The organism is Kitasatospora sp. NPDC059408, from assembly GCF_042751525.1.
Lineage (GTDB): Bacteria > Actinomycetota > Actinomycetes > Streptomycetales > Streptomycetaceae > Kitasatospora.
Genome location: NZ_JBHYWI010000022.1, coordinates 55341 through 111895, shown reverse-complemented (window position 1 = coordinate 111895; position 56555 = coordinate 55341). Strand labels below are relative to the sequence as shown.

The 56555-nt window shown below is 74.9% G+C and carries 48 protein-coding genes (1 of these 48 only partly in view); 18 read left to right on the top strand and 30 right to left on the bottom strand.

Annotated features, from left to right (window positions below; genetic code table 11):
- Positions 1-466: the 5' portion of a hypothetical protein gene (locus tag ACFXDE_RS17235; protein WP_380495012.1), read on the bottom strand. 95 nt of this gene lie to the left of the window's left edge; only the first 466 of its 561 coding nucleotides appear in the window; its start codon is at positions 464-466; its stop codon lies off the left edge, out of view.
- Between the two features lie 107 nt (positions 467-573).
- Between ACFXDE_RS17235 and ACFXDE_RS17230 the strand changes: the two genes are divergently transcribed.
- Both ACFXDE_RS17230 and ACFXDE_RS17225 read left to right on the top strand, forming a co-directional pair.
- Positions 574-1458 (top strand): virginiamycin B lyase, encoded by an 885-nt coding sequence (locus tag ACFXDE_RS17230; RefSeq protein WP_380495010.1) that lies wholly within the window; start codon positions 574-576, stop codon positions 1456-1458.
- A 5-nt stretch (positions 1459-1463) separates the two neighbouring features.
- Positions 1464-1730: a hypothetical protein gene (locus tag ACFXDE_RS17225; protein WP_380443009.1), complete on the top strand. Its 267-nt coding sequence runs from the start codon at positions 1464-1466 to the stop codon at positions 1728-1730.
- Positions 1731-1737: 7 nt separating this feature from the next.
- Here ACFXDE_RS17225 and ACFXDE_RS17220 read toward each other — a convergent pair whose 3' ends face one another.
- The 3 genes from ACFXDE_RS17220 to ACFXDE_RS17210 are packed head-to-tail and all read right to left on the bottom strand — an operon-like array spanning position 1738 to position 6261.
- A complete protein-coding gene (locus ACFXDE_RS17220; protein WP_380443011.1) occupies positions 1738-2295 on the bottom strand; it encodes a GAF domain-containing protein in 558 nt (185 codons plus the stop codon).
- A complete protein-coding gene (locus ACFXDE_RS17215) occupies positions 2279-3133 on the bottom strand; it encodes a S8 family serine peptidase (protein ID WP_380495007.1) in 855 nt (284 codons plus the stop codon). The genes ACFXDE_RS17220 and ACFXDE_RS17215 overlap by 17 nt, the downstream gene beginning before the upstream one ends.
- Entirely contained in the window at positions 3130-6261 is a 3132-nt protein-coding gene (locus tag ACFXDE_RS17210; protein ID WP_380495005.1) for an adenylate/guanylate cyclase domain-containing protein, read from the bottom strand. The genes ACFXDE_RS17215 and ACFXDE_RS17210 overlap by 4 nt, the downstream gene beginning before the upstream one ends.
- 358 nt (positions 6262-6619) lie before the next feature.
- On the opposite strand from ACFXDE_RS17210, the gene ACFXDE_RS17205 reads away from it, so the two are divergent.
- From ACFXDE_RS17205 to lanKC, 3 genes are all read left to right on the top strand, one after another.
- Entirely contained in the window at positions 6620-6895 is a 276-nt protein-coding gene (locus ACFXDE_RS17205) for a hypothetical protein (RefSeq protein ID WP_380495003.1), read from the top strand.
- A gap of 106 nt (positions 6896-7001) precedes the next feature.
- Positions 7002-8279, top strand: coding sequence for an MFS transporter (locus ACFXDE_RS17200; protein WP_380495000.1), 1278 nt, complete (start codon positions 7002-7004; stop codon positions 8277-8279).
- Positions 8280-8302: 23 nt separating this feature from the next.
- A complete protein-coding gene (gene lanKC / locus ACFXDE_RS17195) occupies positions 8303-10810 on the top strand; it encodes a class III lanthionine synthetase LanKC (protein ID WP_380494998.1) in 2508 nt (835 codons plus the stop codon).
- An 8-nt stretch (positions 10811-10818) separates the two neighbouring features.
- Here lanKC and ACFXDE_RS17190 read toward each other — a convergent pair whose 3' ends face one another.
- Complete coding sequence (locus tag ACFXDE_RS17190) at positions 10819-12657, bottom strand: BTAD domain-containing putative transcriptional regulator (RefSeq protein ID WP_380494996.1); 1839 nt, start codon at positions 12655-12657, stop codon at positions 10819-10821.
- 489 nt (positions 12658-13146) lie between these two features.
- On the opposite strand from ACFXDE_RS17190, the gene ACFXDE_RS17185 reads away from it, so the two are divergent.
- Positions 13147-13830, top strand: a complete 684-nt coding sequence (locus tag ACFXDE_RS17185; RefSeq protein WP_380494993.1) for a response regulator — start codon at positions 13147-13149, stop codon at positions 13828-13830.
- Between the two features lie 70 nt (positions 13831-13900).
- Positions 13901-15829, top strand: a complete 1929-nt coding sequence (locus ACFXDE_RS17180; protein ID WP_380494991.1) for an NACHT domain-containing protein — start codon at positions 13901-13903, stop codon at positions 15827-15829.
- Positions 15830-15880: 51 nt separating this feature from the next.
- On the opposite strand, the gene ACFXDE_RS17175 is transcribed toward ACFXDE_RS17180, so the two are convergent.
- Positions 15881-16585, bottom strand: coding sequence for a G1 family glutamic endopeptidase (locus ACFXDE_RS17175; RefSeq protein ID WP_380494989.1), 705 nt, complete (start codon positions 16583-16585; stop codon positions 15881-15883).
- A gap of 193 nt (positions 16586-16778) precedes the next feature.
- Here ACFXDE_RS17175 and ACFXDE_RS17170 point away from each other — a divergent pair, with 193 nt between their 5' ends.
- Positions 16779-17738 carry a LuxR C-terminal-related transcriptional regulator gene (locus ACFXDE_RS17170; RefSeq protein ID WP_380494987.1) on the top strand — a complete coding sequence of 320 codons (960 nt, stop codon included), beginning with the start codon at positions 16779-16781 and terminating at the stop codon, positions 17736-17738.
- A gap of 9 nt (positions 17739-17747) precedes the next feature.
- On the opposite strand, the gene ACFXDE_RS17165 is transcribed toward ACFXDE_RS17170, so the two are convergent.
- Together ACFXDE_RS17165 and ACFXDE_RS17160 are read right to left on the bottom strand one after the other, a co-directional pair.
- Complete coding sequence (locus ACFXDE_RS17165) at positions 17748-18998, bottom strand: hypothetical protein (RefSeq protein ID WP_380494985.1); 1251 nt, start codon at positions 18996-18998, stop codon at positions 17748-17750.
- A gap of 111 nt (positions 18999-19109) precedes the next feature.
- Entirely contained in the window at positions 19110-20120 is a 1011-nt protein-coding gene (locus tag ACFXDE_RS17160; protein ID WP_380494982.1) for an RNA ligase family protein, read from the bottom strand.
- Positions 20121-20190: 70 nt separating this feature from the next.
- Between ACFXDE_RS17160 and paaI the strand changes: the two genes are divergently transcribed.
- Positions 20191-20604 (top strand): hydroxyphenylacetyl-CoA thioesterase PaaI, encoded by a 414-nt coding sequence (gene paaI / locus ACFXDE_RS17155; RefSeq protein ID WP_380494980.1) that lies wholly within the window; start codon positions 20191-20193, stop codon positions 20602-20604.
- An 18-nt stretch (positions 20605-20622) separates the two neighbouring features.
- On the opposite strand, the gene ACFXDE_RS17150 is transcribed toward paaI, so the two are convergent.
- The 11 genes from ACFXDE_RS17150 to ACFXDE_RS17100 all read right to left on the bottom strand — a co-directional run bounded on the left by ACFXDE_RS17150 (position 20623) and on the right by ACFXDE_RS17100 (position 34538).
- The gene (locus tag ACFXDE_RS17150) at positions 20623-21879 is read right to left on the bottom strand and encodes a phenylacetate--CoA ligase family protein (RefSeq protein ID WP_380447259.1); all 1257 of its coding nucleotides are present in this window, start codon (positions 21877-21879) and stop codon (positions 20623-20625) included.
- 14 nt (positions 21880-21893) lie between these two features.
- Positions 21894-22766 (bottom strand): SDR family NAD(P)-dependent oxidoreductase, encoded by an 873-nt coding sequence (locus ACFXDE_RS17145; protein ID WP_380494977.1) that lies wholly within the window; start codon positions 22764-22766, stop codon positions 21894-21896.
- Entirely contained in the window at positions 22763-24025 is a 1263-nt protein-coding gene (locus ACFXDE_RS17140) for an MFS transporter (RefSeq protein ID WP_380494975.1), read from the bottom strand. Before ACFXDE_RS17140 ends, ACFXDE_RS17145 begins: the two co-directional genes overlap by 4 nt.
- Positions 24022-25245 (bottom strand): phenylacetate--CoA ligase family protein, encoded by a 1224-nt coding sequence (locus tag ACFXDE_RS17135; RefSeq protein ID WP_380494973.1) that lies wholly within the window; start codon positions 25243-25245, stop codon positions 24022-24024. Before ACFXDE_RS17135 ends, ACFXDE_RS17140 begins: the two co-directional genes overlap by 4 nt.
- Positions 25242-26276 carry a RimK family alpha-L-glutamate ligase gene (locus tag ACFXDE_RS17130; RefSeq protein WP_380494971.1) on the bottom strand — a complete coding sequence of 345 codons (1035 nt, stop codon included), beginning with the start codon at positions 26274-26276 and terminating at the stop codon, positions 25242-25244. The genes ACFXDE_RS17135 and ACFXDE_RS17130 overlap by 4 nt, the downstream gene beginning before the upstream one ends.
- Positions 26273-27676: a KamA family radical SAM protein gene (locus ACFXDE_RS17125; RefSeq protein ID WP_380494969.1), complete on the bottom strand. Its 1404-nt coding sequence runs from the start codon at positions 27674-27676 to the stop codon at positions 26273-26275. Before ACFXDE_RS17125 ends, ACFXDE_RS17130 begins: the two co-directional genes overlap by 4 nt.
- Positions 27677-27695: 19 nt before the next feature.
- Positions 27696-29396, bottom strand: coding sequence for a class I adenylate-forming enzyme family protein (locus ACFXDE_RS17120; protein WP_380494967.1), 1701 nt, complete (start codon positions 29394-29396; stop codon positions 27696-27698).
- Positions 29397-29467: 71 nt separating this feature from the next.
- Entirely contained in the window at positions 29468-30796 is a 1329-nt protein-coding gene (locus tag ACFXDE_RS17115) for a flavin monoamine oxidase family protein (protein WP_380494965.1), read from the bottom strand.
- Positions 30793-31035, bottom strand: coding sequence for a phosphopantetheine-binding protein (locus ACFXDE_RS17110; RefSeq protein ID WP_380494963.1), 243 nt, complete (start codon positions 31033-31035; stop codon positions 30793-30795). The genes ACFXDE_RS17115 and ACFXDE_RS17110 overlap by 4 nt, the downstream gene beginning before the upstream one ends.
- 47 nt (positions 31036-31082) lie before the next feature.
- Positions 31083-32615, bottom strand: a complete 1533-nt coding sequence (locus ACFXDE_RS17105; protein ID WP_380494961.1) for an amino acid adenylation domain-containing protein — start codon at positions 32613-32615, stop codon at positions 31083-31085.
- A gap of 225 nt (positions 32616-32840) precedes the next feature.
- Positions 32841-34538 carry a GAF domain-containing protein gene (locus ACFXDE_RS17100; RefSeq protein WP_380495035.1) on the bottom strand — a complete coding sequence of 566 codons (1698 nt, stop codon included), beginning with the start codon at positions 34536-34538 and terminating at the stop codon, positions 32841-32843.
- Positions 34539-34863: 325 nt separating this feature from the next.
- Here ACFXDE_RS17100 and ACFXDE_RS17095 point away from each other — a divergent pair, with 325 nt between their 5' ends.
- Positions 34864-35784: a universal stress protein gene (locus ACFXDE_RS17095; RefSeq protein WP_380494959.1), complete on the top strand. Its 921-nt coding sequence runs from the start codon at positions 34864-34866 to the stop codon at positions 35782-35784.
- On the opposite strand, the gene ACFXDE_RS17090 is transcribed toward ACFXDE_RS17095, so the two are convergent.
- Genes ACFXDE_RS17090 through ACFXDE_RS17080 form a run of 3 tightly spaced genes read right to left on the bottom strand, consistent with a single transcriptional unit; the run spans position 35773 to position 38665 of the window.
- On the bottom strand, positions 35773-36252 hold the full coding sequence (locus ACFXDE_RS17090) for a copper chaperone PCu(A)C (protein WP_380494957.1): 480 nt from the start codon (positions 36250-36252) through the stop codon (positions 35773-35775). The genes ACFXDE_RS17095 and ACFXDE_RS17090 overlap by 12 nt on opposite strands.
- Positions 36252-38507: a heavy metal translocating P-type ATPase gene (locus tag ACFXDE_RS17085; RefSeq protein ID WP_380494955.1), complete on the bottom strand. Its 2256-nt coding sequence runs from the start codon at positions 38505-38507 to the stop codon at positions 36252-36254. The genes ACFXDE_RS17090 and ACFXDE_RS17085 overlap by 1 nt, the downstream gene beginning before the upstream one ends.
- On the bottom strand, positions 38504-38665 hold the full coding sequence (locus tag ACFXDE_RS17080; protein WP_380447285.1) for a hypothetical protein: 162 nt from the start codon (positions 38663-38665) through the stop codon (positions 38504-38506). The genes ACFXDE_RS17085 and ACFXDE_RS17080 overlap by 4 nt, the downstream gene beginning before the upstream one ends.
- 253 nt (positions 38666-38918) lie before the next feature.
- Here ACFXDE_RS17080 and ACFXDE_RS17075 point away from each other — a divergent pair, with 253 nt between their 5' ends.
- Complete coding sequence (locus tag ACFXDE_RS17075) at positions 38919-39527, top strand: hypothetical protein (protein WP_380494952.1); 609 nt, start codon at positions 38919-38921, stop codon at positions 39525-39527.
- A 14-nt stretch (positions 39528-39541) separates the two neighbouring features.
- Here ACFXDE_RS17075 and ACFXDE_RS17070 read toward each other — a convergent pair whose 3' ends face one another.
- A complete protein-coding gene (locus ACFXDE_RS17070; RefSeq protein ID WP_380494951.1) occupies positions 39542-39934 on the bottom strand; it encodes an NTP pyrophosphohydrolase in 393 nt (130 codons plus the stop codon).
- A 60-nt stretch (positions 39935-39994) separates the two neighbouring features.
- Here ACFXDE_RS17070 and ACFXDE_RS17065 point away from each other — a divergent pair, with 60 nt between their 5' ends.
- The gene (locus tag ACFXDE_RS17065; protein ID WP_380494949.1) at positions 39995-40792 is read left to right on the top strand and encodes an MBL fold metallo-hydrolase; all 798 of its coding nucleotides are present in this window, start codon (positions 39995-39997) and stop codon (positions 40790-40792) included.
- A 5-nt stretch (positions 40793-40797) separates the two neighbouring features.
- Here ACFXDE_RS17065 and ACFXDE_RS17060 read toward each other — a convergent pair whose 3' ends face one another.
- From ACFXDE_RS17060 to ACFXDE_RS17050, 3 genes are read right to left on the bottom strand one after another with little or no spacing between them, the layout of a single operon-like run.
- On the bottom strand, positions 40798-41211 hold the full coding sequence (locus tag ACFXDE_RS17060) for a PPOX class F420-dependent oxidoreductase (protein WP_380494947.1): 414 nt from the start codon (positions 41209-41211) through the stop codon (positions 40798-40800).
- A 43-nt stretch (positions 41212-41254) separates the two neighbouring features.
- Entirely contained in the window at positions 41255-42040 is a 786-nt protein-coding gene (locus tag ACFXDE_RS17055) for a DUF4239 domain-containing protein (protein WP_380494945.1), read from the bottom strand.
- A gap of 14 nt (positions 42041-42054) precedes the next feature.
- The gene (locus ACFXDE_RS17050) at positions 42055-43371 is read right to left on the bottom strand and encodes a D-alanyl-D-alanine carboxypeptidase family protein (RefSeq protein ID WP_380495033.1); all 1317 of its coding nucleotides are present in this window, start codon (positions 43369-43371) and stop codon (positions 42055-42057) included.
- 169 nt (positions 43372-43540) lie between these two features.
- Between ACFXDE_RS17050 and ACFXDE_RS17045 the strand changes: the two genes are divergently transcribed.
- Positions 43541-43738 carry a hypothetical protein gene (locus tag ACFXDE_RS17045; protein WP_380446900.1) on the top strand — a complete coding sequence of 66 codons (198 nt, stop codon included), beginning with the start codon at positions 43541-43543 and terminating at the stop codon, positions 43736-43738.
- A 14-nt stretch (positions 43739-43752) separates the two neighbouring features.
- On the opposite strand, the gene ACFXDE_RS17040 is transcribed toward ACFXDE_RS17045, so the two are convergent.
- Positions 43753-44520 carry a TetR/AcrR family transcriptional regulator gene (locus ACFXDE_RS17040; RefSeq protein ID WP_380446902.1) on the bottom strand — a complete coding sequence of 256 codons (768 nt, stop codon included), beginning with the start codon at positions 44518-44520 and terminating at the stop codon, positions 43753-43755.
- A 92-nt stretch (positions 44521-44612) separates the two neighbouring features.
- Between ACFXDE_RS17040 and ACFXDE_RS17035 the strand changes: the two genes are divergently transcribed.
- From ACFXDE_RS17035 to ACFXDE_RS17025, 3 genes are all read left to right on the top strand, one after another.
- On the top strand, positions 44613-45464 hold the full coding sequence (locus tag ACFXDE_RS17035) for a siderophore-interacting protein (protein ID WP_380494942.1): 852 nt from the start codon (positions 44613-44615) through the stop codon (positions 45462-45464).
- A 544-nt stretch (positions 45465-46008) separates the two neighbouring features.
- The gene (locus ACFXDE_RS17030; RefSeq protein WP_380446907.1) at positions 46009-49446 is read left to right on the top strand and encodes a S8 family serine peptidase; all 3438 of its coding nucleotides are present in this window, start codon (positions 46009-46011) and stop codon (positions 49444-49446) included.
- A gap of 133 nt (positions 49447-49579) precedes the next feature.
- Positions 49580-50563 carry an alpha/beta fold hydrolase gene (locus ACFXDE_RS17025; protein ID WP_380494940.1) on the top strand — a complete coding sequence of 328 codons (984 nt, stop codon included), beginning with the start codon at positions 49580-49582 and terminating at the stop codon, positions 50561-50563.
- On the opposite strand, the gene ACFXDE_RS17020 is transcribed toward ACFXDE_RS17025, so the two are convergent.
- Together ACFXDE_RS17020 and ACFXDE_RS17015 are read right to left on the bottom strand one after the other, a co-directional pair.
- Complete coding sequence (locus tag ACFXDE_RS17020; RefSeq protein ID WP_380494938.1) at positions 50560-51990, bottom strand: VWA domain-containing protein; 1431 nt, start codon at positions 51988-51990, stop codon at positions 50560-50562. The genes ACFXDE_RS17025 and ACFXDE_RS17020 overlap by 4 nt on opposite strands.
- On the bottom strand, positions 51987-52859 hold the full coding sequence (locus ACFXDE_RS17015; protein ID WP_380494936.1) for an AAA family ATPase: 873 nt from the start codon (positions 52857-52859) through the stop codon (positions 51987-51989). Before ACFXDE_RS17015 ends, ACFXDE_RS17020 begins: the two co-directional genes overlap by 4 nt.
- Positions 52860-53444: 585 nt before the next feature.
- Between ACFXDE_RS17015 and ACFXDE_RS17010 the strand changes: the two genes are divergently transcribed.
- Positions 53445-54623 carry a trypsin-like serine protease gene (locus tag ACFXDE_RS17010; RefSeq protein ID WP_380494934.1) on the top strand — a complete coding sequence of 393 codons (1179 nt, stop codon included), beginning with the start codon at positions 53445-53447 and terminating at the stop codon, positions 54621-54623.
- Positions 54624-54691: 68 nt separating this feature from the next.
- Here the strand turns inward: ACFXDE_RS17010 and ACFXDE_RS17005 are convergent, their stop codons facing one another.
- A complete protein-coding gene (locus ACFXDE_RS17005) occupies positions 54692-55363 on the bottom strand; it encodes a Tat pathway signal sequence domain protein (protein ID WP_380494932.1) in 672 nt (223 codons plus the stop codon).
- Positions 55364-55724: 361 nt separating this feature from the next.
- Between ACFXDE_RS17005 and ACFXDE_RS17000 the strand changes: the two genes are divergently transcribed.
- Complete coding sequence (locus ACFXDE_RS17000; RefSeq protein WP_380494930.1) at positions 55725-56456, top strand: TetR/AcrR family transcriptional regulator; 732 nt, start codon at positions 55725-55727, stop codon at positions 56454-56456.
- The last annotated feature ends 99 nt before the right edge of the window (positions 56457-56555 follow it).

Sequence of the window (56555 nt, the reverse complement as noted above, 5' to 3'; positions counted from 1 at the left end):
AGGGCCCCGGGTGGAGCGCGGCGGCGGCCTGCGCCCGGTCGGCGAACCAGCTGTTGAGGAAGAGGTTCTCGGAGGTCGCGGGGATGCCCGGGGGCAGGCCGAGGACCTCGGCCAGGTGCCGGGCGGCGGCCAGGGCCGCGGGGGCGCCGGCCACCCGGGTGGTGTCGGTGTAGGCGGACTCGGCGGGCAGCTCGATCTCCTCGTCGAGGTCGACGGGTATCAGCACCTCCCAGTCCAGCAGTTCGCCGGACACGTCGTGCGCACGGCAGAGGCGTCCGAAGCTGTCCATCGGCACGTTGATCTTCACGTCGAACCGCTCGCCCGTGCCGTCCGCCGGCTCCGGCGGGCACGTGTACGGCGGCAGCCCGAGCTCGTCGAGCTCCTCGGCGAGCTCCTGCGCGATCGGCGCGTAGGTGTCCTCGTCGGCCCAGTCGTCGGAGCCGATGTCGACCAGATAGATCCCCATGCGGCACACCGTAGGGGGTGCCACCGACAATCCGGTTGCCGGGGGCGGGCGGGAGGTGCGAGGATGTTAATGCGACGGAAGTCGCAATAGTGAACGAGGGGGCGTGGATGACGCAGCGCGTGATGGAACGGTTCGAGGTCGCGGGTCCGGAGGACGGCCCGTACGGCGTCGCGGTGGGGGCGGACGGAGGCGTGTGGTTCACGCTCGTGCACGCGGGGGAGATCGGACGGCTGGCGCCGGACGGGACGGTCACGCGGTACGGGCTCGGGGCGGGCGGATGCGGGCCGGCGGTGATCACCCCGGGGCCGGACGGGGCGCTGTGGTTCACCCGGATGCGTGATCACCGGATCGGGCGGATCGGGGCCGACGGGCGGCAGGCCTCGTACGCCGTGCCGACGGCGGGGGCCGGACCGTACGGGATCGCCGCCGGGCCGGACGGCGCGCTCTGGTTCACCGAGATGAACGCCGACCGGATCGGGCGGATCACCGTGGACGGCGACGTGACGGAGTTTCCGCTGCCGCTCGCGGGCGCCTTCCCGTCGATGATCACGGCGGGCCCGGACGGCGCGCTCTGGTGCACGCTCAACCAGGCGGACGCCGTCGCCCGGGTCGGCGTCGACGGCGAGGTCGTCGTGCACCGCCTGCCGGGCGGCACGGCGCCGGTCGGCATCACGGCGGGGGCGGACGGCGCGCTCCGGTACGTCGGCATCGGCGGCGGGCTGGTCGGGCGCGTCACCGTGGACGGCGAGGTCACCGAGCACCCGCTGCCCGACCGGGCGGCCCGGCCGCACGCGATCGCGGCCGACGCCGCCGGCCGGCTCTGGTTCACCGAGTGGGGCGCCGGGCGGATCGGCGTGCTCGACCCGGACGGCCGCTACGACGCGTACCCGCTGCCCGGTCCTTCGCCCGAGCCGCACGGCATCGCGGTCGGGCCGGACGGCGCGGTGTACGCGGCGCTGGAGCGCGGCGAACTCGTCCGGCTGGCGGGCTGATCCGGGTGCCGGGGCAACGGAACCGGCGGCGCAAGCAGGACGAGGAGCTGCGCCGCCAGAGTGAGGCGCGGGCGGCGGTCGAGGCCGCCGCCGGGCCGTGGGAGGTGCTGTTCAGCACCGAGGACCACCAGGAGCTCAAGGCCTTCGTGCAGCGCCTGCACCAGGACGGGCTCCCACCGGACGCCGAGGTCGTCACGGACATGCTGTGCGGGCGGCTCCTCCACCCCACGGTGTACCGGCTGCGCATGCGGCGGCTCGACGTTCAGGGCTGAGGGGCGGTCAGGGCTGACGCCGCAGCAGGTCCTCCAGGTCGGCGAGCAGGCCGAGCGCGACCGTCCGGTCCGGGGCGGGCACCGGCGCCGGGGCGCGTTCGGTCAGCACGCGCAGGGCGGCGGCGGCCTGGCGGGCGAACAGCGCGAGGAGGTCCAGCTCGGGCAGGCTCGCGCGGGCCTGCGGGGCCGGGTCGAGCACCTCCAGGACGCCGAGCACCCGGCTGCCGTGCGTGAGCGGGGCCGCCATCAGCGCGTTCGGCACGTAAGCCGTGGACTCGGCGAAGTCGCGGTCGAAGGTGCGGTTGGCGGCCAGGTCGTCGACCACCATCGGCTCGCCGGAGGCGGCCACCCAGCCCGCGATCCCCGCGCCGGCCGGGAACCGGCGACCCACCAGGGACTCCTCGCCGCGGCCGGACACGGCCTGGAAGACCAGCTCGCCCGCCGCCTCGTCGAGCAGGCAGACCGAGCCCGCCTCGGCGCCGAAGATCGCGCGGGCCACGTCCACCACGGACTGCAGCAGCTCGCGGGCGAGCGGGTCGACGGCGGGGTCAGTGCTGAGTGTCATCGGGCGCCTCCGGGGTGGGCGTGGACGGGACGGGCCGGACGTTGGCCGCGGTGAGGTAGAGCGCGTTCTTCAGCTGGAAGGTGGTCAGCCGCGGCTGCCGGGACAGCAGCCGGGCGCACAGCCCGGCGACGTACGGGGTGGCGAAGCTGTTGCCGGTGGTGCGGATGCTCGCGCCGCCGAGCCACGGCACCCGGACGTTCTGGCCGGGGGCGAAGAACTCGACCGGCGGCGCCGGGTTGTACAGGTGGCGGGCCGGCTCGTCCTCCTGGTGGCTGCCGACCGAGATGACCGAGGAGAACCGCCAGGGGAAGCTCTCCACCGGGGTGTTGTGGGCGGAGGCGACGATCGCGGTGCGGGCGAAGTAGGCGTCGTCGGCGAGGGCGTGCAGCTCCTCCAGGAAGCGGGTCCGGGTGGTGGAGAGGCTGAGGTTGATCACGTCGAAGCCCTGCTCGACGGCCCAGCGCAGACCGGTGAGCAGCATGTCGCCGGTGCCGGTGAAGCGCTCGCCGAGCACCCGGACGCTGTAGAGCCCGCAGTCCGGGGCGGTGCGGCGGATGATGCCGGCGCACGCGGTGCCGTGGCCGCAGGTGTCGCCGGTGCGGTCCGGGCGGACGACGAGCTCGCGGGTCGCCGGGTCCCTGACGACGGCCCAGGCGCCGTCCAGCGGGCCGACCAGCGGGTGGTCGGGCTCGACGCCGGAGTCGACGACGCACACGCGCACGCCCTTGCCCGTCCCCCCGCCGTCGGCCCCGTCCGCCGGGGTGCCCTGGTCGGCGAGGACCGGGAGGTCGGCGGCGCCCCGGCCGCGCAGGCTCCAGGTCAGGCCCGCCGCGCTCACCGCGCGCCGCCGAGGCGCTCGGCCCGCCGGACGCCCGGCTGGTGGCCCTTGGCGGCGTAGTGGTCCCGCGCGGCGGCCGCGGCGACGGCGGCCTCGGCGGGCCGGTCGAGCAGCAGGAGGGCGTGCGCGCGGTCGAGCGCGGTGTCGGCCTGGAGGAGCAGGGAGTCGGTGACCTCGGCGGCGCGGACGGCGGCCGCGGTCAGGTCGAGCGCCGGGCCGCGCTCGCCGCGGGTGGCGAGGAGCCGGCCGCGCAGCGCGTCCCGCTCGATGGCGAGGACGGGCGGCAGCGGGGCCGGGCCGGCGGTGCCGTCGGGGTCTTCGAGGTGGCGGGCGGCCTGGGCGGGGCGCTCGGTGTCCAGCAGGACGCGGGCGCTGTCGAGGGCCAGGCGCGGCAGCGCGCCGGGCGTGCCGAGCCGGCGGGCGGCCTCGGCGGCGTCGGCGAGCAGGTCGAGGGCCTGGGCCCCCTGGCCGGTCGCCGCGGCGGCGCGGGCCGTCAGGGCGGGCAGCGTGACCGTCGCGTCGGCCAGCGAGAGCTCACCCGCCAGGCCGTTGGCCTCGGCCAGCAGGAGCTCGGCCTCGCCGGGCCGGTCGCGCATGGCCAGCAGGACGGCGAGCGGCCCGCCGAGGGCGACCCGGGCGGTCCGGCGGCCGGTGCCGTGCTCGGACAGCAGGGCGCGCAGCCGGAAGACGGCGTTGGGCACGGGCTCCGGGCCCGCCAGCAGGGCCTCGGCCAGGGCGCCGAGGACGGCGGCGCGGTCCAGCTCGGCGCCGGTGCGCGCGACGTGGCCGAGGGCCTCGTCCAGCAGGCGCTCGGCGGCGCCGGCCCGGCCGGCCCGCAGGTGCTCCTCGCCGAGGCGCAGCAGGGCGCGGGCCCGGCCGAGGTCGTCCCCGGCGTCGGTGAAGACGGGCAGGACGGCGCGGGCGGTGGCGGCGGGCTGGTCGGGGCCGGGCGGCAGGCCGCGGGCGGCCAGGACGAGCCGGGCGTGGGCGGCGTCCAGCGGGTCGGCGGCGGAGTCGCGGACCTGGGCGAGGACGGGCAGGGCCTCGTCGGCGCGGCCGGTGGCGAGGCGGGCCTCGCCGAGGCGGCGCAGCACCGGGCCCGCGGTGCGCTCGTTCGGGTAGTGCAGCCGGACGGAGCGCTCCAGCAGGTCGGTGGCGGCGGCGAGGTCGGCCCGGTCGAGGGCGCGGGCGCCCGCGGCGCCGAGCGCGGCGGCGGCCCGGGTGCGCAGGGTGTCGGTGCGGGCGTCGAGCAGGCCGAGTTCGAGCCGGAAGCGGTGGGCGGCCTCCAGGTGGCCGCCGACGGCGGCGTCGCCCGCGGCGCGGACGCCGGGCAGGTCGGCGGCGCGCTCGTGGCGCTCGGCGCGGGCCCGCTTGGACATCGACTGGTAGACGGACTCCTGGACGAGGCCGCTGCCGAAGCGGTAGCCGCCGTCGGCGGGTTCGACCAGGCGGCGCTCGGCGAGCCGGGTGAGCGCGGCGTGCAGGCGGGGCGGGGTGTCCTCGCCGTCGGCGGGCGGGCCCGGCAGGCCGGGCAGGCCGTCGATCGGGCCGGTGAAGACGTCGTCCTCGGGGTCGGCGAAGGCGTCCTGGTCGCTGCCGCCGCGGGCGAGCCGGGCGAGTTCGGCGGCGGTGAACGCGCGGCCGAGGACGGCGCCGAGGTCCAGCGTGGTGCGCTCGTCGCGGTCCAGGTCGGCGATCTGGGCGCTGAGCAGCGCCCGTCCGGTGGGCGGGAGTTCGTCGGCGAGGGCGGGCCCTTCGGCCTCGGTGAGGGCGGCCAGCAGCTCCTCCAGGTGCAGCGGGTTGCCCTCGGCGCGCTCCAGCAGGCGGGTGGGGACGGTGTCCTGGTGGGCGGTGAGCTCGGTCAACTGGGCGGCCAGCACGGCGGATTCGTCCCAGGACAGGCCGCCGACCGCGAGGTCGGGCAACTCCGGCCGGGAGGCCGGGAGTTCGGGGCGGGCCAGGCAGAGCAGCAGGACCGGTGCCGGGCCGAGCGCGGCGACCAGCCGCTCGGCGGCGTCCAGCAGGGCCGGGCCGGCCCACTGGCAGTCGTCCAGGACCAGCACGGCCGGGCGCTCGACGGTGCGCCCGCGCAGGATCGCGGCGAGGCGGGCGCAGGCCTGCTCGGGGCCGAGCCCGGCGGCGGTGGCCTCCTCCAGCCGGGCGAGCGCCTCGGCGGGCGCGCCGGCCCCGGGCTCGTCCAGCAGGGCGCGGAGCGCCTCCGCGAGCGGGGCCAGCGCGCTCCGCTCGCCGTAGCTGCGGCAGCGGCCGGTGCCGCAGCGGGCGGTGCGCCGCCCCGTCCGCTCCAGCCACTCGCGCACCAGGCGGGTCTTGCCGATCCCGGCCTCGCCGTGCACCACCAGCAGCTCGGCGCCCTCGCCGCCGGCCACCCGGGCCAGCGCGGCGTCGAGGCGGGCGAGTTCGCGGGTGCGGCCGACCAGCGGGACGTCGAAGCGGCGCAGCAGCTCCGGGTCGTCCTCGTCCAGGCCGACCAGGCGGTAGGCGGTGACCGGCTCGGCCTTGCCCTTGAGCTGGAGCGGGCCGACCTCGTGCACCTGGGCGGCCGGGCCGGCCGCGCGCAGCGTCTGCGGGCCGATCAGCACCTGGCCGGGGGCGGCCCGGGTCTGCAGGCGGGCGGCGATGTTGACGGTCTCCCCGGAGATCAGCGCCTGGCGCGCGGACGCGTCCGAACCGGCCACCACCTGGCCGGTGTTGACGCCGATCCGGACGTCCAGGCGCACGCCCAGGGTGGCGTCCAGCTCGGTGTTGAGGTCCGCGAGGTCCTCCAGCATGGCGAGCGCGGCGGCCAGCGCCCGGTGGGCGTCGTCCTCGCGGATCACCGGGACGCCGAAGACGGCCATCACCGCGTCGCCGATGAACTTCTCCACCGTGCCGCCGTGCGCCTCGATCTGACGGTGCATCTGGTCGAAGTAGCGCAGGATCACCTCGCGCAGCGTCTCGGGGTCGAGCGCGCCGGAGAGGGCGGTGGAGTCGACCAGGTCGCAGAAGACCACCGTGACCAGCTTGCGCTCCTCGCCGGCCAGGTCGAGGGCGGCGGCCCGGGGGGTGCCGCAGGAGGGGCAGAACTGGTCGTTGGTGGTGGCGAGTTGGGCGCAGAGTGGGCAGGGCATGGTGGCAGTCCTTCGCTGGTCCTTCGCGACTGGGTGCGGGGGCGGGGTGCGGGGGCGAGGTGCGGGAGGGGTGCAGCGGGTTGCGGAAAGGCGGGTGCACGCCCAGGTTTTCGGGCGCGGCTTAGAGCCCGGTTCGCAGGCGCCTCGCGGGTGGTATGGCCGCAGGTGGGGAGGGGTGCGGGCGGCGCGACGGCCGTGGGCGGGGCGGCGCGGGAGCCCTCGGCGGGGCGCCGAGCTGCGGCCATACCGCCCGTATGCCGATTCCGAAGCCCGCCCGAGGTGCGGGCGCCTACCGTCGGTGCCGCGGCGGCGATCCGGCCGTCGGACAAGGTACTCGTTCCGAGAGAGGGGATCGGCCATGGCCGAGAACATCGAGCCGGTTGTCGGCGAGGACGGCTGGGACGGCTGGGAGGGCACCGAGGGCGCCGGCTGGGCCGAGGGCTCCGAGGTCGAGGCGCACGGTGAGGACGGCTGGGACGGCGCCGAGGGCGTCGACGGGAGCGAGGAGTCCGAGGTCGAGGCGCACGCCGCCAACGTCCTCGACCTCCAGGCGATGAAGATGCTGCACGAGGCCTCCGACGGCGCCTGCTTCAGCCTGATCAGCTACGTGCACGGCGCCGAGACCTCCGCCTGACCGCGCGGAACCCGGCGACGCCCGCGGCGGGGGCGGGCGCACCACCGCCCCCGGCCGGGCCAGTGCCGTGGCCCGAGGAACCCCGTCCCTGCTGCGAAGGGTGGCCATGGAAGCCACGTCACCGGAGCCCACGTCACCGGAGCCCACGTCACCGGAGCCCGCGTCACCGGAGCCCACGTCGCTGGCCGGCAACCGCGACTTCCGGCTGCTCTGGATCGGCGGCCTGCTCGCCTCGCTCGGCGCCCAACTCGCCTCGATCGCGCTGCCGTTGCTCGTGCTGCGGGAGACCGGATCGGCCGCGCGGGCGGGGGCGATCGGCACCGTGTCCATCGGCGCGTTGCTGCTGAGCATGCTGCCCGGCGGTGTGCTCGCCGACCGGATCGAGCAGCGCCGGCTGATGCGGCTGTGCGACGTCGGCAGCCTGCTCGCCGTCACCGCCCTGGTGCTCGCCGTCCTGCGCGGGCACGCGCCGCTGCCGCTGGTGCTGCTCGTCGCCGCCGCCGGGGCACTCATCGCCAGTACGTACGGTCCCGCCGCCGGCGGCCTGTTGCGCGCGGTCGTGCCGCCCGAGCAGGCCCGCGCCGCGTCCGCCCGGATGCAGGCGCGGGGGGCCGCCGCCCGGCTGGTCGGGCCGCTCGGGGGCGGCGCCCTGTTCGCCTGGCACCCGGTGCTGCCCTTCGTCGCGGAGGGCGTAGGACTGCTGCTGTCGACCGTCTGCGTGGCGCTGATGCGGACCCGGTCCCACCCCGAGAAGAAGGCCGGATCGGTCTTCGACCGGGGCGAGTTGACCGCCGGGATCGCCTTCATCTGGCGGCAGCCGTACTTGCGCACGCTGCTGCTGATCTTCGGGCTCGGGATGAACTTCGCGTTCAGCGCGCTGATGTTCACCACGCTCGCCGTCGCCTCCGACGGCGGACGGTCCGGCCTCGGCGGCGGCACCGTGGTGTCGTTCACCGCCGGCGGGGCCTTCGCCGGGGCGCTGCTCGCGCCGCGGCTGGACGGGCGGGCGCGCCACGGCGGTCTGGTCGCGGTCAGTTGCTGGGCCGCCGCGCTGACCGCCGGGGTGCTGGTCGTCACGCGGGCACCGGCGCTGATCGGCCTGCTCTGCGCGGCCTGCATGTGCCTGTCGACGATCGCCAGCATCGGGTTCGTCTCCGGCATGCTGCTCGCCGCGCCGAAGGACCGGATCGGCCGGGTGCAGAGCGCGGCCGGCTTCCTGTCCACACTCGTCCAGCCCTTCGGTCCGCTGGCCGGCGGCGCCCTGTTGGGCGCGCTGGGCGGCACCCGGGCCTTCGCCGTGCTGGCACTCGCGATCGCGCTGTGCGCGGCCGTGGTCACCTGGGCGCCACCCGTCCGGCGCGGGCCGCAACTCCAGACCGCCTGACGGATCCGACGAAGGAGCTGCCCGTGGCCGGCGTCCAGGAGACCCAGCTGTACTGCCTCGCCGACCGGACGTACTACGACACCCCCGGCCGCCTGCGCGACCGCGCCACCCGCTACCGGCTCGCGCTCGGCGCGCCGCCCGCCGGGTGGCGCCGCGAGGAGCGCGGGCTCTGGACGGCGTTGCGGCCCGAGGGCGGGCGGCTGCCGGAGCAGGGCTGGAAGATCCACGTGTCGGCGGTGCCGGAGGAGGCGGAGGCGACGCTGGCCGACGTCGCGCGGGTGTGCCTGGAGCGCCGGGTGGCGTTCAAGTTCCTGCGCAGCGCGGACGCGCTCCTGGTCGTCTCCGGGAAGTACATGGGGCGGGGGAGCAGCGGCAAGTTCGTCACGGTGTACCCGCGTGACGAGGACGAGTTCCTGCTCCTCGCACGGGAGTTGAGCGCGCTACTGGACGGGCGGCGCGGCCCGTACGTGCTCACCGACCTGCGGATCGGCACGGCGCCCGTGTACGCGCGCTACGGCGCGTTCGTCGAGCTGTGGTGCCGGGACGGGAGCGGGCGGGCCGTCCCCGCGCTGCGCGACCCGTCCGGCGAGCTGGTGCCGGACCGGCGCGACCCGGTGTTCCGGGTGCCGTCGTGGGTCACGCTGCCCGCGGAGCTGCGGCCGCACCTGGCGGCGCGGGAGGCGGCGGTCGGCCCGTTCCCGTACACCGTCCGGGAGGTGCTCCAGTTCTCCAGCGCGGGCGGGATCTACCTGGCCGAGCACCGGGAGAGCGGTGAGCGCGTGGTGCTGCGCGAGGCGCGCCCGCACGCCGGGCTGGACGCGGCCGGGGACGACGCCGTCACCCGGCTGCGCCGTGAGCGGTGGGCGCTGGAGCGGCTGGCGGGGCTGGACTGCGTGCCCCGGCTGCACGGGGTGCGGGAGGTGTGGGAGCACACCTTCCTGGTGCAGGAGCACGTCGAGGGCGTCCAGTTGTTCGGTGAGGTGATCCGGCGGTACCCGCTGGTGCACCAGGACTGCGGCCCGTCGGAGCTGGCGGCGTACGCGGCGTGGGTGGACGGTGTGGTGGCCGGGCTGGCGGCGGCGCTCGACGCGGTGCACGGGCGCGGCGTCCGGTACGGGGACCTGCACCCGGCCAACGTCGTGCTGCGGCCGGACGGTTCGGTGGTGCTCGTCGACTTCGAGTACGCGGACGAGCTGGGGAGTTCGCGCGTGCCGCGGGCGGGCGCGGGCGGGCTGCACGCGCCCGCCGGGCTCTGCGGGGCCGACGCGGACCGCTACATGCTGTGGGCCACTTGGCTGTTCATGCTGATGCCGCTGACGGAGCTCGCCGACCTGGACCCGGGCAAGCCGGCCGGGCTGGAGCGGCGGGCCCGGGAGTGGTTCGGACTCGGGGCGGGGGCGGGGCCGGCCCGGCCGGGTGCGGCCACGACTCGGATGGTCGACCGGTCGCCGCTCGAAGGCCCGGAATTCGACCGTGTCGCCCGGGAGTTGATCGCCGGGATCCATGCCGGCGCGACACCGGACCGCCCGGACCGGCTCTTCCCCGGCGACCCGGCCGGCTTCGCGGACGGCGGGACGGGCTTCGCGCACGGCGCCGCCGGCGTCCTCCACGCGCTGCACCGCGTCGGCGCCCCGCATCTCGACGACTACGCGGACTGGCTGGTCGCGGCCCTGCGCCGGGCCGGACGGCCTTGTGGCGGCGGGCTCTTCGACGGGCCGCTCGGAGCAGCGGCGGTGCTCGCACGGGTCGGGCGGGCGGCGGAGGCCGCCGAGGCCGTGGAGCGGGTGCGCGGGGAGGCGCCGGCGCCGACCGCCGCGCTGTTCGGGGGCCGGGCCGGGGCGGCGCTCGCCCGGCTGCGGCTCGCCGACGCGCTGGGCAGCGCACGGGAGTTGGCGGACGCCGTCGAGGACGGGAGGGCGCTGGCGGCGGTCGTCCGGGGAGAGTACGTGCCCGGGCTGGCCGCGCCGGCCGGGGCCGGGCTGCTGTACGGCTGGGCCGGGATCGCCTTCGCCCAGCTACGGCTCTACCAACGCACGGGCGAGGATTGGCTGTTGGTGTCCGGGCGGGCGGCGCTGACGCGGGCCCGGGCGCAGTGCGTGACCGCACCGGACGGGTCGGTGCAGGTGCTCGACGGCGGGCGGCACCTGGCGTACCTCGACCGCGGGAGCAGCGGGATCGCCCTCGTCGCGCAGGAGTACGCGGCGCTCGGGGACGAGGGCTGGGACGGGTTCCTGGCGGGCGTCCGGCGGGTGTGCGCGCCCGGGTTCGTCCGGGAGCCGGGGCTGTTCCGCGGGCGTGCGGGCCTGCTGCTGGCGCTGGACGCGCTGGGCGGGACGGCCGTGCGGGACGCCGTGCTCGGACAGGTGCGGAACCTGGAGTGGCACCTCGTGGCGCGGCCGGAGGGGCTGCTCGTGCCGGGCATGCGGCTGCGGCGCTTCTCGGCCGACCTCCACACGGGGGCGGCGGGGGTGCTGCTGGCGCTGCACGAGATCGGGGGCAAGGGGCTGCTGGACGCGCTGACGGCGGGGTGATCCGGGGCTCAGGCCAGGTCGTCGGTGCGCTCGCGCGCGTGGAGGTGGGTGAGGCGCGGCAGGCCGTACAGGGCGGCGTGGGCGGCCACCTCGCCGGTCGGGGAGGTCACGGCGCCCGTGTCGGCGAGCGCCTCCAGCGTGCGCAGGGCGACGCGTTCGGGGCGGCCGAGGGCGGTGGCCGCCTCGGGGAGGGTGAAGAGCAGCGACAGCGGGAGCGCGGCGAGCCGGCCGAGGGCGAGGCGGCCCTGGTCGGTGAGGTCGCGCCAGCCGGAGTCCAGGCGCGCGCGGACGGCGACGTCCCCGGCGACGAGCTCGTCGAGGGCGCCGGTCGGGTCGGCCAGGCGGGCCGCGTACTCGGCGAGCGGGAGGTGGCGCAGCACGGCCAGCCGGGTGCCGCCGACCCGGACGGCGAGCGGCAGCAGGCCGCAGGACTCGACGATCCGGGCGGCGGCGGCGCGGTCGGTGCCGATCCGGCCGGGGCCGACGATGCGGCCGAGCAGGTCGAGGGCCTCGGCCGGGGCGAGGAACGGCACGGTGGTGCGGTGCACGGAGCCGAGTCCGGCGAGCTGGCTGCGCGAGGTGACGAGGGCGGCGCTCGGGCCGGAGTCGGGTGCGAGCTCGCGGACGGCGGCCTCGCCGGGGGCGTCGTCGAGGACGAGCAGCATCCGGCGGCCGGCCAGCGAGGCGCGCCACAGGGCGGCGGCCCGGGCGGGGTCGGCGGGCGCGTCGCCGGGGTGGCCGTCGTCGGCGCTGCCGTCGTCGGGGCGGCCGGTGAGGGCGGCGAGCTCGGCGAGGACGTCGGGGAGCGGGCGCGGCGTGCCGTCGGTGGTGCGCAGGCGGACGAGCAGGCGGCCGTCCGGGTAGCGCTCGGCGAGCAGGTGGGCGGCGTGCACGGCGAGCGTCGTCTTGCCGACGCCGGCCGGGCCGGAGAGCACCGCGACGCGTCCGCCGTCGCCGCCCAGCGCGTCCAGCAGGCCGTGGAGTTCGTCGGTGCGGCCGGTGAAGTCGGCGGTGTCGGCGGGCAGCAGCGAGGTGCCGGGGCCGGCGGCGGGTCTGGCGCCGGCCGGGCGGGCGCGGCCGGTGGTCAGCAGGCGGCGGTAGAGGGTGGTCAGCGCCGGGCTCGGTTCGAGGCCCAACTCCCGTGCGAGGAGCTGGCGGTGGTGGTCGTAGACGGCGAGGGCCTCGGCCTGGCGGCCGGACAGGTGCAGGGCGTTCATCCGGGCGGCCTGGAGCCGCTCGCGCAGCGGGTGCCGCTCGGCGAGGTCGGCCAGGTCCTCGGCCACGGCGGCGGCGTTGCCGAGCTCCAGCTCCGTCTCCGCCCAGTCCTCGTGGACGCCCAGGCAGCGCGCCTCCAGGCGTTCGGCCTCGGCCTCGACGGTAGGGGAGCGGCGCAGGTCGGCGAGCGGCGGGCCCTGCCACAGGTCGAGGGCCTGGCGCAGGAGCCGGGCCGCCGGGGCGAGCGCGCCGCTGTCGGCGGCGGCCCGCCCGGCCCGGGCGAGGGCGCGGAAGCGCAGCACGTCCAGCTCGGGTTCGGCGACGCGCAGCAGGTAGCCGGCGGCCGAGTGGACGAGCCGGTCCGGGCCGTCGCCGCGGCCGAGCAGGGTGCGCAGGGTGCTGATGTAGACCTGGAGGTTCTTGCGGGCGGTGCGCGGCGGCTCGTCGGGCCAGACCGCCTCGGTGAGCACGTCGACCGGGACGGCCGTGTTGGCGCGGCTCAGCAGGACGGCCAGCACGAGCCGTTGCTTGGGGGCGCCGAGCGCGAGCGGGCGGCCGGCGGCCTCGGCGGAGAGCGGGCCGAGCACGGAGAAGCGCAGCCGGGCGGGGTCGGCGGACGGGGCCAGGGGCATCGGCGGACCTCCGGGAGGGTGGGGGCGGGGTGCTTCGCAGGGGGACGGTCCGTACGGGCGCAGGCTAGTGGAGGGCCGCCGCTCCCCGGAGGGTCGGTCGTCCCGCACGGGCCGGTTGCCAAGCGCGTGGCGCGGTTCCGGTAGGGCGGGTGGGCGGGCTGTCGGGGCAGGTCAGTCGGCGGGGCGCCGGTGCGAGGGCCGAGCCCGGCGGGGGGTGAGGGCCGGGCGAGGGGCGGCTGTGCTCAGGCGGTTCTTGAGCGGGCGTCGGTGCGGGGGCGAGCGCGTCCCGAGGCCGGGGGGCCTGCCGGGCGTCCCGGGCAGGCCGTGCGGGAGGCCGAGGGGAGGACCGTGCGGGAGGTTCCGGGCAGCGGCGGTGAGGCCGAGGGGTGAAATGGGGCCGTTCGGCCCTGGGGCCGCCGCGGCGGGTGGGCGATGATGCCCTGGGCCCCGCCGTCCGTGGGCGGGGGTGAACAGAGGTGGAGTCGCGCGATGCCGGTCCGGGTGTTCCTGTTGGACGACCACGAGGTGGTGCGCCGCGGAGTGCACGACCTGCTGGACGGCGAGCCGGACCTGGAGGTCGTCGGGGAGGCCGCGACCGCCGAACAGGCCCTCGTCCGGGTGCCCGCGCTGCGCCCCGACGTGGCCGTGCTCGACGTCCGGCTCGGCGACGGCGACGGGGTGTCGGTCTGCCGCGAACTGCGCTCCCGCATGCCGGGCCTGGCCTGCCTGATGCTCACCTCCTTTGACGACGAGGAGGCGCTGCTGGACGCCGTGATGGCGGGCGCCGCCGGCTACGTGCTCAAGCAGATCAGCGGCACCGACCTGGTGGCCGCCGTCAGGACCGTCGCGGCCGGCCGCTCGATGCTCGACCCGGGAGCGGCCACCCGTCTGCTCAACCGCATCCGCAGCGACGCCGAACCCGCTCAACCATCCATACCGGGACCTGATCTGACGACGCGTGAGAAGGAGGTCCTGGCGCTGATCGGCGAAGGACTGACGAACCGTCAGATCGGCGAACGGCTCTACCTCGCTGAGAAGACCGTCAAGAATCACGTCTCCCGCCTGCTCGCCAAGCTCGGCGTGGAGCGGCGCGTCCAGGCGGCACTGATCGCCACCGAGCTGCGCCGCCCGGCCGCCCCGGACCGGCCCCCGCACCACCGCGGCCGGGGCTGACGGCCGACCCGGCGGAGACGGTCGGCACTTCCCCTGTGGGCTGTCGGAGACATGCCCTAGCATGCGGCTCATGGGCGACGACGGGGGCACGAACCGGGTCCACAACGAGTTCAGCGGTGGCACGGCCGACAACGTGGTGATGGCCGGGCGCATCGACCACCTCACGATCACGCCACCGGGCACCGCTGACACGCCGGTGGACCGGGCCGCGCTCGAACTGGCCCGGATGGTCGGGGCCCAGTGGCGGGCCGAGGCCGGGGTCCGGGGCGTCCTGGACGAATCGGCGCTCCGGGTCCGGTGGACGCTCGACCGGGGCGAGGGCGAGCCCGACATCCTCGCATCGGCCGAACTGGCCACGGCCTACCTGGCGTTGCGGAGGCGCCGGCTGGTCGTCCTCGGCGGGCCGGGGAGCGGGAAGACGACGAGCGCGGTGCTGCTCGTCCTGGCCCTGCTCGCCGGGCACCCCCGGCTCGCGCAAGGCGACCGGGTGCCCGTGCTGCTGTCCCTGGCCTCCTGGGATCCGGACGCGGAACACCTGCACGCGTGGGCCGCCCGCCGGATCGCCGAGGAGTACCCGCGGCTGCTGCGAGCGGAGTTCGGCGGCCCGGAGGGCCCGGGCCGGCTGGTCGAGGCGGAGCGGGTGCTGTACGTGCTCGACGGGCTGGACGAAATTCCGTCCCACCGACGGACGTTGGCGTTGCAACGGCTCAACGAGTCGATGCCGGGGGACACCCCGGTCGTCGTGACCTGCCGGACGGACGAGTACCAGGCCGCCGTCCGGGAGTCCGACGTCCTGCGGTCGGCGGCCGTGGTCCGGGCCGATCCGGTGACGGTCGAGGACCTGGTCGCCTTCCTCCGCGCCGCCGCGCCGGCCCACCGGGCCGAGCAGTGGCGGCCGGTGATCGACGCGCTGCGCGCCGAGCCGGACGGACCACTGGCCGCCGCCCTCGCCTCGCCCCTGATGGTGGGGCTGCTGCGCGAGGTGCACCTCACCGGGCCGGCTGATCCCGCCGTGCTCCGGGACCGGCTGCTGCTACCCGATGCCGCCGCCGTCGAGAACCACCTCCTCGACTCGCTGGTCGCCACGGCCTTCCCCGACGCACCGGCGCCGCCCGGCCGGCCGGGGCCGCACCGCCGCTGGCCGGCCCGGGCCGCGAAGCGGTGGCTCGGCAGCGTCGCGGCGGGACTCGGCGGGCCGGGCGGCGAGGACATCGCGTGGTGGCAGGTGGGGGCACCGGCGTGGCAGCGCGGTCTCGCGGCCGGAGTGGTCGGCGCGGTCCTGAGCCTTGCCTCGTCCTGGCCGCTGACGGCGGCCGAGCCGGAGGCGACCCTCGTCTTCGCCGGTGTGGCAGCCGGCTTCTACGCGGACGCCGCGACCAAGAAGCGCAGGTACGTCTCGCGCCGGATGCCCCGCGGCCGTACCCGGCCCTGGCGGCGCCCTTCACCCGGGATGCTCCTCCTGCTGGCGATCCTGGTGGCGCTGTTCGGCCTGATCAACGCCGCCTTCGTGTCCATCGGTGCCCGGAACGGGCACCTGTGGGCCGTGCTGATCATGCTGCCCGCGCCGCTGGTGGGTCTCTGGGCGGCAGCCCTGCTGGACCGGACGGCGACGTCCGACGACGCCGTGACTCCCGCGCGGTCGGCGGCGAAGGCGCTTCGACGGGCGACGGGCGCCGCCCTGGTGATCGGTTCACTCGTGACCTTCGCGGTCGTCACCGCGGTGCTGCTCGTTGCGAACCACGTGACCGTCAAGCTGGTGGTGCTCCTACCGGTTTTCGGCCTGCACGTCTCGCTTGTTTCCCTGCTCCGGTCACAACCGGGCCGGTACCTGCTCGCCCGCGTGGTGCTGGCCGTGCGCGGGCGGCTGCCGTGGCGGCTGACGGCGTTCCTGGAGGACGCGCACCGGCGGGGTGTGCTCCGGCAGGCGGGGTCGGTGTACCAGTTCCGCCACGCCCGCCTGCGGGAGCGGCTGGTCCACCGCCGGGCCGCCGGGCGGTAGGGCGTGCGGCCCCGGTCCACCGTGGGGTGGGCCGGGGCCGCAGTTTCGTCCTTAGGCGGGGACGATGGCGAAGGCGCCGTTGCTGAGCCCGGTCTCGGTGTACTGGCCGCTGTCGATGGCCTGCGGCCCGTACGCGTCGAAGACCTGGCCGTTCACCGTGATGCCGGAGAAGTCCAGGCGGTCGAACGACGGGTAGCTCTGGCTCGGGGACTCGATCACGGCCTCGGCGCTGACGTTCTGGCCGTTGAGCCGCTGGGTGGTGTGCTCCGACCAGCCCTTGGTGGTGTCGGTGATCGTCAGCGTGTAGTTCGAGCCGCCGCTGTTGACCACCGAGGCGGTGAAGCTGTCGCCGGCGTCCACCGGGTCGTTGAAGTACTGCGGCGGGGCCGGGTACATCTCGTACCAGGCGGAGTAGGCCGGGGCGCCGCTGGAGCAGTCGACCTGGACGCCGGTCTGCTCGACGGTCTGCGAGCCGTAGCCGTCGATGCCGACCCAGGGGGCGAACAGGTCGTTGGAGGTGTTGCACTGCACGGCGGGCATCGTCCACGAGCCGGAGACGCTCCGGAAGCCGTTGCCCTGGGCGACGTAGCCGCCCCAGACGCCGCCGTCGTAGCGCAGGCCGCCGTGCCCGTAGCTGTGCACGGAGGCGTGGGCGGCGTGGGTGGGGGCGGCCGAGGCGGCGGGTGCGGCGACGGCCGCGGCCGGGAGGGCCAGGGCGGCCGCGAGCAGCAGCCGGCCGGTGCGGGAAAGGGCCATGGGGGGCTCCTTCGCTGGGGGTTGTGGGGTGCGCCCAGCTTGGGGGCGGCCGCGGCGGCCGGGAAGGGCGGAGGTGGGGCCGGAACCCGACATGGCGGGAACCTGTCACCAAGTCAATCCCTTGATTTCCGGCTCCGAGTGGCGCACAGTCGGGACTCGTCCGCCGGTGGAGGCGGCCGCGGGGAGGAACGTCGTGCCGAGTACAGCCAGGTTCGCGGGCCTCGGCCTCGGCCTCGGCACGGTCGAGGAGGAGATCTACCTCCGGCTGCTCGGCGTCCCGGCCGCCGACGCGGAGTGGCTCGCCACCCGGCTCCACCTGCGGGTCGTCAGTGTCGTCGCCGCGCTGACCGCGCTGTCCGACCAGGGCCTGGTCGAGGGCTCCGGCGACGGGAGCTGGGCCGCCGTCCCGCCCGACGTCGCCCTGGAGGAGCTCCTGCTGCGGCGCGAGGTCGAGCTGCGGCGCGCCAGGGGCCGGATCGGCGAGCTCATGCGCACCTACCGGCAGGGCAGACCCGGCACCGAGGCGGGCGAGCTCGTCGAGGTGATCAGCGGCCGCGAGTCGATCGCCGAACTGTGGCGCACCCTGCAGCTCGGCGCCCGCGAGCGGCTGCGGATCCTGGACCGCCCCCCGTACGTCCGCCGGGCCGATCCGCAGACCGAACTCTCCCTGCTCGCCCGCGGCGTGAGCGCCCGGGTCGTCTACCACAGCGGCGTGCTGCGCGACCCGGAGCAGCTCGCCGGGATCCGCACCTTCACGGCGGCCGGGGAACAGGCCCGGGTGCACCCCGAACTCCCCCTGAAGCTCGCCCTGCTGGACGACCGCTACGCCCTGCTCCCGGTCACCGCGGGCACCGAGCTGCAGAGCGTCCTGCTGATCCGCCCCTCGACCCTCCTGGACGCGCTGGCCGGGCTGTTCGAGCTCTACTGGTCGCACGCGATGCGGCTGCCGGCCGTCCCCGAGGAGACCCCCGAGGACCGGCACCGGCAGCTGCTCACCCTGCTCGCGGCCGGACTGACCGACGAGTCCATCGGCCGCCAGCTGGGCGTCTCCACCCGGACGGTGCAGCGCCTCGTCCGGGAGCTGATGGACCGCTTCGGCGCCAGGACCAGGTTCCAGGCCGGCATCCAGGCCGCCCGGGCGGACCTGCTCTGACGCGGGTCGCTAGTGCGGATCGCCCTCGATCCGGCCCGCCAGCGCGCGGGCCGTGGGCCCCAGTTCGCGCCACCGGAGGACCAGCAGCGGGACGGCCAGGGCCAGGTAGACCCAGCTGAGCGCCAGGCGGGCGCTCTCGCCGGGGAGCACGAACTGGACGGCGAAGAGGACGAACAGCAGGCCCGCCTTCCACGGCAGGAAGCGCAGGTCGAGCAGCAGGACGACCGCGAGGAGCGTCTGGGCCGCCGTCAGCAGCACCTCGTCCACCTGGCGCTCGACCAGCGGGAGCGAAGCGCCGCCGCCCCCGGCCAGGTACGCGAGCGGGAGGCAGCCGATCAGCAGCGTCCACTGGTTGACCTTGCTGGACAGCAGCGCCCCGAGGCCGTCGTCGCCGCGCAGCCGCCACGCGAACACGACGGCGACGATCAGCTCCGGTGCCTCGGAGGCGAGCGGCGCGAGCCACTGCACGAGGAGGAAACGGTCGATGCCGAGCGAGGCGCCCGCGTCGACCAGCGAGGTCGCGAACGGCTCGGCGCACGCGAAGACGACCCCGGCGGCGACGGCGAAGACCAGGACGGTCGTGCACCGGCGCCGCGCGCGGGGCAGGGCGGCCAGCCGGGCCGGGACGCCGACCAGTTCCTCCTCGTCGGTCTCGCTGCACCGGCCGATCCGGAAGAGGTAGTACGCGTACCAGGCGATCAGCACGGCGGCCAGCACCCACGAGATCTGCCGCGCCGCGGGCATCACGAAGGCCACCAGCGCGGCGACGCCCAGGAACGCGGTGTCGATGCGGCGGTGCTCGCGCAGCCCGATCCCGGGCGCCACCCCGCGGCGGCGCGCCGCGACGTACGCGGCCAGCGCGACCAGCGGCCAGCCGACGCCGACGAGCAGCCGGTTGGCGCCGGTCATGTTGGCGGCGGCGTAGGCGGCGTACTCGGGCCGGGTGCCCGCCGCGTACGCGAACCAGAGGTCGACGGCGTACTCGGGCAGGACGGCGATGAACGCGAGGAGGGCGAGCGCGAGCGGGCCGGAGATGTCGGCGCGGGCGGTCTCGGCGGCCCACATGAGCAGCAGCGCCGCGGACAGCACCCCGAGCCCGAACAGCGCCATCCCGGCCACCGGCGACGGGTGCACCCCGGCGATCCGCAGCACCACGGCCGGCAGCGCGCCGGCCACGGCCGCGGCCAGCCGCAGCGCCGTCACACCGCCGCTCGGGGGCGGCGCCGACGGCGGCTCTGCGGTGCCCCGCGGGGCGGTCACGGGCAACTCCTGGGCCATGGGCCGTCCTCACGTGCTCGGGAACGCGAGCAGGCTAGGGCAGCGGGGCCCCGGACGGTGCAGGGGCGCGGCCGGGGGTCCCCCGGACGGAGGCTATCCGCGGCGGGTGCGGCGGTCCCGCGCGTCGAACTCGGCCAGGGCGAGGGCGCCGGGCCGCAGGGCGCGCTCCAGGTGGTCCCGGAGGTCGTCGTCCAGGCCGCCGAGGGCCTCGGCGAGCTCCTCGGCGACGTCCTTGAGGATCTCCTGCGCGACGGCGTCGGCCGGCGTCCGCGGTCCGAGTTTGCTCACCGCCCCGGCCGCGCGGGCGGGGGTGAGGAGGGCCGAGGCCTGGACGAGCAGCCACGCCGGCATGCCGGCGGCGCCTTCCGGAGGAGCGACGTAGGGGCGCGAGCCGTCGTAGCGCTCGTCCTCGGCGAAGGCCTTGTGCTTGACCTTCAGGATCGGACGGGCGGAGGCGCGTTGCCATTCCCCGGCCGGCTTGAGGACGTAGCCCTCGGCGAGGTTGTCGGGGAGCGCGGGCAGGCCGAGGAGCGCCGGGAGGCGGGTGGGGTAGGCCGGCGGGAGGTCCTGGAGCGTGGTCAGCGGGCCGTACCCGAGGGCGGGGACGCACGTGAGCCCGGCGGCCCGCGCGGCCTCCCGGACGGCGCGGTCGGCCAGCCACCACGAGCCCTCGGGCGTCTCGACGGCGGCGTCGAACGGCAGCCAGTACAGGCCGGGGGCGTACCAGACGCCCGTCTGCACCGGCTCGACGCCGACGACGGCGGGGACGTCCGGGTGCGGGTAACTCCCGCCCGCGAGCTCGCCGTAGACCGTCACCACCGCGTCCGCGCCCCGGTCGGCGCGCACGGCGGAGGCGAACCGGGCCACCGCGACCGAGAGTTGCGGCCAGATCCGGCTGACCCCGAAGAAGCCGTCCAGGTCGTCGTCCCCGAGCGCCTCGCGCCGCTTCGCCGGCCGCACGCCGTCCCGGTCGCACACCACCGCGAAGTGCGCGCCGTGCACCTTCTCCAGGGCCACCCACTCCCGCACCCCGGGCACGGCGAGCGGCCGCTTCGCCGGGATCTTCGGGTAGGGCGTCAGCTCGGGGCTCGTGGAATCGGACATACCGGAGATCATCCCGGGGCGCCCGCGCACGGGCAACGGGGATTCGCCGGACAGGCCGTAGGGTGCGGCCATGGACGAGACGGCGATGAAGGAGCAGTACGCCCGGGACGAGACGTGTCGGGCGCTGGGGATCGCGCTGGACGAGGTGGCGCTCGGACGGGCCGTGATGCGGATGACGGTCGGCGCGGCGATGGTCAACCAGCACGGGACGGCGCACGGCGGGTACCTGTTCCTGCTCGCCGACGCGGCGTTCTCGTACGCGTGCAACAGCCACGGGCCGGTCACCGTCGCGCAGGCGGCGCAGGTGGTGTTCCTCGCGCCGGCGGCCGTCGGGGACGAACTGGTGGCGGAGGCGGTGGAGCGGACGCGGGCCGGGCGCAACGGCGTCTACGACGTCACGGTGCGGCGCCCGGCGGACGGCACGACCGTCGCCGAGTTCCGCGGCCAGAGCATCGTGATCGGCGGGCGGCCGCCCGTGAAGTAGACGACCGCCCGCAGTGGTTCAGTCCTCCGGGCGTTCGTCGAGGACCTGCTGGAGCTTGCCCGTGCGCGGGTTGGTGACGAGGTCGGCGCGCGGGACCCACTCCACGGCGAGGTGGTGGATCGTGCCGAGCGCGACCTCCTCGGGGTACAGCGGGCGGGCGGTGTAGACGGCCTCGACGAGGCGCTCGGACAGGCCCGGCGGGGGCTGTTCGGTGCAGCCGAGCCGCAGGATGAGGCCGTCGCGGCCGTCCCAGCGGCGCTGGACGAGCTGCATCCCGGCGATGTGCCCGTCCGGGTCGGCGGCGAGGAGGACGGCGCGGATCTCCTCGGTGGGCATCGCGACCGGTCCGACCCGGGCGCCCTCGGCGGAGCGGCCGAGGAGGCGGAAGCGGCGGCACTCGCCGTCGGTCCACTCGGCGCGGTCGCCGGTGGGGTAGCGCAGGATCGGCATGAGGGTGCGGAAGAGGTTGGTGACGACGACCCGGCCGGGCACGCCCGGGGCGGTGACGACGTCGCCGGTGGCGTCGTCGATCAGCTCGACGACCGTCCGGTCCGGGAAGGCCTCGTGCACCCGGACGTCGTCGCCGGGCACCGGGGAGCCGACCAGTCCGGCGTCGTTGGAGGCGTAGCCGACGGAGGCGACGGCGGCCTTGGGGAAGGCGCGGGACAGGATCGGGCGCAGGTCGGCGAAGAGCAGGTCGCCGCCGAACAGCAGGAGTTCGACGGAGTCGGCGCTCTCGCCGCGCCGCACCAGGGCCTCGGCGACGGCGCTGAGCTTCATCGGCTCGCCCGCCAGGACGTGCACGCCGAAGCCGCCGATCAGGTCGGCGACGGCCTCGTCCGGGGCCGCGCCGCCGACGGCGAGGCGGACGTTCTCCACCGGCGCGTGGTGCAGGGCGTTCTCGATGTAGAGGAAGCCGCCGTAGAGTTCGCCGGCCATGAAGAGGTTGGCGACCCGGTGGCCCGGCCTGAGCCCGGCGCGGACCAGGCCGGCGCCGAAGGCCGTCACGGAGTCGGCGTGTTCGCCGCGGGTCCAGGGGGAGAACTTGGGGACGCCGGTGGTGCCGCCGGTCTTGTAGACGCCGGCGTCGGTGAGCGGGCCGGTCAGGACGCGGTTGTCGGGCCAGGTGTTGGCGGCCCAGAAGGCGGCCTGGTCGATCACCGGCAGCTGGGTGAGGTGGTCGATCCGGGCGGGCAGGCCGCGGTACAGCTCGGCGTAGAACGGCGAGTGTGCGCGGGCGAACGCGACCAGCTCGGACACGGATTTCGCGGGCATGTCGACTCCACGTCTCAAGAAGGGCTTTCGGACTGCCCGAGCCAGGTGCGGGCGAGCCGCCGGACGGCCGAGCCGTCGCGGTCGGCGAGTTTGGCGGCGAGGTACTCGGAGGCCCAGGGGCCGGTCGGCACCCGGAACGGCGGGTCCTCCTCGGAGAGCGTGCGCACCACGACGGCCGCGACCTCCCGGGCGGGCTGGCCGACGGCCTCCCACCCCTGCGAGCCGAGCCACTCAAGGTACCCCGCGAAGGTGGGCGCGTACGGGCCGGAGGCGTCGCGCAGGGTCTCCCGGTTCACGTCCGGGAAGATGCCGAAGGAGGAGTCCGGCACGAAGCCCGGGACGACGATCGAGACCCGCACGCCGTGCGCGGCGGCCACCGGGGCGAGCGCCTCCATGAACCCCTCGACGGCGAACTTGGCCGCGCAGTACGCCTCGTTGAAGGGCTGGCCGATGACGCCGTGCACGCTGCCGATGGTGACCAGCCGGCCGCCGGAGGCCCGCAGCAGGGGCATCGCGGCGCGGCTGACGGCGGCGACGCCGAAGAAGTTGACCTCCAGGTTGGCGCGCAGCGCGGCGTCGGTGGACATCTCCAGCGTCGGGTCGGAGTTGGCGACGCCGGCGTTGTTGACGACGGCGTCCAGCCGCCCGTACGTCCGCGCGACGTCGTCCACGCAGTCGTCGACGGACGCGGCCTCGGTGACGTCGAGGTGCCGGATGTCCAGGGTGACGCCGGCCCGGCGGGCCGCCTCCCGCAGCGGGCCGGAGCGGGCGGGGTCGCGCAGCGAGGCGACGGTGGTGAACCCGGCGCGGGCCGCCGCGACGGCGGTGGCCAGGCCGATGCCCGAGGACGTCCCGGTGACCAGGAGCACCCGCTCCCGGGCGCTCACGGCGTGCTCTCCGCGAGCTCGGCGGCCGGCTCGGGGACCGCCGCGTCGAGCAGGGGCTGGATGCCGAGGGCCGGGAGGAAGGAGCAGGCGGCCAGCAGGGTGCCGCCCGCCATGACGGTCCGGGCGGCGTCGAGGATGCCGAGCGGCCCGGTCAGGAGCGTCACGGCGAGGCCGCCGACGAGCGCGGCGAGCGGGATCACGCCCCACGTGACGGTCCGGAAGGCGGCGTGCATGACGCCTTGGTTGCGGGCGGACATCCGGGACTGCCGGGTGGGCGCGCTGCACACGTTGATGCAGGACATGAAGAAGCCGTAGCAGCCCATGCTCACGGCGATCACCGGCCCGGCCGGCAGTGCGGGCGCGGCGAGCACGCCGAGGCCGACCAGGCAGTGCAGGAGCAGCGACCAGGCCATCGTGCGTCCGAGGCCGAAGCGGGTGCCGAGCCGCGGGGCGACGAGGGCGCCGGCCAGCGCGCCGAGGGCGGCGACGGACATGGCCGCGCCGAACTCCCCGACGGAGACGTCGAGTCCGCGGTAGGCGAGCACCGGCAGGACGGTGACGAAGACGGGCCCGCCCGAGTTGAGCGTGACGGCCGCCAGCACGACGCGCCGCAGCACCGGGTCGGCCCAGTTGAGCCGGAAGCCGCGGGTGAGCCGCTCCCGGACCGAGCCTTCCTCGACGGTCCGCTCGCCCCACGGCCGCATGGACCGGAAGCAGACGGCCGAGACGAGGTAGCTGGCCGCGTCGACGAGCAGCGCCGCGACGCCGAGCGCGCTGTAGAGGGCGGCGGCGATGGAGGGCCCGGCGACCTCGGCGACGGAGCCGCTGCCCTCAAGGCGCGAGTACGCGCGGACCATGCCGTCCTCGGGCACGACGGCCGGGACGGCGACGAGGTAGCCGACGTTGAAGAAGATCGTCGCGCCGCTGATCACCGCGACGCAGCCGAACAGCAGCGGCGTGGAGAGCACGTCCAGCCAGTACGCGAGCGGGATCGCGGCGACGGCGGCGAGCCGGACGAGGTCGCAGCCGAGCATCGTCCACCGCTTGTCCCAGCGGTCGACCAGGACGCCGGCGACCGGCCCGAGCAATGGGATGCCGAGGTACTGGGCCATCGCGACGACGCCGACCTGGAGGGCGGAGGCGTGCAGCACGAAGATCATCAGGGTCGGCACGACGAAGACGGTCACCTTGTCGCCGACCAGGCTGACGGTCTGGCCGCCCCAGAACAGGTTGAACCCGCGGCCCAGCCGTGTGTTCACGCCTCCTCCCGCACGACCAGGGCGGCGGTCTTGCCGGTGCGCTCGTTGCCGATCAGCTCGGTGACCGCGCGGACGCGGACGTTTCCGGGGTCGTGCTGGAAGGCGGTGCTGAGCGTGAAGGTGGCGGCCAGCAGTTCCGTGCGCAGCCCGTCGGTGTCCGGCGAGGCATCGGGGTCGGTCAGTAGGAGGATCTCCAACTCCGCCACCCGGCCACCCTGTTGGGTGAGCACCACCTGGGCGCGGGCGACACCCGGGGTGCGCTCCGCGTGGGCGATCACCTCGTCCACGTCCAGTCCGAGGCCGCGGACCTGGACGACGCTGTCGCGGCGGCCGAGCACCCGCATCGCCGGGCCCGGCCGGCCACACGGGCAGGTCGTCAACTCGCCCGCGTCGCCGGTGCGGTAGCGCAGGACGGGGTTGAGCATGTGCGGGTTGAGGGTGGTGAAGTCGAGCAGGCCGTCCCGGTCGGTGTGCACCAGCTGGTCCGGCAAGGGGTGGAAGGTGTCGGGCGGGCAGTCGGGGGTGTTGGTGGCGACCACCCAGGTCTCGGTGCTGCCGAACATCCCCCAGCGGCGGGCCTGCGGGGCCACCATCGCGAGGTCCTCGGCGAGTTGGGGCTGCCACGCCTCGCCGAGCCACAGCACCTTGCGCAGCGCGGGGAGCCGGATCCCGGTGGCGCGGGCGTGCGCGAACCAGAGCCGCAGGACGCTGGGCGTCCCGCCGACGGCCGTCACGCCGCGCGCGGCCATGAACTCCAGCCAGCCGCCGTACTCGTCTCTCGCGACCGAGCCGAGGGCGATGATCCGGCAGCCGGAGAGGTCGGCGAGCGCGGCGGCGAGGAAGTGCGCGCCCCACATCCGGCCGGCGCCCCACGCGTTGACGAAGACGTCCGAGCGGTCCAGCGGCTGCCAGTGGGCGTGCACGCCGGCCATGTAGAAGCCGGTCGGCGCGTAGCCGACCTTGGGGGCGCCGGTGCTGCCGCCGCTCTGGAACAGCCAGGTGGCGGCGTGCTCGGCGGCCGGCTCCAGATGGGTGAGGGCGGTGTTGAGGTCGTCCTTGGCCAGCGGCGGGAGCGCGGCGAGGCCGTCGAGGGTGCGGACGTCCGGGTGGCCGTCGTAGCGGCCGGCGAGTCCGGGCACGGTCCGCAGGCGGTCGAGCGTGCGCCGGGCGACGGACAGGCGCGGGGCGGCTTCCTCCGGCAGGAGGGAGAAGGAGGTCATCGGAGGTCCGTCCGGTGGTCGAGGGTCAGCGGCCGGGCGCCGTCGGCGAGCCACTTGGCGTGGCCGTCGCGGTAGGCGGTGAACCGGGCGCGGGTGACGTCCCGCTGGAGGGTGCGGTGCGGGTCGGTGTGGTCGGGGGCGATGACGCCGTCGGGTTCGAGTTCGGAGAACCAGTACGTCGTGCCGTCGTGCAGGAAGTCGACGCAGAAGAACGGGATCGGCAGCTTCTCGGCGAAGTAGCGGGTGGCTTCGGCGAGTTCGGGCGGTACGGGCGGGAACTCCATGCTGCCGCCGCGGCTCGCGTTGGCCACCGGGGAGCCGGCCTCGGGGGTGCGCTTCAGCACCGCGTACGGCTCGCCGTCGACGACGTAGACGCGGTAGTCGACGGTGCCGTCCCCGAGGTACGGCTGCACGACGAGCGTCGTGTCGCCGCCCTGGGCGAGGCTGGCCAGGCCCCGGACGTCCTCCGGGCCGCGGGCCAGGTTGATCCCGCCCCCGCCGCACCAGCCGGACGGCTTGACGATCGCCGGGTACGTCATGCCGCCGAGCGCCACCTCGTACTCGTGCTTGCCGATGTCCCGCCCGGTGCCGATCCGGACGGTCGGGATCGTCGGGACCGGGGAGCCGGCCAGGTAGAGCAGGGTGGCGAGCTTGTCGTTGCCGATCAGCGACACCTGCGGCGGGAAGGGCAGGTAGAAGCCGGCCTGTTCGAGCACCGCGTAGAGCGCGTACTGGTTGAAGACGTCCATCGACTGGTACGGCAGGGAGTAGAGCGCGGTGATGAACAGCGTGTCCTCGGGGGTCACGGGTTCCTCGTCGACGTAGACGCGCGGGCGGCCGGGGCCGGTGGCGTCGACGCTGACGGACTCCGGGGCGTTCCTCGTCCAGCGCAGGCCGAGGTCGGCGGCGCACTCGGCGTAGAGGTCCCAGAAGAAGGGGTGCCACAGCGCGGCCATCCGGGAGGACTCCCGGTCGGGGAAGATCCAGCACAGCCGGCGCAACGGGCCGTCGGGCGTGGGGGATTGGCTCATCGTGCTCCTCGCGGTTCGAGAAGTTCGGGCCGTGCGGACCCGGTGGCCGGGCCGGACCACCAGCGCCGGCCGGTCTCGGGCAGGGTGTCCACCGGGTCGTAGAAGGGGAAGCGACGGTCGAGCGGGGCGTCCGTGCCCCCGTCGCCGGACTCCACGCTCGTGCGGTAGTTCTTCGTCCAGTACGAGATCCCGCGCTCGCGGTCGTAGGCCACCGCCTGGTGCACCCAGCGCTTGCCGACGTGCGGCACGTCGCACACGATGCGCGGGGTGGCGTAGCCGGGCAGGTAGCCCATGATCGCCTCCTGGAGGCGCTGGGCCTGGTGCAGCGGGGTCCGCCAGTGTTCGGCGTTGGGGATCATGTCGCAGAGGTAGAAGTAGTACGGCAGGATGTTCGCCTCGCCCTGGAGGGCGAAGCAGAGGTCCAGCAGGGCCTCCGGGGTGGCGTTGACGCCGCGCATGAGGACGCCCTGGTTGCGCACGTCCCGCACGCCCGCGTCGAGCAGCGCCCGGGCGGCCTCGGCGACCAGCGGGGTCACCGACTGAACGTGGTTGGCGTGGGTGTGCACGGCCAGGCTGACGGCGCGGCGGGCCGCGACCGCCGCCACCCGGGCGAGTCCGTCCAGCACCTGCGGCTGGAGCCAGTGCTGGGGCAGGCCGACCACGGCCTTGCTGGCGAGCCGGACGTCCCGCACCGAGCCGAGGTCCAGCAGCCGCAGCAGGAAGGACTCCAGGCGCGGCCAGGGCACGTTGGCGAGGTCGCCGCCGGAGACGACGACGTCGCGTACGGACGGGGTGCGTTTGAGGTAGTCGAGCATCTGCTCCTGGCGGTCCGCGGGGCGCAGTGCCAGGCGGGCCTTGGTGACCTGCGGGGTCGAGGTGCCGACGAGGTCCATCCGGGTGCACTGGCCGCAGTACTGCGGGCAGGTGGAGGTCAGTTCGGCGAGGACCTTGGTGGGGTAGCGGTGGGTGAGGCCCTCGACCGCCCACATGTCGGTCTCGTGCAGGGAGTCGCGCTCGGCCAGCGGGTGGCTGGGCCAGCGCGGGTGCCGGTCGCCGCGCACGGGCAGCATGTAGCGGCGGACGGGGTCGGCCAGGAACGCGTCGGTGAACGGGCCGGGCCGGGCCGGTGCGTGCGGGGCCATGGTGTTGAGCACGTGCGGCGGCAGGAGCATCGCCATGGTGGCGAACCCGGCCTGGTCGGCGGCGAGTTCGTCGTAGAAGCGGTCGTCGAGGAGGGGGCCGGCGAGGGCCCGCAGCTGCCGGGCGTTCTTGACCGAGTGGGCGCGCTGCCACTGGGGGTCGCGCCACTGGGCGGCGGTCACGTCGCGCCAGCCGGGCAGGCGGCGCCAGTCCGGCTCGGCGAGCGCGGTGCGGGTGTACTGGTACGGCTGGCGGATCACGTGGTGGTCCATGGCCGGGCTACGGGCGGGCGAGGAGGGCGGCGTGCCGGGTGCGCAGCTCGCGCTTGAGCACCTTTCCGGTGGGCCCGAGCGGGAAGTCCCCGGGCGTCCGGGCGATCCGGACGGCGGCGAGCGGGGCGAGACCGGCGGCGGCCAGGGCCCGGTTGGCGGCCGCCTGGACCTCGTCGGCGCTGCTCGCCTCGGCGTCCGCCTGCAACCGGACGACGGCAACCGGTAGTTGGCCGCGTTCGGCGGGGACGCCGATCACCGAGCAGTCCCGCACGAGGTCGGCGCAGTCGGCGAGCAGCACCTCCTCGACCGGGAGGCTGTGGACGGGGCCGTCCGCGGTGTCGATGACGTCCACCGTCCGGTCGAGGTGGTAGAAGCGGCCGTCGGCGTCGCGGCGGGCGACGTCGCCGGTGAGCCAGTAGCCGTTCAGCTCGAAGGAGGCGGTCAGCCGGGGGTCGTTCCAGTAGCCGGGGGTCAGCGAGGGGGACACGACGCCCAGCAGCCCGACCTCGCCGTCCGGGAGTTCGGTGCCGTCGAGGCCGAGCACGGCGGCCTTCTCGACGACCTCCAGCGGCTTGCCGACGCAGCGGTCGTCGCGGGCGCTCTCGGGTGTGGTGATCTGGCCGAACAGCGCCATGCCCATCTCGGAGGATCCGAGGCCGTCGATGAACTGCGAACCGGGCAGGGCGGGTTGCTCGGCCCGCTCCTGCGGCAGCAGCCAGGGCCGGATCAGCCCGGCCGGCCGCTCGCCGAGCGTCACCAGGCGGCGGATGTGTCCGTGGTGGGCGCTGTCGCCGGTGTTGAACCAGGAGTGCACCTTCGCGGCCCCGCGCACGGGCAGTTCGCCGGTCGCGAGCTCGACGAAGGTGCGCGGGAAGGAGGCGACCATGGTGGGCCGGAACGCCTCCATGACCGGCTCGACGGCCGCGCGCCGCCAGTCGGACATGACGACGGTCGGCAGCCCGAGCAGGACGGCGGTGAGGAAGTAGCTCAGGCCGCCCGCGTGGGTGTGCGGCATGAGCGACATCAGCCGGTCGTACGGCTCGGCCGGGAAGCGCACCATGCGCGGCTGCTTGCCGTCCCAGAACCCGCGGTGGGAGAGCATCGTGGACTTCGGGGTGCCGGTGGTGCCGGAGGAGTGGATCAGCGCGACGACGTCGTCCGGGCCGTGCCGGTGCGGGTACGCCGAGGGCAGCCCGGCCCGGTCGGCGTCGAACGCGCGCACCTCGGCGGCGAGGGCGAGGAAGCGCGGGCGGCGCTGCGGGTCCTCGCGGTAGGCGGCGGCGAGCCGGGTGGTGTCGTCCGCGACGACGCCGACCACGCCGACGTGGTCGAGGTAGCGGACCAGCACGTCGTGCCGCAGTGCGTCGTTGACCAGTGCGGGGACGGCGCCGAGCGCGGTGAGCGCGAGGAAGTGCAGCAGCGGTTCCAGGCCCTCGCCGACGACGACCGCCACCGGCTCGCCGGGGCGCACGCCGTTGGCGTGGTACCAGGCGGCGTAGCGGTCGCGCAGGGCGGCGAGATCGAGCAGGCTGTGGCCGCGCAGCACGACCTCGCCGCGGTGGTCGGTGCGGTGGGTGAAGACGAACGGGACCGTGCGGTGCGGGTTGGCCGCGAGGGCGTGGTCCAGGAAGTTGCCCGCGCCGAGGGCGGGTTCGGTCATCAGCCGCTCTCTGGCGGCGAGCGGGGCGACGGAACTGTGGTCGTTCATGGCGGTCTCCCGACGTGGGGTGCCGGGCGCGCGGCTCTCGTGGAGCCGGTGCCGGGCGGAAGGGGTGTGGATCAGGGCCGGGCGAGGATCTCGGCGGCGGCGCGGTGGCCGGAGCGGATCGCGCCCTCCATGAGCCCGAAGTAGGCGGTGCTGGTCTCGGTGCCGGCGAAGTGCACCCGGCCGTGCGGAGCGGTGAGCGCAGGGCCGTGCGCGAGCCAGTCGCCGGGGCCGAGCAGGGCGGCGTAACAGCCTTGGCTGTACGGCTCGTTGACCCAGTCGGTGACGTGGCAGGCGAGGGGCTCGGGCAGCATGGGGAACAGCTGCGCGGCCTGTCGGACGGCCGCCTCGCGCTGTTCCCCGGCACTGAGGGCGCCGAAGCGGTGCGCTTCGGCGCCGGTGACGAAGCCGGTGAGGACGCCCGGTCCGCCCTCGGGCGGGGTGTCGTCCACGGTGGAGAGCAGCGGGCCGCGGGCGTTGACCGACCAGCCGGACAGGCCGTGGTCGCGCCAGAGCGGCGCGGGGTAGACCAGGCTCGCCTTGATCGCGCAGCCGCGCGCGGTGCGCTCGCCGGCCCGGTGCGGCGGCGGCCCGGGGCGGTGCTCGATCGCGTCGGCGAGCAGTGGCGGCAGTGCCAGCACGGCGACGTCCGCGCGGTAACTCCCCTGATCGGTCACGACGGTGACCCGGCCCGCGTCCTGGTGCACGGCCCGGACGGGTTCGCCGAGCCGCACCCGCACGCCGAGCCGCTCGGCCAGCCGCTCGCACACCTGGTGCGCGCCGCCGGCGACCCGGTCCTGCTGGGCGCCGCCCTCGAACGCGTTGAGGTAGCGCAGTCCGCCGCCGGAGCGCAGGTAGAACGCCATGTGCAGGACGGAGAGGTCGGCCGGGTCGGCGGCCATCATCTCGCCGAGGAAGAGCGGGAAGAAGAGCCGGGCGTCAGGGTGGGCGAGGTGCTGCTCGGCCCACTCGGCGGCGGTGAGGGTGTCCAGGTGTTCGGCGCCGGGAGTGAGCCAGGGCTCCTCCGGCCGTACGGCGGAGGTGAGTTCTTCGAGCTGCTCGAAGAGGTCGCCGAGCGCGACGGCGTTCAGCGGCGGGAACCGGCCGTCCCGGGTGGCGTGTTCGCCGCCGAGGGCGAAGCGGCTGGCGCCGAGCATCGTCGTCGGCGCGGTCTTGAGGCCCAACTCGTCGATGAGGGACAGGAGTTCGGTGTGCCGTTCGCCGAGGTAGGCGGCTCCGCCGTCGATCCACCGGCCGGGGGCGACCTCGATGCCGTGCGTGCGCCCGCCGACGCGGTCCCTGGCCTCCAGGACGGTGACGTCGATCCCTTGCGCCGCAAGGCGGTCGGCGGTGGTGAGGCCGGCGAGGCCGGCGCCGACGACGACGGCGGCCCGGGGGGTCACGCCGCCCCCGTGATTCTCCCGGCGAGGCCGGCCGGGGTGGGCTCGGCCAGGAACTCCTCGAAGGTCAGCTCGACGCCGTGGCCCCGCGCGACGGCGCTGAGCACCCGGGTGGCGATCAGCGAGTCGCCGCCGAGCTGGAAGAAGTCGGAGTCGGCCGTGACGTCCTCGCGCTGGAGGACGCGGCGGAAGATGGCCACGACGTCGTCGGGCGTGGCCGGGGTGGTGGTGTCAACGCTCAATGGGGGTCTCCTTCGACCTGGTCGTGGAGGTGGCAGGGGCCACGGGGTCAGACGGCGTAGCGGCGGTGGCAGCCGGCGCGGTCGACCTTGCCGCTCGCGGTGAGGACGAGCCGGGGCACGACGGTCACCCGGCTGGGCACGAGGTGGCCGGGCACGCGTTCCCGCAGGTGGGCCAGTAGTTCGGTGTCGAGGGTGGCGCTGTCGGCGTGGGGCCGCGGCACGACGTAGGCGACGAGGACCGAGCGCCCCGCGAGGGCCGCCGCGGTGACGGCCGCGGCCGACACGCCGGGGTGGGCGGCCAGGTGGGCCTCGACCTCGGCCGGGTCGACCCGGACGCCGCGGATCTTCACCTCGCCGTCCAGGCGTCCCTCGTGGGTGAGGACGCCGCCGTCCCCGGCGGCGACGCGGTCGCCGGTGCGGTACCAGCGCTCGCCGTCGACGGTGGTGAAGCGTGCCGCCGTGGCCTCTGGCAGGCCGCGGTAGCCGAGGGCGACGGCCTGCCCGCCGATCATCAACTCGCCGTCGTCGCCGATGCGTTCGCGCACATGGGGGAGTGCCCGCCCGATCGGCGCCCGCGCGGTGCCGTCCCACGTATGGCCGGGGGCGAGCGGGCCGTGCAGGTCCACGGCGTGCGTGATCATGGTGGTCTCGGTGCTGCCGTAGGTGTTGAGCAGCCGGATCCGCCCGGTGTCCAGACGGCTCCAGTCGGCCAGCCGGGTGGGGCTGGCCGCCTCGCCGCCGATCACCAGCAGCCGGACGCAGTCGGGCAGGGTGAGCCCGTCCTCGGCGAGGTGGAGCACGAGTTCGTGCCAGAAGGCGGTCGGCAGGTCGAGGACGGTGACGCCTTCGCGCTCGACCATCCGCAGGAAGCGGGGGAACGAGCCGCTGTGCGCGTCGGGGTCGACGACCAGCGCGGCGCCGGTGGCGAGGGTCGGCAGGATCTCCTCGAAGCAGGTGTCCCAGTTGAGGGAGGCGAACTGGAGCACGCGGTCGTCCGGCGTGAGGCCGAACAGCTCGCGCAGGGAGGGGACCGTCGCCGCGAGTGCGCGACGGGGAGTGACGACGGGTTTCGGCTGCCCGGTCGAACCCGACGTGAAGAGAATGTACGCCGGCCGTTCCCCGGCGTCCTCGGTGGCGCTCTCGGCGCGTTGTGCGGAGCCCGCCTTCGGCGGGTCCCCGGGGAATTCCGGGGCCTCGGGTAACTCGACCGAAGGAAGCCCGACTTGGGGTGACAGGGCGGTTCCGGTGACGACTGCCGAGCGGCACTCGGCCGCGGTCGTCATGGCCTCCTGGCGAGGCCCCGGAAATGCCGGATCGACCGGGCAATAGGCGCCGCCGGCGGCGAGGACGCCGAGCAGCGCGACAACGGTTTCCGGTGTGTGCACGGCCGGTACGGCGACCGTGCCCGGATCGGTGCCCAGGCGCGTGGCCAGGGCGTTCGCCGACTCGTGGAGCCGGCGGTAGGTCAGGGCGCGTCCACGGTGGACGATCGCCGGACGGTCGGGATATCGACGTGCCATTTCGGTGAACACGTCGAACAGGTCGGGGACGACCTGGAGGGTACCGCGAATATTTGACATGCCCGCCCCAAATGACGCTCAGAAGTGCTCATCCGTGCTCGGCGAACGGCGACTCTACCTTCGAACATGCGTGGGGACAATGTCCGTTGGGAATGTTCTTCCAGGAGGGTGTGGGCGAACTGTGAATCCAGGCCCGATACTTCGGCGGTTCGGGTGGGGAAGGGCCCGGCCGGGCGACCGGGGAGTGGTGGTGCGGTGACGGAGCGTCGCCGATCCGACGAAGCGTCAGGATTCGAGCGGGGCGGACCACATGAGCCGGGTGCCGCCGTCCTCGGCCGCGCCCGCCTCGAACGTGCCGCCCACCCGCTCGGCCCGCTCGGCGAGGTTGCGCAGCCCGCTGCGCCGGCCGCCCTCCGGCAGACCCGCGCCGTCGTCCACGACGGTCAGCGAGACCCGCCCGGCGATCGCGCGGAGCGTCACCTCGACCCGGCCCGCCCCGGCGTGCCGGGCGGCGTTGCTCAGCGCCTCGCCGAGCACCGCGACCACGTGCTCGGCCAGCTCCTGCGGCACGTCGGTGTCGAGGAGGCCCTCCATGCTCAGCCGCGGCGGGAAGCCGAGCGTCGCCTGCGCCTCGGTGACGGCGCGCGTGGTGCGCGCCCGCAGGCCGCGGTCGGGCTCGCTGTGGGCCCGCAGGCCGAAGATCGTCGAACGGATGATCTTGATGGTCTCGTCCAGGTCCGCGACCGCCCGCCCGACCCGGTCGGCCGCCGCCGGGCTGTCGATCAGCCGGCCCGCGCTCTGCAGCGTCATCCCGGTCGCGAACAGCCGCTGGATCGCCAGGTCGTGCAGGTCCCGGGCGATCCGGTCGCGGTCCTCCAGCAGCGTCAACTGCTCGGCGTCGCGTCGCCGTTCGGCCAGTTCGAGGGCGAGCGCGGCCTGGTCCGCGAAACCCAGCAGCGGGCCCGTCTCGGCCGCGCTGAAGGCCGGCTGCCCGGCCGCCCGCGCGAGCAGCAGCACGCCCCGCCCGTACCCCGAGCCGGTGCCCAGCGGCACCGCGACCGCCGGCCCGAGCCCGTCGAACCGCCCGGCCGGGCCCGCCGGATACCGTCCGTCGCAGGCCAGCCCGTCACTGGTCACCGGCGAACCGGACGCGTACGCCGCCCCCGACAATGTGCCGTCCACCGGCACCGTGACCCCCAGTCGCTCGGCCGGCCTGCCACCCAGCGCGACCTCGACCGCCAGCTCCTGTGCCCGCTCGCCCGGCTCGGCCGGCGCCATCGACACGTCCGCCAGCTCGGCGCCGGCGATCTCCCGCGCCCGGCGGGCGATCAGCTCCACCACCGCCAGGCGCGGCGCGCCGGACAGCAGGCTCCGGGTGATCTCCGCGCTCGCCCGCAGCCAGCGCTGCTGGCGCTGCGCCTCCTCGTACAGCCGCGCGTTGTCGATCGCGACCCCGGCCGCGACGGCCAGCGTCGAGATCACCGCCTCGTCGTCCGCGTCGAAGTCCAGGCCGCCGCGCTTGTCGGTGAGGTACAGGTTCCCGAACACCTCGCCGCGCACCCGCACCGGCACCCCGAGGAAGGTGGTCATCGGCGGGTGGCCCGGCGGGAACCCGGCCGAGGCCGGGTGGTCCGACAGCATCGGGCAGCGCAGCGGGCGCGGGTCGCGGATCAGCTCGCCGAGGATGCCCCGGCCGGACGGCGGCGGGCCGATCTCGGCGATCTCCCCGTCCGTCATCCCGACCGTGCGGAACTCGGACAGCGAGTGCCCGTCCGCGCCGATCACGCCGAGCGCGGCGTAGCGGGCGTCCACCAGGTCGGCGGCGGCTTCGACGATCCGGTGCAGCGCCTGGGCGAGGTCCAGCTCCCGGCCGACCGCGAGCACCGCCTCCAGCAGGCTGTGCACGCGGTCCTGGGTGCCGCGGGCCGCGTCGATGCGCCACTGGAGCTCCTCCAGCAGCTCGTCCAGCCGCAGCCGGGGCATCCGCGCGCCGCCGCCGGCCGTGGGGGTGCCGTCCGCCGGAATCCCCTGCGCGCCGCCCACCCGTACTCCTCCAGTCGCCCGCCGCACCCCGGGTCAGAAGCGCCCTGACCGGGAGGATTGTCGGATTCAACGTAGTGCCCGGGTGTCGCCCCGCCGCACCCCGGGGTCGCCCGTAGGCTCCGTCGGGCGGGCCTTTCGTCCCGTCCCCGGGGGCCCTGCGGCCTCTGCCGCGCGGGCGGCGTGGCCGGAGAGGGTGGGGAGCAGCGGACGGAACGTCAGCACACCCACCGTCCGGCAACGGCCATCGAGGGAAGGACCTCCTGCCATGACGCCATTCGTACTCGCCGGGGTCGACGGCTCGACCGGCAGCGCCGCCGCCGCCCGCTGGGCCGCCGGGGAGGCGGAACGCCGCGGGGTGCCGCTGCGCCTGGTGCACGCCTGGCCGTGGCTCACCGACGGCCGCAACGCCATGGCCGAGCCCGACCACCTGCCGGCCGCCGCCGAGCGCGTCCTCGCCGACGCCGCCGCCGAGCTGCGCGCCGCCCACCCCGGCCTCGACGTGCGGACGGACGTCGTGCTCGACGCGCCCGTCGACGGCCTGGTCGCCGCCGCCGAGGACGCAGGCCTGCTCGTGGTCGGCTCGCGCGGACTCGGGGGCTTCGCCGGGCTGATGCTCGGCTCCGTCGGCATGGCCGTGGCGGCGCGCAGCAGTGTGCCGGTGGTCGTGGTGCGTGAGCGGCAGGAGGGTGCGGGCGGGTCGTCCGTCGTGGTCGGCGTCGACGTCCAGGAGCCGGACGAGGGCGTCCTCGGCTTCGCGTTCGCCGAGGCCGCCCGGCGCCGGGCGCGGGTGCGGGCGGTGCACGGCTGGGACCTGCCGCCGGTGTTCGCGTACGCGGGCTGGGTGCCGCAGGCCGCGGAGATCTCCCAACTGGAGGCGATGGAGGAGAAGATGCTCTCCCTCGCCCTGGCCGGGCAGCGGGAGCTGCACCCCGGCGTGGAGGTGGTCGAGGAGGTCCGGCTGGGCGCGGCCGGGGCACTCGTCGAGGCCTCGGCGGGCGCGGCGCTGGTGGTCGTCGGCCGCAAGCGCCGCAGGGTCGAGCTCGGCCCGCGCCTCGGCCGCATCGCGCACGCGGTGCTGCACCCCCCCAGGGCGCGGGGGGGGGTCGCCCCGCCGGGGTGCCCCGCCGGGGTGAGCCGGCGGGGGGGGGGGGCCCCGCGCCCCCCCGCCCCTCGGTCACGGCCGTGAACCCGGCGGCCGCACCTGGGCCTTGAGCCGGAGGTCCGGGCTGTGCCGGAACGTGAGCGTGAAGTCCACCCACTGGCCCGCCCGCAGCGGCGGCGGGGCGGCCATCATCAGGTCGGAGTCCTCCGGAGACAGCGCCAGCTCGCCGCGTGCCGGCACCGGCAGCGCGGTCACGGCCTCCCAGCGCCCGGCCGCGCCCTGGTGCAGGTGCCGCTTCAGTGTGATCGGACCGCCGAACTCCCAAGTTGCACCGGTCAGTTCGTCCGGTATGTCGCCGGGGTTGCGGATCGTGAAGAACGCCGTCGTGGCCGGCGCGGCCCCCGCCGTCGGCAGCAGCACCCACCCGTCCCCGGCGGCCTCGACCGGCCGGGGACGCCCGGCGCCGCCGACGGCCGTCCAGCCGCTCAGCAGCACGAGCGCCAGCGCCGCCGCCCCGACGGGCGGGCCGACCACCTTGAGCCGCTCGATCATCACCGCCGGGCCCCCTTCCGGGTGTTGCCGCGTCCGGGCTGCCACGTGCGCAGCCGCAGGCTGTTGCCCACCACGAGCAGCGAGCTGAGCGACATCGCGACCGCCGCCAGCATCGGGTTCAGCAGCCCGACGGCCGCCAGCGGGATGAGCACGACGTTGTAGCCGAACGCCCACAGCAGGTTCGTCCGGATCGTGCCCAGCGTGCGCCGGGCCAGGCGGACGGCGTCCACCACGGCCTCGATGTCGCCGCGCACCAGCGTGAGCCCGGCCGCGCCGATCGCGGCGTCGCTGCCCGAGGCCAGCGCGACCCCGAGGTCCGCCGAGGCCAGCGCCACCGCGTCGTTGACGCCGTCGCCGACCACCGCCGTCGTCCGCCCGGCGGCCCTCAGCTCGGCCACCACCTCGGCCTTGCGCTCCGGCGACGCCGAGGCGTGCACCCGCTCGATGCCGAGCTCGTCCGCCACCGCCCGGGCCGCGCCGGGGCCGTCGCCGGTGAGCAGGACCGTCTCCAGGCCCATCCCGCGCAGCCGGTGCAGCGCCCGCCAGCTGCCGGAGCGCGCGGTGTCGCCGACGGCGAGGACGGCCTCCGCCCGGCCGTCGAGCTCCACGACCACGGCCGTACGGCCCGTGCGGCCGGCCTCGGCGACCGCCTCCGCGAGGACCGGCGGGAGGTCGACGGCGTCCGGACGGACCACCCGCACCGCCCGGCCCTCGACCGTCCCGGCCACCCCGACCCCGGCCGTCGCCCGGAAGCCGCTCACCGGCGGCAGTTCCCCGCACCGCTCCCTGGCCGCCGCCGCGACGGCCCGGCCGATCGGGTGCTCCGACCGGTGCTCCACCGCACCGGCCAGCCGCAGCGCCTCGGCCGCCCCCTGGTCGACGTCGCCGACCGTGGTGACCGCCGCGAGCCGCATCCGCCCGGTGGTCAGCGTCCCGGTCTTGTCCAGCACCACGGTGTCGACCCGCCGCAGGCTCTCCAGCACCTCGGGCCCGCGCACCAGCACGCCGAGCTCCGCGCCCCGCCCGGTCGCCGCGAGCAGCGCCGTCGGCGTCGCCAGCCCCAGCGCGCACGGGCAGGCCACCACGAGCACCGCGACCGCCGCCGTCACCGCCGCCTGCGGGGCCGCGCCCGCGCCCAGCCAGAAGCCCAGCACGCTCACCGCGACCGCCAGCACGCACGGCACGAACACCCCGGCCACCGCGTCCGCGAGCCGCTGCGCCCGCGCCTTGCCCGCCTGGGCGTCGGCCACCAGGGCGGTGATCCGGGCGAGCTGGGTGTCCGCGCCGACCGCCGTCGCCCGCACCACGAGGGCGCCGCCGACGTTCACCGTCGCGCCCGCCACCCGGTCCCCGGGGCCGACCTCGACCGGCACGCTCTCGCCGGTCAGCAGGCTCAGGTCGAGTGCCGAACCGCCCTCGACCACCACGCCGTCGGTGGCCACCCGCTCGCCCGGCCGCACCACGAACTCCTGCCCCGGAAGCAGCAGTTCGATCGTCACCAGCCGTTCCTCGCCGCCCTCCCGGACGCACACCTCCTTCGCGCCCAGCTCGGCCAGCGCCCGCAGCGCCGAACCGCTGCGCCGCCGCACCCGGCCCTCCAGCAGCCGCCCGGCCAGCACGAACAGCGGCACGCCGACGGCCGCCTCCAGGTACACGTGCGCCGCGCCGCCGCCGTCGGCCGTCAGCGAGAACGGCATCCGCATGCCGATGGCACCAGCCCCGCCGAACAGCAGGGCGTACGCCGACCAGCCGAAGGACGCCAGCACCCCGAGGCTCACCAGCGTGTCCATCGTCGCCGCCGCGTGCCGCAGCCCTTGCCACGCCCGCCGGTGGAAGCCCGCCGAACCCCACGTCACCACCGGCACGGCCAGCCCGAAGCACACCCACTGCCACGCCGGGAACTGCAGCGACGGCACCATCGACAGCACCAGCACGGGCACGGCCAGCAGTGCCGTCACCAGCAGCCGCCACCGCCCGTCCGGTTCCTCCTCCGCCGGGCCGACGGCCGCCCCGGCCGCCACCGGCTCGGCCGTGTAGCCGGCCCGTTCGACGGCCGACACGAGCTCCTCGACGGCCACGTCGGCCGGGTGCAGCACCCGCGCCCGGCCGGTGGCCAGGTTCACCCCGGCCGACACGCCCTCGATCCTCGCCAGCCGCTTCTCCACCCGGCCCACGCACGCCGCGCAGGTCATCCCGCCGACCGCCAGGTCGGTGCTCACCAGCGCCCCGGCGCCGGCCCCCGCGACCGCGCTCACCGCATGCCTCCCATGTCGTGCCCGGACATCCCGGGCGAGCCGCCGCCCCCGACCCCGGGCGTCAGCCCCGGCGACACCGGCCCCGCCTGACGGCCCACGGCGTACGCCACCGCGAACACCACCACCAGCAGCAGGGCGAACCCCGCCAGCACACTCAACGGCCGGACTCCCGGCGACTTCGCACTCACCCCCCACCAGTCGGACGGCGAACCGGAGTGGTTCCCGTACGGTTCGAAGTCCGCGGAAATCGCCCGCGACGGCGTGGTCCCGGTGCCGGTGCGGGGGGTGGCGGCCGGCCGGCCCGGGAGCAGCCGCGGGTCCACTCGAACGGGTGTGCAGGTCTCGCCGTCCCGCCGCCGCGCCCCGAAGCATGGGGTGCAGGACACGCCGAGCGAGAAGAGGCAACCTGCCGTGCGCGAACTCCACACCCACCCGGGCCCCCGCCGCCGGACGGCCCCCCGCGTGGTCGCCCTGACCGCGATGCTGGCCGCCGGGGGCGTCCTGGCGGCGGCGTGCAGCAGCTCGTCGACCAACCCGTCGATCGTGCGCACCTCGGGCCCCTCGCCCGCCGAGTCCGCCGCGGCCACCGAGTCCGCCTCGCCCTCGGCGAGCGCTTCGCCGTCCCCCGGGCCCGAGGCCGCCGCCTCGTCGGCCGCGGCGGCGGCCGCCTTCGCCGCGTCCGTCTCCGCCCAGCAGGCGATGGCCCACGACAAGGCCGTCTCCGCCCTCGCCCAGGCCCCCAACGGCGGCAACGCCCTCGGCGCGGTCACGATCACCGGCGTCCCGCTCGCGGACACCGGCGGCCTGCCGGCCGTCGTGGTGACCATCCGCAACAACGGCCTGGACACCGCCTCCTACGCCGTGCAGGTCGACTTCACCGACACCAACGGCATGACGGTCGACAGCACCGTCGTGGGCGCCGAGAACGTCCCGCGCGACGAGTTGGCGTCCCCCGTGGCGTTCAGCAGCCACACCGAGCAGCGACTGGTCCCGGTGGTGGTGAAGGCCGTCCGGTACTGACCGGCCGACCGTCCTCAGGGCCGGACGGACCGGGGCCCGGTGACGTCGGCGCCGAGCGCGCCCACTCGGGCCCGCAGCTCGCGGTCGGCGGTGACGACCAGGCAGCCCCGGTCCGGCCGCTCGGCCCTGGCCGCCCGGACCACCTCGACGATCAGGTCGTCGCCGCTCCCCGCGGCGGCGACCACCCGGACCCCGGGCACCTCCGCCACGCCGCGCGCCGCGCCCTCGACCACCAGCACCACGTCCAGCGGCCCGGCCCGCCCGGGCAGCCCCCGCCCGGCGACGGCGACCAGCGCGTCCCGCAGCCGCTCGGCCGCCCCGCGCCGGTCCCGCCACCATCCGTCGGGCACCGACCCGACGACGTTCGCACCGTCCACGACCAGCAGCGGCACCGCGTTGTCACCCATGACCGGAAAGCCTGCCACGCCGGGCCCGCCCGCCGGTCGCACCCACGAGGGAAGTGGCCCATGCACACCCGCATCGACGAGATCGGCGACCGCATCTACCGCGTCTCGACGTACGTCCCGGAGATCGCGCCGCCCGCCGGCTTCACGTTCAACCAGTTCCTGGTCGACGCCGAGGAGCCGCTGCTCTTCCACACCGGCATGCGGGCGCTGTTCCCGGCCGTGTCGGAGGCGATCGGCCGCGTCGTGCCGCTGGAACGGCTGCGCTGGGTGACGTTCGGACACGTCGAGGCCGACGAATGCGGGTCGATGAACGAGTTCCTGGCCGCCGCGCCGAACGCGCGGGTCGCGCACAACACGCTGGGCTGCCTGGTGTCGCTGAACGACCTCGCCGACCGCCCGCCGGTGCCGATGGACGACGGCGAGCCGCTGGACCTCGGCGACGTGCTCGACCTCGGCGGCCGGCGGGTGCGGCGGCGGGTGCGCAACCTCAACACCCCGCACGTGCCGCACGGCTGGGAGGCCCGCGTCCTCTTCGAGGAGCAGACCCGCACCCTCTTCTGCGGGGACCTCTTCACCCACCTCGGCGACGGCCCGCCCGTCACCGACGGGGACCTCGTCGAGGCGGCCCTCGAATCCGAGCGGCTGTTCCGCCAGACGTCCTGCCTGACCGCCGCCGCGACGACGCTGCGGGCCCTCGCCGAACTCCGGCCGCGCACCCTCGCCGTGATGCACGGCTCGTCCTTCCACGGCGACGGCGCCGCCGCGCTGAACGGCCTGGCGGACGCGCTGGAGCAGCGGTTCGGCCCGGAGTCCGACTTCGTCGGCCTGCCCAGCGTCCTCGCGGACCCGCACCCGTAGGCGGCTCAGTCGTTCAGGGTGATCCGGATCCCGACCGTGCCGCGCTCGCCGCGCCGGATGCGGCTGCCGAGCAGGGTGAGCACGCCCAGCAGGCCGTACTTCTGGCGCAGCAGCGTGCGGTAGGCGGCGGTCCGCTCGGGGCCGAGGAGTTCGGCGGTGGCGGGGTACTGGTCACCGGTGGGGCGGCCCTTGACGTCGCAGGGGCCGACGAGGACGTCCGCGCGGTTGCGGATCCGCTTGACCTTCCAGGAGTCCGCGACGGTCCAGACGCCGAGCGCGTCGCCGTCGCGGACCACCCAGACCGGGGTCGGCACGGTGGTGCCGTCCTTCTTGTAGGTGGTGACGAGCAGGTAGCTGCCGGAGGACAGCTCGACGAGCCGGGCGAGCCGTTCCCGCGAGGCGGGGTCAGGGGTGGTCATGGCCGGAAGTCTAGGACGAGCGGGGCGCCCACCTGCGCCGACGTCACCAGAACTGCGCCAGGACGCTCTCTTTGAACGGTTGGGGCGAGACGGACAGCTCCCCGGCGAACGGCCGGTCCAGCACCGGGACGAGCAGCAGGCTGAAGCCGATCAGCGCCGCGACCGAGCCGACGAACAGGAGCCTGACATTCCGGTTGCGGATGCCGTACAGCAGTGTCAGCAGCAGGATCACGAGCGCGCCGCCGACGATCAGCACCTGGAGCAGCACCGGCAGTTCGCCGCGGCTGACCAGGATGCGGTTGCGGCGCTGGCCGGCGACGTCGTTGAGGCTGTCCAGCGCCTTGGCGTAGAAGGCCTGCTCGGACGGGGACTGCGGCTGGAAGGCGAGCAGGGCGTCGTACGCCGCGTCCATCTTCGCCACCGTCACCGCGAAGTCGCCGCGCCCGTCCCGCATCAGGGGCCACTGCTGTTCGACGACGGCGTGCACGTAGTCCCGGACGGCGCCGTCGACGGCGGCCCGGGTGTCGGGCGGGAAGGCGCGGGCGTCACGGACGATCTGGGAGACCGCGGTGGCCTCGGCGGCGACCCCCTTCTGGGCGTCCTGGAGCTCGGTCCACAGGTTGACGATGACGAAGGCGAGGATGATGCCGTAGATCGCGCCGAACAGCGAGAGCACGACGCCGACCATCTCGTTGTTCTCGCCGCCGACCAGCGCGGGGTACCGGCGGGTGGCGAGGCTGCTGGCGACGACCGCCACCAGGACGACGCCGCCGACCACCATGAGGGCCAGCGTCGCCGTCGAGAAGCCGTTCAGCAGCCAGAGTTCCACGCCGGTCCGCCGGCTCAGCGGCGGGGGCGGGCGCTGTGGACGAGGGCGCGGGCGCGGCGGGCCAGACGGCGGCGGCCGGTGCCGGTGGAGCCCCGGGTGCCGGTGCAACCGCCGACGGCGGGGGAGCCGTGGGTGCTCGGGGCGGGCGGGCCCGCCGGTGTGGCCGTGGCGACCGCGCCGCGGCGGCGTGCGGCCGTGCGGCCCGCCGCCCACAGGACGAGGGCCGCGCCGAGGGCGGCGGCCGTCCACGCGGCGGGGCCGAGGCCGTGCCCCCCGTCCTGGGCGGCCTGCGGCTCGGCCCCGGCGGCGGGGGCGGTGCCCGCCGGGGTGCCGGGTGCGCCCGGGGCGCCCGGTGCGGTCACCGGCGCGGTGTCGTCGACGAGCCGGCCGACCGGCTGCACCTTGCCGGCGGCCGCGAAGCCCCAGTCGAGCAGGCTGGCCGCCTCGTCGTACACCTTGCCCTGGGCCTCGGGGTGCATGACCGTCACGAGGAGGGTCCGGCCGCCCCGCTCGGCGGCGCCGGTGAAGGTGGCGCCCGCGTTGGTGGTGTAGCCGTTCTTGACGCCGATCAGGCCCGGGTACTTGCCCAACAGCCGGTCGGTGTTGGCGATGTCGAAGCTGGTGCGCTGCCCGGTGAGCTTGTCCAGCCCGCCGGGGAAGTGGGCGGTGCGGGTCGAGCAGTAGGAGCGGAAGTCGGGGATGCGCAGCCCGGCGCGCGCGAACAGGGTGAGGTCGTAGGCGGAGGAGACCTGTCCGTCCATGTCGTAGCCGTCGGGCGAGACGACCTTGGTGTCGCGGGCCTGGAGGGTGTTGGCGCGGGCCTGCATCTCGGCGACGGTCTGCGCGATGCCGCCGTTCATGTGGGCGAGCACGTGGACGGCGTCGTTGCCGGAGCTGAGGAAGACGCCCCGCCAGAGGTCCTCGACGCGGTAGGGCAGGTTCTCCTTGACGCCGACGAGGCTGCTCCCGGCGCCGAGGTTGGCCAGCTCGGCCTGGGTCACCTGGTGGACGTCGGCGCGGTCGAACTTCGTCATGACGGTGTCCGCGAACAGCATCTTCAGCGTGCTGGCCGGGGGCAGCGGCAGGTGGGCGTTCTGGGCGGCGAGCACCTCGCCCGTGCCGGCGTCGGCGACCACCCAGGAGCGCCCGCTGAGCGCGGTGGGGAGCGCGGGGGCGCCGGCGAGCGGGGCGACCTGGACGGCGGGGCGGCCGAGCCGCTCGCCGCCGACGACGGAGGTGGAGTCCTGTCCTGCCGCCGCCGGGGCGGTGGCGACGAGCACGAGGAGGGACACGGCGGAGGCCGCGGCCAGCCTGCCCGCATGCGGTGACATCTGCTGCACACCGCGAACGTACCCGCGCCGCCGCCGGGCCGCCGTGCCTGCTGCTCCGTCCGGTGCCCGGGCTGCGCGCCTTCCCCGCCCGGTTCGCCGCCACTTTGGTCGGTCGAGGTCGCGCCGAAAGTCGGATTACCGGGAGGAGCCGTGTTCCTAGGCTTCCGGTATGAAGACCCTGCTCGGCTACCTCGGCTTCGTCCTGATCCTCGGCGGTGCGACCGGCCTGCTCTCCGACCACCTCGGGGGCTTCCGGCTGTTCGGCTTCGTGCGCTTCCTCGTCCCGGCCGGGCACGAGACGGTCGGGTACGCGGTGCTGCTGGCGCTGGGCGTGCTGCTGGCGATCCCGGCGGCCCGGCGGGACTGAGTGGGGGAGGACGGTCAGGCGGACGGCGCCGCGATCCCGTCGAGGAGCACGGCGAGGCCGCTGCGGAAGCCCTCGCGGTCGCGCGCCTGCGGGTCCGGGTCGCCGCCGCTCTCCAGGGCGGTCAGGAGCGGGAAGCGCTCCGCGAAGTCGGGCGCGAGTTCCGCGAGTTGGGCCGAGCGGGCGGTCCACCAGTCCGCGTCGGCCACGCCGGTCGCGGTGGCCGCGTCGCGGGCCTCGGCGGCCACGCCGGCCATCCCGCGGACGAACTGCCACAGCGCGCCGACGGCCCCGCGCAGCCGCCGGGCCGGCAGTCCGGCCGGCCGCAGGGCGCGCAACAGGGCCTCCATGGCGGCGAGTTCGGCCGGGCCCAGGACCGGGCGGGCCTGCGAGACCTGGAGCATCCAGGGGTGGCGCAGGTAGCAGGCGTGCAGCGCCTCGGCCCAGGCGGTGACGGCGGCCCGCCAGTCCCCGGAGCCGTCGGATTCCGCCGGCATTTCGGCGAGTGCCCGGTCGTGCATCAGGTCCAGCAGTTCGGCCTTTCCCGGGACGTACGTGTAGAGCGCCATCGCGGTGCGGCCGAGCCGTTCGCCGACGGCCCGCATGGAGAGTGCGGCCATGCCCTCGGAATCGGCCACGGCGATTCCCGCCGACACGATCGCGTCCACGCTCAGACCGGGCTTGGGGCCGCTGCGCCCGGTGCGCGGGGCGGGTTCGGCGCCGGGGGCGCGCCACAGCAGGGACAGGGAGCGGCGGGCGTCGCCCTGCCCGGCGTACACGACCATTCCAAGAACTCCTTATGGTGTAAAGTAACCGCGTCACAGCAACTCTTTATGTCGTAAGGTTACCAATCCGCGAGATTGGAAGGAGTTCCGCGTTGACCCTGCCCGTCACCTTCGTCGAGGTCGCCGCCGTCCGCCGGATCACGCCGCGCACCGCCCGGGTCACGTTCGAGGCCGCCGCCCTCGACGACACCGTCGGCGGCGCGCCCGACCAGCAGGTGAAGCTCTGCTTCCCCCGCCCCGGCCAGGCCGAGCCGGTCCTTCCCGCCCAGGGCGACGACCCCATGGGCTGGTACCAGGCCTACCTGGCCATTCCCGAGGCCGAGCGCCCGCTGATGCGCAGCTTCACCGTCCGCCGCCGCGTCCCCGGCACCCGGCGGATCGAGATCGACTTCGTCCTGCACGGCGACACCGGGCCCGCGTCCGCGTGGGCGCTGCGCGCCGAACCCGGCGACCGGCTCGGCATGGTCGGCCCGTCCGAGCTGTACGCCCGGCAGGTCCCGCTCGCGGAGGTCGCCGCCACCGCCGACTGGATCCTCTTCGCCGGCGACGAGTCCGCACTGCCGGCGATCGCCACGCTGGTCGGGGCGCTGCCGGCCGGCGTCCGGGCGCTCGCGTTCGTCGAGGTCGCGGACGAGTCGGAGCGACAGCCGCTGGACGGACCGGCCGATCTGACCGTCCGCTGGCTGTACCGCGGCGGCGCCCGCCCGGGCGTCGTGCTGACCGAGGCGGTCCGGGCCGCCGGGCTGCCGGCGGGCACCCCGTTCGCGTGGCTGGCCGGCGAGGCGGACGCCGTCCGGGCGCTGCGCCGGTACCTGGTGGGGGAGTGCGGGGTGCCAAAGATATTTGTCGATTTCTCGGGTTATTGGCGCTACCGGCTCACCCAGGACGACGCGCCGACGGCCGAGGACCTGGCCGACGCTCAGGAAAAACTCACGATGTCCTGATTGCATCCGGTCGGGGTTCGTTTGTCCGGGCGTTCGCCGACGAACGCCCGGACCTCCCCGAACCCGGCGCGGGTGCCCATCCGTATCCCTGGCCGGAACGGCCCCTGTTTGGCCCGGTGCTGACAGGGAAGAGAGACAACCGGTCAGTAGCGCACCCGGGGCGCGGTCCGTTTTCGCCCGGTACCGGATGGCGGTTGTTCGCCAGTGTCCGATGTTCGCCAGTGGGGTGAACGGGGATGATCAGGCACTGCTTCGCAGGTGAGAGCAGGGTAAAGGTCTGCGATGGCCGGATTTCCGCCCTGCATTTTACTAACCGATGGTCATTTTTACTTTTCGATGGGGAAATCCCCCCTTGTCGTGGTCGTGCCGGATGCGCTGGAATGCGTCCGCTGTCGGGACGCGCGGTCCGGAGCAACCACGCGGCCGACCAGGATCCGCGTAGGCTGGACCGTGCAACCTGACGTCTCATCAGACGAAAGGATGTCCATTGATCGGCTGGCGGAAATCCCAGCTAGCAGCCGCCGTCACGGTCACTGCCGCGTCCATGGTCCTCGGTTTCGGGACCACGGCGTTCGGCGCTCCGATCCCCGACACCACCAGCGCCCCCCAGGCGTCGGCGGACGGGGCCCCGGTGCCGGTGATCGTGATCCTCAAGGACCAGATAGCGGACGCCCCGGCCGACAACGGCCACGTGGGCGCACGCCAGCAGAAGACCGAGCACGCCCAGGCTCCGCTGCTGAACAAGGTCAAGGCCAACGGCGGCACCAACGTCAAGAGCTTCGTGCTCGGCAACGCCTTCTCGGCCACGGTCAGCCCGGCCCTGAAGGCGCAGCTCCAGGCCGACCCGGCCGTCGCCACCGTGGTGGCCGACGCCCCGGTCGCCGTCACCCCGGCCGTCGCCGCCAAGGCGAAGGCCGCCCAGGCCGCCGAGAGCGCGAAGGCGTCGACGGCCGCCGCGACCCCGAACGCCGTTACGGGCAGCAACGGCGCCCAGGCTCCCGAGGAGAACGCGACCAACACGGTCTGCCCCTCCGACCCGAGCAAGCCGCTGCTGGAGCCCGAGGGCCTCTACTCGACCCGCGTGGCCACCGGCAACGGCAAGGCCGGCGCGGCCGACCTGGCCACCGGCAAGGGCGTCAAGGTCGCCTACATCGCGGACGGCCTCGACCCCAACAACCCGGACTTCGTCCGGGCCGACGGCTCGCACGCCGTCGTCGACTACCAGGACTTCTCGGGCTCCGGCTGGGACTCCCCCACCGGTGGCGCGGAAGCCTTCGGCGACGCCTCGGCGGTCATCGCCCAGGGCCGCCAGGTCTACGACGTCGCGAACTTCGTGAACCAGACGGCGCACCCGCTGCCGGCCGGCTGCACCATCCGGGTCAAGGGCATCGCCCCGGACGCGGACCTCGTCGCCCTCAAGGCGGGTGGCGAGATGATGTCCAACTCGTCGATCCTGCAGGCGATCGACTACGCGGTGCGGGTCCAGCACGTCGACGTGCTGAACGAGTCCTTCGGCGGCAACCCGACGCCGGACTCCAGCGCCCACGACACCATCTCGCTCTTCAACGACGAGGCCGTCAAGGCCGGTGTCACGGTCTCCGTCTCCTCCGGCGACGCCGGCCTGAGCGGCACCGTCGGCTCCCCGGCCACCGACCCGAACGTCATCGCGGTCGGCGCCTCGACGGACAACCAGAACTACCAGCAGACCGGTTACGCGGGTGCCGGGTTCTCCAACAAGACCTGGAGCAACAACCGCATCTCCGCGCTGTCCTCGGGCGGCTTCACCCAGGCCGGCCGTTCGGTCGACCTGGTCGCCCCGGGTGAGTCGGACTGGGCCCTGTGCTCGACCGACGTCACCAAGTTCACCGACTGCGGCGGCTTCGGCGGCAAGGCCGCGGGCATCCAGTCCTTCGGTGGCACCTCGCAGGCCGCGCCGTTCGTGACCGGCGCCGCGGCCCTGGTCATCCAGGCCTACCGCGACACCCACGGCGGCGACTCGCCGTCCCCGGCCCTGGTGAAGAAGTTCATCACCGGCACCGCCACCGACCTCGGCGTCCCGGCCGAGGAGCAGGGCGCGGGTCTGCTGAACGTCCGCGGCGCCGTCGAGGCCGCCCGCGGCTACGACGACGGTGACGGCACGCCCGGCAGCAGCCAGGTCGTCGTGAACACCGGTCAGCTCGACATCGCCGGCGCCCCGGGCTCGACCCACACCGCCGACGTGAGCGTCACCAACACCAGTGACACCACCCAGACGGTCAGCGCCGCCACCCGCAGCTTCGCGCTGATGGGCAACAGCCAGCAGACCGTCAAGATGGACTCGGCCTCCACCGACACCTTCAAGTACGCCACCAACGGCGCCACCTGGGTGAAGCAGCAGGTCAAGATCACCGTTCCGGCCGGCGCCGACCGCCTCGCGGCGTCGATCGCCTGGCAGGGTGCGGCCAACCCGACCGTCAACGGTCCGGTCGTCCGCATGACGCTGCTCGACCCGAGCGGCCGCTTCGAGACCAACACCCGCCCGCAGGGCGGTGCCACCCCGGCCAACTTCGGCCTGGTGGACGTCCCGCACCCGGTCGCCGGCGACTGGACCGCGGTCCTCTACACCCCGCAGGGCAAGGGCGGCTACACCGGCCCGGTCCAGCTCGGCGCCACCTTCCAGCGCGCGGAGCCGGCCGGCACCGTGGGCCCGAACGTCGTCGACATCGAGCCGGGTGACACCAAGACCCTCAAGGTCCAGGTCACCACCCCGGCCACCAGCGGCGACTCCAGCGAGGCGGTCACCGTCTCCAGCTCCAACGGCCAGACCACCAGCGTCCCGGTCATCCTGCGCAGCCTCGTGCCGGTCACCAACGGCGACGGCGCCTTCTCCGGCACCATCACCGGCGGCAACGGCCGCAGCGGCTCGCCCACGCAGAGCTTCTCCTACGCGTTCGACGTCCCGAAGGGCCAGAAGGACCTGCGGGTCGGCGTCACCGTCAAGGACTCCAAGCTCCTCATGCAGGGCGCGCTCATCAGCCCGAACGGCACCCCGGTCGACATCGAGGGCAACGCCCTCCTCGACGCCCAGGGCAACCTGACCGGCACCGGCGCGGGCGTCTCGGCCACCGCGGTCAACCCGGCCGAGGGCCGCTGGCGCTTCGTGTTCAACGTGATCGGCTCGGTCAGCGGTCAGCAGCTCGGCCAGGACTTCGCGGGCACCATCGGCTTCAACAAGAACGTGGCCACCGCCGCGGGCCTGCCGACCGACGCGAAGACCAAGCTCGCCGCCAACAAGCCGGTGACCTTCCAGGTCAACTACACCAACAACACGGTGGCGACCCAGCAGATCGCGGCCGACGGTCGTCTCGACCGCCGCACCGACGTGAACCTGGTCCCGCAGGGCGCCTCGTCCGCCGTCACCCTGCCGCTGTCGCTGACCTCCTCGGTCCCGTCGTTCCTGGTTCCGCCGGGCACCGACCAGCTGAAGGGCGTGGCCGCGTCCACGACCCCGGCCCAGCTGGAGCTCAGCGCCACCACCGCCTCGCCGGACCTGTTCGGCGACCTGAAGAAGGCCCAGAACGGCTCGACCATCTCGGTCGTGACGTCCAACGGGACCGCCTCCCAGCCGGTCGTTCCCGGCCTGTGGGGCACCTTCCTCCAGCAGATCGGCCCGTTCTCCAACGCGGGCGCCCCGGCCGGTTCGGCCACCATCACCGCGACCGCCCACACCCTGGCGTTCGACCCGGCGCTGACCTCCAGCACCGGTGACATCTACGCCGCGTCGGTCAACGCCACGGCCCCGGCCGCCACCCCGGTGACCGTCGCCCCCGGCGCCACCGGCTCGCTGCAGGTGACCATCACCCCGACCGGCGCGAAGGGCAGCACCGTCCACGGTGTCCTGTACCTGGTGTCCGGCCCGACCGGTGTGGCCACCGCCAACAACAGCGTGAGCACCACCGGTGCGGTGCTGGCGGCCCTGCCGTACAGCTACACGGTGAACTGACCCACCGCGCACCACGTGCCGAGGCCGTCCCGGATTCCCGGGGCGGCCTCGGCCGCGTTTCCGGCCGGTACCGCTGGGCAGGGTCCGAACGAATGGCCGCAACGGATTCCGATGTCTCACAGGGGAGCGGGAGTTGAGCGACGCGATCAAGCACAGCCACGTCGAGGTGAACGGTGTGCGGCTGCACATCGCCGAGCAGGGCGAGGGCCCGCTGGTGCTGCTGCTGCACGGGTTCCCGGAGAGCTGGTACTCCTGGCGGCACCAGTTCGCGCCGCTGGCCGCCGCCGGCTACCGGGTGGTCGCCCCCGACCAGCGCGGCTACGCGCGCAGTGAGCAGCCCGAGCGCATCGACGCGTACACCCTGTTGCACCTCGTCGGCGACGCGACGGCGCTGATCGGCGCGCTCGGCGCCGAGCAGGCCGTGGTGGTCGGCCACGACTGGGGCGCGCCGGTGGCGTGGGCCACGGCGGCGCTGCGGCCCGACCTCGTGCGCGGTGTCGCCGGGCTCAGCGTGCCGCCGCTGCCGAGCGGACCGCGCCCGCTCGCGGAGTCGCGCGCGCAGTTCGGCGACGGCTTCTACCAGAACTACTTCCAGGAGCCCGGCCGCGCCGACGCCGAGCTCGCGGCCGACCCGGCGTCCACCTTCCGCCGCGTCTACGCCGGTTCCGGGCCCGGCGCCGAGCCGGCCGTGTGGGTCGTCCCCGAGGGGCAGAAGCTGCTGGACATCGTCCCGGAGCCGGAGCGGCTGCCGGCCTGGATCACCGAGGCGGACATCGAGGCCTACGTGGCCGACTACGCGACCCACGGGGAGCGGGCGTTCACCGGCGGCCTCAACTGGTACCGCAACATCGACCGGAACAACGAGCTGATGGCGGCGTTCGCCGGCCGTCCGGTCCAGGCGCCCGCGCTGTTCGTGGTCGGCGAGCGGGACCTCGTCAACGCGATGGTCCCGCGGGACGTCCTGGAGCTCCTGCTGACTACCTTCACGCCCCGCCTCCACAAGCACGTCCGCCTGCCGGACACCGGCCACTGGACGCAGCAGGAGCGGCCGGCGGAGGTCACCGCGGCGCTGCTGGACTTCCTCGCACACGTGGAGAACGGAGCTTCGGAGGGTTAGACGGGTAGCAGCCGGGCGATCAGTTCGCCCAGCCGTCGGGCGTTGCGGCAGGAGTGCATCTCCACGACGCCCGCGTAGGCGAGCGCGGCGGAGTCGCCGGTCGGCCAGAGCGCGGGCTGTTCGGGGTTGAGCCAGATGACCCGCCGCGCCCGGCCGGCGATCCGGCGCAGCGCGTCCAGGTTCGGGTCGCGGTGGTTGGTGCGGGCGTCGCCGAGGACCAGCACGCAGGTGCGCGGGCCGACCGCGTCCAGGTGCCGCTCGGCGAACCCGCCCAGCGCGGAGCCGTAGTCGCTGCTGCCGTGGTGGCCCATGACCCGGGCGTCGGTGAGGATCCGCGCGGCCAGCCGGGCCGGGTCGGTGCCGCCGCGCGCGAGCAGGTCGGTCACCTCGGCGGTGCGGTTCACGAACGCGAACACCCGGACCTTGCCGAACTGCTCGCTCATCGCCTGCACCAGCAGCATGGTGAAGTCGGCGAAGCCGGCCACCGAGCCGGACACGTCGCACAGCAGCACCAGCTCCGGCCGGGCCGGTCGGCGCAGCCGGTACGCCGGGCGCAGCGGCACCCCGCCGGTGGACAGCGAGCGGCGCAGGGTGCGGCGCAGGTCGATCTGCCCGCGCGCGGCGCGGCGGCGCCGGGCGGCCAGCCGGGTGGCCAGCTTGCGGGCCAATGGGTGGACGGTGCGCCGGAGTTCGGCGAGCTGGTCGCGGCCGGCGGCGAGGAAGTCGATCCGGTCGGCGGTCGGGGCGACGGCCCGTTCGGCGATCCGCTCGGCGCCGCGCAGCTCGGCGACGCGGCGGCGGGCCTCACCGGCGGCGAGGGCGTGGAAGTCCCGGATGCGGCGGCGGATCTCGTCGGCGAGGACGAGGTCGGAGACGTCGTGGGACGGGGCGCCGTTCGGCTCGCGCAGGGCGGCGAGGACGCGGGCGAGCAGCGTCTCGGGGGCGAGCCGGCCGAGCGCCTGGTGGGCCGACCAGCCGTCCGAGCCGGGGGCCGAGCCGGTGCCGTAGCGGCCGAAGGCCTCGACGGCCTCGCCTGCGAGCGCGGCGAGGGCGGCCCGGTCGTCGGCCGCGAGCGCGGCGGCGATGCGCTCGCGCAGCTCGTCCCGGACGGGGTCGGGGCGGCCGAAACGCGGTGCGTCGTCCTGCGGTTCGACGTGGCGCGCGGCCTCCGGGGTGCCGACGCCGAGTGGGAAGAACAGGTCGAACGTGGCGTCGAAGACGGCCCGTTGGCCGTCCGAGCGCAGCAGTGCGGCGGCCAGTCCGGCCCGCATCTGCTCGCGGTCGGCGAAGCCCAGGACGTCGAGCACGGCCGCCGCGTCCACCGTCTCGGCCGGGCCGATCCGCAGGCCGTGCCCGCGCAGGGCGCGGACCAGGCCGGTGAGGCGGGCGGCGGTGTCCTGCGGACCCGGGGGGTGCTGGGCGCTCATACGGCGGTGAGCTTCTCGGCGGCCTTCCGCACGTCGTCCTGGTGCTTGAGGATCACCCCGAGGGTGGCCCGGACCACCGCCTCGTCCAGCGTGTCCGCACCGAGGGCGAGCAGCGTGCGCGCCCAGTCGATCGTCTCCGCGACGGACGGTGCCTTGCGCAGCTCCATCGCGCGCAGCGCGCCGACCACCCGCACGAGCGACGCGGCGAGCGTCTCGTCCAGGCCCGGCACCTTGGCGCGGACGATCCGGCGCTCCAACTCGGCGTCCGGGTAGTCGAGGTGGAGGAAGAGGCAGCGCCGGCGCAGTGCCTCCGACAGCTCGCGGGTGGCGTTGGAGGTGAGCAGCACGAAGGGCCGGCGGGTCGCCGTGATGGTGCCGAGCTCGGGCACCGTCACCTGGAAGTCGCTGAGCACCTCCAGCAGCAGCGCCTCGACCTCGACGTCGGCCTTGTCCATCTCGTCGACCAGCAGCACCGTCGGCTCGGCACCGCGGATCGCCGTCAGCAGGGGCCGGGTGAGCAGGAACTCCTCGCCGAAGATGTCGGTGCGCGCCTCGTCCCAGCCCTCGTCGCGTCCGGCGGTGATCCGCAGCAGCTGCTTGGCGTGGTTCCACTCGTAGAGGGTGCGGGACTCGTCGATGCCTTCATAACACTGCAGCCGAACCAGTCGGGCACGACCGATTTCGGCCACCGCCTTCGCCAGTTCCGTCTTCCCCACCCCGGCCGGCCCCTCGACGAGCAGCGGCTTGCCGAGCCGGTCGGCGAGGAACACCGTCGTCGCCACCGCCGTGGACGCGAGGTACCCGACACCGGCCAACTGCGCTGCGGCGTCCGCCACCGACGTGAAGAACCCCGTCCCGTCGCTGTTCATTCCCGCTCCGCCTCCACTCGCGCCGACCGTCCGCCAGCACCCTACCGGCCGGTCACTTCGCTGTCGCGGGGTCGACTGGGGAGGTGTACGAACCGGGCGAGGCGGACGAATCCCTCCTTTGCCATCAGTTGGCTTGATCTATTGCGTGTTTATGTCATCCAAGGCCGAATCGCGTCGCGAATCAGCCAGTTGGCATGCGATCAAGACGAACTCTCTCCGCCCCTTCTTTCGGGCAATTTCGGCACTAGGCTTCCTCCGGGCATCGGGGCAACGGCCCTGGTGACAGCCGTTTCTGACGGACCAGGGGCGCAGGGGAAGGGGGGACAATGGGCAACTCGTCCATGCGCGCCGCGCGGGTTCGTGCGCGATTGCGTGACCGGATCCTGTCCGGAAGCTCGACCGGGCCCGGGCCGAGGAGGCGCTCCGCCATCCTGAAGATGCCGAGCCCCAGTGGTCAGGGCGTGCGTGAGCTCCAGGACCCGCAGCACCGCCAGTTCACGCTGCTGGAGATCCGCGCCTCCAAGTGACGACCTGGAGCGGCCTGCGGCCGCCGGGTCCACAACAATCCGAATGAGGAGTTCCATAGTGTTTCGCTCACGTCCGCGCGCCGCGTGGATGACGGGGATGCTGGCCTCGGCCGCCGTGGTCGGCAGCCTGGTGAGTGCGGGTACGGCGAGTGCGGTGGTGGGGGACGGCGTGCCGAACGGCACCTACGCGTTCACCACCAAGCTGGACATCGGCAACGGCCAGCGTGCCTGCACCGGTTCGCTCGTGGACTCGTACTGGGTGCTGACGGCGAGCAGCTGTTTCGCCGACAACCCGGCGCAGCCGCAGGCGCTGCAGGCCGGTGCGCCGAAGCTGAAGACGGTCGCGACGGTCGGGCGCACCGACCTGACGGCCGGTGGCGGGTTCACCTCCGAGGTGACCGAGCTGGTGCCGCGCGCCGACCGTGACCTGGTGCTGGTGAAGCTCGCGCAGCCGGCTCAGGGCATCCCGACCGTCGCGGTGGGCGCCGCGCCCACCGCCGGTGAGACGCTGACGGTGGCCGGGTACGGGCGCACCAAGGACGAGTGGGTGCCCAACACCCTGCACAGCGCCTCGTTCACCGTGCAGTCCTCGACCGCCACCACCGTCGCCGTCACCGGCAAGACGCCCGGCAAGGACGCGATCTGCAAGGGCGACACCGGCGGCCCGGCGCTGCGCGCCAAGGCCGGCGGCGGCGTCGAGCTGGCGGGCGTCAACAGCCTGTCCTGGCAGGGCGGTTGCCTCGGCTCCGGTGCGGAGACCCGCACCGGCGCGGTGGAGACCCGGGTGGACGACCTGGCGGGCTGGGTGTTCGACACCCGCCTGCACACGGCCACGCTGAAGAACAACTACAGCGGCCTGTGCGCCTACGTGCCGTGGCAGACGCCGGAGGACCACGCCAACCTCGTCCAGGTCGGCTGCGCCAACCAGTTCGTCGACCAGGTCTGGAACCTCCAGAAGGTCGACGGCGGCTACCAGCTGCGCAACCTCAAGTCCGACAAGTGCGCCTACGTGCCGTGGCAGACGCCGGACAACGGCGCCGAGGTCCAGCAGATCTTCTGCGACTCGCAGTTCGTCGACCAGGTGTGGAAGCTGGAGCCGGTGACCGGTGGCTACCAGCTGCGCAACGTCAAGAGCAACAAGTGCATGATCGGCTGGTCGGGCTCGGCGGCGGTCGGGCAGAAGCTGACCCAGTTCGACTGCATCCCGCAGTACTCGGACCAGGTCTGGTCGATCTGACGCAGCACCACACGGGAGCGGCGTCCGGCAACCTCGGTTGCCGGGCGCCGCTTCGTTCGCGTTCCGGGTCAGTTGACGTAGATCAGCGGGCTGCCCGCCACGGAGGTGTCGGTGACCGGGCCGTAGGCGGCGGTGAAGTAGCCGGTTTGGAAGCACAGGCCGGAGCCGGAGGTGAGGTTGAAGGGCTGGGCGGCGAAGGAGATGCTGTTGTCGCTGTTGGACGTGGTGCCGGAGATGCTGGTCGCCTGCTGGTAGACGCAGGTGACGCTGCCGAGGATGGTGTTGAGCACCACCGTGGTCTGCATCGGGCCGGCCGCGCCCGGGGAGAGGGTGACCGGGCTGCCGGTGCCGTCGCCGACGGTGTTGGTGTAGGCGAGGTTGTCGACGCTGATGCTCTGCACGCCCGTGACGCCGAGGACGTTGGAGCTGCAGCCGTCGAAGGTCTGGGTGTTGAGGGACTCGACGGCGTTGCCGGGCGCGGCCGGGTTGGCGCTGACGGTCGCGGAGAAGGAGGAGCTGGTGCAGCTGATGCCGTTGGTGCTGGTGGCGCTGTCGTAGAAGTTGGCGGTGGTGCCGGAGGTGAGACTGGCATTGAGGACGTCGCCCACCGAGGCGGCCGGGCCGCCCAGGCTGCCGGTGGTGAGGACCGCGGCGGCGTCGGCCTGGGCAGGGGCGACGGCGGTGGCGGCGAGGGCGAGGGCGGCGAGGGCGGCAGCCCCGAGGGTGCGGCGGATGCGCATGAAGGTGCCTCTCCGTACGGAGTCGGGTGGGGGTGCCCGCGTGCGGGTGTGGTGGCGTGCACGGCGGGGGAGGTGCGGGGGCACGGCGGTGCGGCTCCCAGCGGGCCGCGCCGGGGCGGGCCCGGCGCCACGGGCCCGCCGTGCGGCGGAAGGGGTGCGGAGGTGCGCGGTGCAGTGGGGTGCAGGCCGGCGGCTGCCACCGCCGTGCGTGCGTCCGCCGTGCTCCCGGGCCCGGGTGGCGCAGTCGGCGCCGGCGGGCCCTGGCGGGTTCTCCGGCGGTCGTTCGCCCACCGGTTGGAAACCTGCCAGTGTTGTAAACCCGGTGTTGCATCAATGTCAAGACGGGACACAGGAGTTGGTGATGGAGCGGAATACCGTCCGGGGGGCCGACGTGATCCTGCTGCCGGGGGCGCGCACCGGCCGTGACCCGGCCCGTTCGATCAAGCGCGGCCCGAGCCGGCTGCCCCCGGCGGTGGTCGCCGCGACCCAGCGCGAGCGGCTGCTGGACGGGCTGGTCCACACCGTCGCCGAGCACGGCTACCAGCACGCGACGGTGAGCGACATCTGCCGGGCGGCGGGCGTGACCAGACCGGTGTTCTACGAGCTGTTCAGCGGCAAGGAGGACGCTTTCCTCGCCGCCCACCGGTTCGGCACCGGCGTGGTGATCCGGCGGATGGCGGCGGCCTTCGCGGCCGAGCCGGACTGGTGCGCCGGGATCCGGCAGGCCCTGGGCGCGATGCTCCAACTGCTGGCCGGAGTGCCGGCGTTCGCGACCATGGCGGTGATCGAGATCGAGGCGGTCGGCCCGGCCGGTCGCCGGGAGCGCGAGCAGCTGCTCAAGCGGTTCCGGGCGTTCTTCGCCGAGGTGCCCCAACTCCCGTGCGACGTGGCGGTGGAGCCCCTGGTGGACGCGGTGGTGGGTGGCGTCTACAGCGCGGTCTACCGGCGGGTGAACTCCGGGCGGACGGCCGAACTGCTGCAGCTCCTCCCGGCGTTGAGCCTGTTCTGTCTCGCCCCGTTCCTCGGTCCGGCCGAGGCGGCGCGGCGGCTCGGTATCGGCCGGGAGTCCGACGGTTCGGCCGCGGAATCATGAATTCCGTTACGGGACAGATCATTTGACGTTTGGTCAAAGTGTTTCATGGGCTGGATCGTTTGGTGAAGATCCCTTCGTGCACTTCTATTGACCGGGCGA

Excerpts from the sequence above, each read along its gene's own strand:
- ACFXDE_RS17120 (WP_380494967.1), bottom strand. The coding sequence starts at position 29,396 with ATGAACGACCACAGTTCCGTCGCCCCGCTCGCCGCCAGAGAGCGGCTG.
- ACFXDE_RS17050 (WP_380495033.1), bottom strand. The coding sequence starts at position 43,371 with ATGTCACCGCATGCGGGCAGGCTGGCCGCGGCCTCCGCCGTGTCCCTC.
- ACFXDE_RS17005 (WP_380494932.1), bottom strand. The coding sequence starts at position 55,363 with ATGCGCATCCGCCGCACCCTCGGGGCTGCCGCCCTCGCCGCCCTCGCC.
- ACFXDE_RS17180 (WP_380494991.1), top strand. The coding sequence starts at position 13,901 with ATGGGCGACGACGGGGGCACGAACCGGGTCCACAACGAGTTCAGCGGT.
- ACFXDE_RS17000 (WP_380494930.1), top strand. The coding sequence starts at position 55,725 with ATGGAGCGGAATACCGTCCGGGGGGCCGACGTGATCCTGCTGCCGGGG.
- ACFXDE_RS17135 (WP_380494973.1), bottom strand. The coding sequence starts at position 25,245 with ATGACCTCCTTCTCCCTCCTGCCGGAGGAAGCCGCCCCGCGCCTGTCC.
- ACFXDE_RS17040 (WP_380446902.1), bottom strand. The coding sequence starts at position 44,520 with ATGGTCGTGTACGCCGGGCAGGGCGACGCCCGCCGCTCCCTGTCCCTG.
- ACFXDE_RS17030 (WP_380446907.1), top strand. The coding sequence starts at position 46,009 with ATGGTCCTCGGTTTCGGGACCACGGCGTTCGGCGCTCCGATCCCCGAC.
- ACFXDE_RS17045 (WP_380446900.1), top strand. The coding sequence starts at position 43,541 with ATGAAGACCCTGCTCGGCTACCTCGGCTTCGTCCTGATCCTCGGCGGT.
- ACFXDE_RS17205 (WP_380495003.1), top strand. The coding sequence starts at position 6,620 with ATGGCCGAGAACATCGAGCCGGTTGTCGGCGAGGACGGCTGGGACGGC.
- ACFXDE_RS17220 (WP_380443011.1), bottom strand. The coding sequence starts at position 2,295 with ATGACACTCAGCACTGACCCCGCCGTCGACCCGCTCGCCCGCGAGCTG.
- ACFXDE_RS17230 (WP_380495010.1), top strand. The coding sequence starts at position 574 with ATGACGCAGCGCGTGATGGAACGGTTCGAGGTCGCGGGTCCGGAGGAC.
- paaI (WP_380494980.1), top strand. The coding sequence starts at position 20,191 with ATGGACGAGACGGCGATGAAGGAGCAGTACGCCCGGGACGAGACGTGT.
- ACFXDE_RS17160 (WP_380494982.1), bottom strand. The coding sequence starts at position 20,120 with ATGTCCGATTCCACGAGCCCCGAGCTGACGCCCTACCCGAAGATCCCG.
- ACFXDE_RS17105 (WP_380494961.1), bottom strand. The coding sequence starts at position 32,615 with ATGTCAAATATTCGCGGTACCCTCCAGGTCGTCCCCGACCTGTTCGAC.
- ACFXDE_RS17185 (WP_380494993.1), top strand. The coding sequence starts at position 13,147 with ATGCCGGTCCGGGTGTTCCTGTTGGACGACCACGAGGTGGTGCGCCGC.
- ACFXDE_RS17200 (WP_380495000.1), top strand. The coding sequence starts at position 7,002 with ATGGAAGCCACGTCACCGGAGCCCACGTCACCGGAGCCCACGTCACCG.
- ACFXDE_RS17130 (WP_380494971.1), bottom strand. The coding sequence starts at position 26,276 with ATGAGCCAATCCCCCACGCCCGACGGCCCGTTGCGCCGGCTGTGCTGG.
- ACFXDE_RS17090 (WP_380494957.1), bottom strand. The coding sequence starts at position 36,252 with ATGATCGAGCGGCTCAAGGTGGTCGGCCCGCCCGTCGGGGCGGCGGCG.
- ACFXDE_RS17175 (WP_380494989.1), bottom strand. The coding sequence starts at position 16,585 with ATGGCCCTTTCCCGCACCGGCCGGCTGCTGCTCGCGGCCGCCCTGGCC.
- ACFXDE_RS17150 (WP_380447259.1), bottom strand. The coding sequence starts at position 21,879 with ATGCCCGCGAAATCCGTGTCCGAGCTGGTCGCGTTCGCCCGCGCACAC.
- ACFXDE_RS17020 (WP_380494938.1), bottom strand. The coding sequence starts at position 51,990 with ATGAGCGCCCAGCACCCCCCGGGTCCGCAGGACACCGCCGCCCGCCTC.
- ACFXDE_RS17095 (WP_380494959.1), top strand. The coding sequence starts at position 34,864 with ATGACGCCATTCGTACTCGCCGGGGTCGACGGCTCGACCGGCAGCGCC.
- ACFXDE_RS17190 (WP_380494996.1), bottom strand. The coding sequence starts at position 12,657 with ATGCCCCTGGCCCCGTCCGCCGACCCCGCCCGGCTGCGCTTCTCCGTG.
- ACFXDE_RS17015 (WP_380494936.1), bottom strand. The coding sequence starts at position 52,859 with ATGAACAGCGACGGGACGGGGTTCTTCACGTCGGTGGCGGACGCCGCA.
- ACFXDE_RS17060 (WP_380494947.1), bottom strand. The coding sequence starts at position 41,211 with ATGACCACCCCTGACCCCGCCTCGCGGGAACGGCTCGCCCGGCTCGTC.
- ACFXDE_RS17100 (WP_380495035.1), bottom strand. The coding sequence starts at position 34,538 with ATGCCCCGGCTGCGGCTGGACGAGCTGCTGGAGGAGCTCCAGTGGCGC.
- ACFXDE_RS17070 (WP_380494951.1), bottom strand. The coding sequence starts at position 39,934 with ATGGGTGACAACGCGGTGCCGCTGCTGGTCGTGGACGGTGCGAACGTC.
- ACFXDE_RS17210 (WP_380495005.1), bottom strand. The coding sequence starts at position 6,261 with ATGCCCTGCCCACTCTGCGCCCAACTCGCCACCACCAACGACCAGTTC.
- ACFXDE_RS17065 (WP_380494949.1), top strand. The coding sequence starts at position 39,995 with ATGCACACCCGCATCGACGAGATCGGCGACCGCATCTACCGCGTCTCG.